We start from the raw sequence: 57,671 nt of genomic DNA, 5'->3' as shown, positions 1-57,671 counted from the left end.
AAGATGAAAGCAATAACACCTCTTAAAATTTTACGGTTTTTTGCTTTATGCTCTTTTGTTTTAGCCATCAGCCTCACCTCATTCGCCTACGTTCAATGTTAGAAAAGGCATCTCATAGTGATCTTTATAGTTAATGTGAGCAGTAATAATCTGTTCGCCCTTCGATGAAAACATCAGTTCCAATGAATACTTGCCGTTTCCTTTATACGTTGGTTCAGCCGTCCCTACTGATACGCCATTTTCGATAATCTCAAATTCTACAGTTGTATCTTTATGGATATCCTTTTTAGCCTTTATTTCTGCTGTTGCGATAAAAGGTTCATTGACTTTTATATGCTTTTTATTGCTGTACATCTTCGTATCTAAAATAACAATAGAATCCGCTGATGATTGCTGCTTCTGACACCCTACTAGTAAAATGAACAAACTCAGCAAAATCAGCCATTTTGTGATTTTTCTCCGCTTCAATTGCATCTAGTTTCCATCACTCACTTTTAAGGTTCATCCAAAATAAAATGCGTTTTTTTATTTTTTCGAAAGCAACAATAATCGCTAAAATAATAATACTGTTAAAAATAATGCCCGCTAATACATAGTCATATTGCGAAAAGTCTGTATAGTATTGAACAAAATGTCCCATACCTGATTGGGCACCAAACATTTCTGCCATCATAAGAACAATAAATGACAGTATTAAAGCTGTTCCCGTTCCACTTAAAATATAAGGTGCGCTTGCGGGTAAAACGACTTTGAAGATAAAGTCTTTTCCCTTAATCCCCAATGTTTTTGTATTATCCCAGTAATGATTATCGATGAGTGCAATACCTTGGATAGTACCAAGAAAAATAGGCCAAAATGCACCAATAAACAAGATAAAAATAGATGCAAGCTTAAACGTTGGTAATAACGCAATTGCATATGGGATAAATAAAGTTGGTGGTAATGGACTAAATGTATGAAAAAAGGGTGATAAAATTTCCCTGGATTTTTGGTGGAGGCCAAAGAACAGCCCTCCACCGATTCCTAATACTAACGAAAGAAAAATTGCTGGAACTAATAAACTCATTGAACTAACAAACCCTTTTAGCAAATCTGGGAACCCTTTTACAAACGCATCAATAATTTTAGATACTGGGGGAAATATTACTGGATTTACCCAACTGGTAAAGGATGTAATATAAACCCAAATGCCTACTAACCCAACTGCTATGAAGAAAGTAATTGAATATTGTTTTAGTTTTAACATAAAATCCCTCATTTATAGATTTTGTTGTTTATAGCGTTCTAATATCTTCTTATAATAATCATCATCTGGATTTTCTTTGATCAATTCATTTAAAGCTTCTTCATAAAATTTAAGATTAAAATGTTTATTCAAATCTACATTTGCACCATCTTTTAAATAACCAAGTTGTTTCATTTCATCCCATAATTTCACAACTTGCTTTTTACTTGGATCCGCTGAATTGACTAAGTGTTTTTCATTGACAATTTCGTTTACTGTCTTATCATCCAGTTTAATACGTTCTTTTGAAGCCTTTAGTGCTGTTTCAGGGCTATCTTGTTTTACTCGTTCTGCTTGAATAAGGCCTTTTAAGAATTTCTTATAGGCAACTGAATCCGTCTTTGAAATATCTCCTCGTGTTACAGCACGGCAGCAAACATGTCCTGGTTGCACATCGTTACTCCATGCAAATGGTTCTAAACCAAGGCTTTTTGCTTTTGATAAAAATCCTGAGTTTCCAAAGGCAATATCTACTTTACGTGCACCAGCAGCGTCGATTAAATTCGCAACCGTTTTGAATTCAACAAATTTTACGTCTTTTTCAAGATCTACTCCTGCTTTTTTCAAGGCCGATTTAAATACAACATCTGGTACACCTAATGGAACGACCCCAATCGTTTTTCCCTTAAAATCAGCAAAGGATTTATATTTACCAATATCTTCTTTTGGAATATATACAGGGTGACCGCCTTCCATATGACCGCCGACAATATCTAAATCAGCACCTTGAGCGATAAATGCTAAAGGAGTCGTAGTACCAAAGGTTAAACCAACATCGATTTTGTTCGACTGTAATGCATTTACGCCATCTGTTGAAGAGTTAAATGGGACAAATTCTACATCTAAATTTTCCTTCTTGAAAAATCCTTCGTAATCAGCAATATCTGCTAACGGTGCACCATTCGCTTTTAAATAACCTACTCTTATGTGATATTTACTATCCCCACTTTTTTGTCCCGCATGATTTGCTTCTTTTGTGTCCCCTGTTGAATTATCTGCAGCTCCACAAGCCGAAAGCGCTAGTAACGATGCTGCTATGAAACTTCCCATTAACCATTTTCTTTTCTTTAATAATTTCATCTGTATACTCCTCCTATATTCCTTCTCCTGATGAGACTTCTTCTGATTGATTTAATTTTTCAAATACGCCCTTATTCATAACGCCTAATAAGTAATCACGGAATTCAACAAAATCTTGACTATTAAATAATTGTTTTCGATTTCTTGGTTTTTCAAAAGGTACCTCGATCACATCAACCACTTTTCCTGGAGGACCAGGAGAGAACATCACAATTCGATCGGCTAAAATAATGGCCTCTTCTACATCATGGGTAACAAAAACGATCGTTCTTTTTTGATCATGATTAATCTGTAAAATTAAATCTTGTAGTTGAATTCTTGTGAGTGGGTCCAAAGCTCCAAATGGTTCATCCATCAACACTAAATCCGAACCAACAGATAGTGCCCTAGCAATCGCTGCACGTTGTCTCATCCCACCAGACATTTCACCTGGATATTTTTTTACGGCATGTCCTAATTGAACTAAGGTAAGATATTGTTCTGCTAATTGCTGTAGCTCTTTTTTGGTTTTGGTTTTTTTCAATTTTTGTTTAAGGGCAAGAACAATATTCTCCTCTGCAGTTAACCATGGGAACAAAGAATAGTCCTGAAATACGACCGCTAAATCTAATGGGGAATCAAAAAGTATTTGACCTGATTTTGGTTGAGATAAATTAGCTAGCATCCTCAATAATGTACTTTTACCAGATCCACTTGGCCCCATCAAAACAAGGAATTCTCCTTCTTTGACTTCAAGGTTGATATCTTGCAATATTTCTGTCTCACCATAGCTAAAATGAACTGATTTTACTTCAATCTTATTTTGCAAAGCTTCTTTTTCACTCTTCTGTGATAACTCAATCGTTTCTACCAAAGTGCAACTCCTCCCTCAAAAATTATTATTTTTCATATAAGAATAGTAGGTATAGTGTGATAAATATAGAGACGGGTCCCTCAGGTCAGACCATGTAATATAGTCTTTTAACCTGAGTTCCTCTTCTCATGCAGTGAGTGCTGATCCGTATAGATATGCTCATTCATACCATCACCTATTGAGGTGGATACTTTCTGTGCTAGGTGCCTTGCTTTTGACACAAAAAGCAAACTATTAAATGAATGACAAAGTGAAGCTTCCATCAGAGGGGGTTTTCTTCATCCCCCTCTGAGCTAGAAGAACTCAGGTTAAAAGCGCCACGTCCTGTGACAACACCTGAGGAACCAACATCTTGTTGGCCCAAACCAATCGGACTTTTACAGGCAGTTGTTCCCCCATCTATCTTTCTCGTTTCTCTCTACATCTTGGGATGCGGGTATTACTGCCCGTTAATGCGGAATAAACGATTACACATTGATACTTCTTTTTACTTGTGGAAAATCTAAGCCAAGATTTTCGCGTAATGTGCTTCCTTCATACTCTGTGCGGAATAATCCTCTTTCTTGTAATACAGGGATCGTATAATCAACAAAATCTTTGACGCCACCAGGGAAATACGGAAACTTAACATTAAAGCCATCTGCTGCGCCATTTAAGAACCAATCACTCAATGTATCTGCAACCAATTCCCCAGAACCAACAACAAATAAGTGGCCTTGACCTCTTACAAAGTAGTTCGCTAATTGTCTGATCGTCCAATTCTCTTTTTTAGCTAGATCGGATAGCAATTCAAAACGACCTTTTTCTCCGTTAACATCTTTACTATTTTTTAGTTCTGGCATAGGATCATCAGGAGAATATTGGGATAAATCGTGATCCACATAGCGTGATAACCAACCAATCCCTAGTTCCGGTAATATCAACTCCTGAAATGCCTCATATTTTTCCTCTGCTTCTTTTTGCGTTTTAGCCACAAATGGAACAATACCTGGCATGATGTTTAAGTGATCTGGGTTTCTTCCATACTTGGCAACTCTTTGCTTCATATCGTCATAAATCACTTTTCCTTCCGCCACAGTTGAAGGAGCAATTGTAAATAAAATATCTGCATGCTTTGCTGCAAATTCTTTTCCATCCTCAGATGCACTTGCTGTGACAAGAACAGGATGACCTTGAGGGGGTCTTGGAATATTGATCGGACCTCTCACTTTATAGTATTTTCCTTCATGATTGATAGGATGGATTTTGCTCGCATCTAGAAAAATACCTGTTTCTCGATTAAATAGTAATGTATCGTCTTCCCAGCTATCCCACAATTCTTTCGTTACTTCTACAAACTCATCTGCTTTCTCATAACGAAGCGAATGGTCGATGATATGTTCTAAACCAAAATTTGCTGCTTCATGGTCATGAGCAGTTGTTACAATATTCCATGCAGATCGCCCAGCACTCATATGGTCAATTGTCGCAAACTTTCTCGCAACATTGAATGGATGATTAAATGTAGTAGATAATGTGGCAACTAAACCAATCTTGTCCGTTACCCCAGCCAATGCAGCCATCACTGAAGTTGCCTCTAAACGAATTTGTGGTGTATAGGCAATGTCTTCCTCATTGTGTGCAAGTACGTCAGCTAAAAACAGTAAATCAAATTTCCCCTGTTCAGCGAGTTGAGCAATTTCTTTATAAAGGCTTAAAGAAGTCACTTCTTCTGTTTTTGTTTCTGGATACCGCCAAGCAGCTAAATGATGCCCTAGAAAAGTTTGGAAAAATGCGCCTAGGTGCATTTGTTTTTTATTCGTCATCTAAAGATCCTCCTAGTTTAATTGGTGTGTTTTCTTATTATTCCGATAACTTTCAATAGCAGAATTAGAAACAAGACTCACAACCATATCATTTAATGGTGGATTATATAAACCACATTGTACATCCCTGAAATATCTTTCTAGAGGTAGATCTTTCGATAACGAGTGACCACCTGCAATCTGATTGGCTAATTCAACGATTTTTACCGCATTGTTACATACTGTATATTTGGTAATAGCTACTTCATTTCTCAACTTATCTCTTAAGTGCTCATTGTTGTCCCATTTTTCTGCTATGCTATATAACAATGTGCGGGAAACTGCGATAAGAATTTCAATTTCACCAATTTTTTGCTGAACATGTGGTGCCTCTAATATAACGTTGCCTAAACTTGGCGAATATTTTTCATCGGCATATTTAATAATAAAATCTCTTGCAGCTGTAGCGATTCCTAAGTAAATTGCTGGCAATTGTAAAGTATAGGCACTACTATTACCATTAAAACGTGTTGGTTTCCCTTTTTCCGAATAAGCCAGTAACGCTTCATCTGGTACAAACACGTCATGCAATGCGATATCGATACTACCAGTACCTCTCATTCCTAGCACATTCCATGTATCAATCAATTCAACTGATTCATTTTTCTCGATCAAAAACTCAGCAGTGATATCTTCTTCTTCGATATAAGCTAAAACAGTAAAATGTTTCACATAAGGGGCTAATGTAGTAAAAGCTTTTCTCCCTGTGATGATATAGCCGCCTTCTGTTTTCTTTGCAATCGTCCCTGGATTTCCACCTCGTATAATATTTCCTGTCGCACGTTCTGTAATATAAACGTTTAAAAGGGAACCTTCTTCTACAGCTTCTTTACAAATTCGCGCAAATGTTTCTTCTTTCCATGGTCTAAAGTCATTTAGGCTAAAGAACGTCATCAGATGCCAGCCAACAGCGAGTGCCGTAGAACCAGAAGCTTTCGCGATTCTTTCTTGTACAAGTAGAACTTCATACAAGGAAAGATCTTCTCCACCATATTCCTTTGGGATCGTTAATTTAAAATAGCCTTCTTTTTCTAAAATCTTAAAGTGTTCGAAAGGGAATTCTCCCTTTTCATCGTAGTCAGAAGCTGTTTCACTAAGTTGCTTGGCAATACGTTCTGCATATTCCACTAATCTTGCATCACGCTCGTTACGAATCGTTTGATTGCTATTGTTCATCTTATTAACCTCTAATCTAGTAGTTTATTATTCATAGGTTTTGTTTAGTAGTATTGTCGATGTTCGCCCATTTCTTTGCGGAAAAGCTTTATCCTGCAGGAACAGTAGTAAGGCCTCCTACTGTGTTGAAGTTTTACTTTTTTACTTTAGATGATGAGTCACACTTTAATGAAAAGCGATATGTGGACAAAACCAACAATATTGATCAACAGAGCCCATTCATAAAATCTATTTTTCGAATTAAAGAATGTTTGCCAATATTCGCATTTTTTATTCCTACTTTATAGATTTGAATTATAGTTTTTTATTGTTATCTATATTATCATCCCAAACTTTTTAAATCAATAACTCATTAATAAAAAAATTCTATCAATTTAAAAATTTCTTTTTATGATGAATCAATTTCATAATGTAAAATTCAGATAAAAAACACGAACATTTTAAATTAACATGAGCATTAATATTCAGAAATTTTTGTTCCGCTCCAGATGGCGCTTTCCACGGGCTTGGCTTCAATCTCCTCGGGTCGACACGATGTTGACCCCGAAGCCGTTGCCACAGGACGTGGCGAACTTAGGCTTTGTCCCTTAAAACGTTCCTGCGGGGCTTTCAGCTCAAGCTTTTCCCGTAGGACTTTGAATAAACTTCTTGAACTCACATCGCACGAAGGAAATGCGCAAGCCTAATCGAGGAGTCGCCGTCTTCCGCTCCACAACTATAAAATTAGCTATTATTAAACGTTCGTATTTTTTAAGAAGAAAATGATTTATGAAATTGATTTATGATACTAATTTAAAGAAAGATCCCCATGATAAATGGAGTTAAAATTAATGACTATTTTTCACCAATAAATATGCATGTTCATTTTTTCAAGCACATATTTTGCCAGAGATCCTAAAATTAAAATCATATTTTTAGAATGCTCAATTTTTATTTGGTAAAATAGATAGGAAAAGGAGGAATTCTAATATGTATGATATCGCAATTATTGGTGCTGGCCCCGCTGGAGGTAGCGCTGCAATCTTCACTGCAAAGGCTGGAAAGAAAACAGTTATTTTTGATAGCAATCAAGGGATTACCAAAAGAGCATGGCTAGATAATCATTATGGTGCTGATGGTATTTCTGGTCCTGATTTAGTAGAAACAGGTTTAAAACAAGCGAAAAAATTTGGCGCCGAACTTGTCGAAGCAAAAGTAACGGACATTAAGAAAACAACTGAAGGCTTCCAAATCGTTACAGAAAGCAATACGGTAGAAGCAAAACAAATCATCTTAGCAACCGGTTTCCTTACTGAATTAGCAGAGGCTACTGGTCTTGCAACGAAAGCTGGTACCGAGCCTCGAGTAAAAACCATTTTTGATGTGGATGCTCAAGGAAAAACAAATATAGAAGGCATCTGGGCAGCTGGTACATGTGCAGGTGTAAGCGTCCATACAATCATTACAGCAGGTGATGGAGCAGCAGTAGCTGTGAACTTACTCAGCGAATTAAATGGCGAACGCTATGTCGATCATGATGTATTAAAAAAATAATTTTCATAAAAAAGGCTACCTACCTACTAAGAAATGTGCAAACTTTGGTACATTGAAGGGAGGTAGCCTTTCCTCTTTTTTCTCTAAAAACCTGTCATGCTGATCAACTTGTCCTATTATATTTTTACTTGCTCTTCCGTATATCGATTTTCCACTTTCGGAAGACCGAGGTTCTTACGTAAAGTATCCCCCTCATATTCGGTACGGAAAATTCCACGTTGTTGAAGAATTGGTACAACCGTTGTAACAAAGTCTTCTAAACTATTTGGAAGATGCGAGAACATAAGATTGAATCCATCAGCTGCGTCATTAGATATCCATTCTTCTAATTGATCAGCAATTTGTTCTGGTGTCCCAAAGATAATACGATGCCCTCTTGAACCAGCAACTCTCAAATACAGTTCTCGAATAGTCAAATTTTCACGTTTTGCCAAATCGATGATGAGCTGGCGACGGCTTTTATTGCCATTTGTTTCTGGTATCACATCTGGCAAAGGTCCATCTAAGTCATAGCCTGACACATCAAAACCACCAAGATATTCTGACAAGAAGTCTAATCCTATTTCAGGTGTAATAAGCTGCTGTAGCTGCTCATATTTTTCATATGCCTCCTCCACCGTTTTTCCAACGTAAGGTGAAACGCCCGGCATAATTTTGACATCATCTGGAGAACGTCCAAAGTCTACAACTTTTTGCTTTACTTTTTTATAAAAAGCTTGGGCTTCCTCTAATGTTTGTTGAGCAGTAAAAATAACATCTGCTGTTTTGGCTGCTAAGTCCGTACCTGCTTCAGAAGAACCAGCTTGAACAATAACAGGTCTTCCCTGTGGTGAACGTGATGAATTGAGCGGTCCTTTGACAGAATAATATTTTCCTTTAAAATCTAATGCATGCAGTTTATCTGGATGAAAGAAAACACCAGACTCCTTATCTCGTACTAATGCATCTTCTTCCCAGCTATCCCATAAACCTTTTACGACTTCCACAAACTCGGTTGCTTTTTCATAGCGCAACGAGTGATCTAGGTGACTTTGTTGATTGAAATTATTTGCTTCTGTTTGATAATAGGAAGTCACCACATTCCATGCAGAACGTCCGCCATTCAGATGATCTAGAGAAGAAAATTTCCGAGCGATATGAAAAGGCTCATTATAGGTGGTAGACGCTGTAGCGACAAATCCGATGTTTTTCGTAATAGCTGATAATGAGGCAATTAATGTAATCGGCTCAAATCGAACAAGCTCTGCTGGATGCGACAATTTAGTAAAGGACAAACCATCACTTAAAAACAGCATATCAAGTTTTGCATTTTCAGCAATTTTTGTGATATTCTGAAAATATTTTAAATCTTCATTGCCGTCCGCTTGAACATCAGGGTGTCTCCACGAAGCAATATGATGTCCTGTTCCCATCAAAAATAATCCCAATTTCATTTGTTTTTTTCCCATACCTTATTCAGCTACTAAACACAGAATGGAAAGTTACATCTTTTGAATATGTTTGTAGCTTATTGCACCTCGCTTTCAATGATGATTAACTACATAATTTCAAACTCTCATTTTTTGTACTAAACTTCTTCCATCTTGGTAAGATTCATTAGGCTAATTGCTTTTTAGCAAGACGTTCTTTTACTCTAGGAATGATATATATGGCAACATGTTGAGCTGTTTCTAGATGTGGAAAACCACGTAATAGCACTTTATCGAAGCCTAACTCCACAAATTCAACAATTCGATCTGCGATTTGATCTGGCGTTCCTACCAGCGCAATGGAATTACCAGAAAGTACTTGTGTCAATCCAGCCCATAAATTAGGTCCGATTTTAAAGTTATTTTCTTTTGAATCCTCCATTAAATGATGCAGACGTTTCACACCAACTGCTTCCCCGTTAGTATTTAAACCGTTTTTAAATTCTAATGCAGCATGATCTATTCGACTGATTAATTTGTTCGCATTGTTCCATGCTTCTTCCTCAGTATCCCCTAATACGATTTGGAAAGAGATACTATAGCTAACTTCTCTTTGCTGCTCTGCAACTAATTTTTTAATTTCATCAAGCTCTATCTTTGTATTTTCTAATGTTTCCCCCCAAAGCATATAAACATCTGCTAATTCAGCAGCTACTTTTTTGGCAATGGGTGACGATCCACCAAAAAATACTTGAGGCCGCTTCGTAGGTTTTACTAATAATTTCGCATTTTTCAACTGATAAAATTCACCATTATAATCAAATGTTTCACCTGAGAATAGGCGATTCAATATTTGAATAAATTCTTTCGTTCGTCGATAGCGTGCATCATGATCTAAAAAATCTCCATCTGCTCCTAATTCTGCAGGGGAACCACCTGTCACAATATTAAAATGCACTCTGCCATTTGACCATTGATCAAGTGTTGCAAATTGTTTAGCAAATACTGTAGGTGATACAAAGCCGGGGCGGACGGCGAACAAAATGTTTAATTTGTCCGTATGTGCAATTAAGTTGGCCGCTAAAACTAATGAGTCTAAGCAATTTGCTCCAACAGGTAATAGTAATGTAGAAAAACCGCCTTCTTCAGTAGCTTTTGCAATGGCTTGGATATATTCGGGTGTTGCAAGTCTAGAAGCACTTTCACTTGTCCCTGTCCAGCCATCAAATTTTTCTCCAGCATTGACCGTACCAACATATTCACCATCTCCAGAAGTAGGTGCCATTGTAATGAATTCAACCATTTTTATTCCTCCTCTATCGTTTATAATTTTAAAAAACATTATTTAGCTTGGTAAGATTTCCTTGTCAGGTAAAAATGCCTGCACTTTGATTTCACCGTTTAAGAAAGATTGCTTAAAATTTGGGAAAGCTGTGTCCGATGGAATATGGATAAACTCAACTTTATCTTCCTGTGCCGCTTTATAGGATAATTCACAAAAAGTGTTCGGTGGTGCCACAAAAGTGGTCGCCCCTTTTTCTTCCGCAAACCGCAAAGCGGCGCCTCTTCTACCTGTTTTTAGCTGTACTGCAGGATTAGGAAAATCTTCTGCCCTGCTTGTTTCAGTATCAAAAATACGTAAAATCGTTCCCTCTACAATCGGTAAAATTGTTTCTTTTTCATCAATAACTGCTGCAATTAACATCTTCTTTTCTCTCCTTTTTAAATGACCTTGCTGCATGATATTGTTTTTTTATCCATTCATCTTCAGCAGAAGAATTCTTGGTCTGCTCGTAGAAAGCGCCCTCCTGCATCAAAACGGATGTAGACCAACACAATGATCAAACAAAGCCTTTTAAATAAAACAAAACATATTCAAATAGTAAGAATAAACTTATACTATTACTCTAACTTAATTGAATCGTTTTGTATAATTGAAAAATACGAAGAAAAAATTCAAAAAAAGTGAAGTCAAATGATGAACATTCTTTGATCATTCATGTAGACTTCCTAAGTGTTTTTGAATGACTTCTATTAAAAATTTCATCGCAACTCCGTCATGAAACGAATCTGCTTTACGTAGCAATCCTACTGTTAAACCTTTTTCAAAATCCATAATCTGTTTAATGACGGTTCCTTCAGGGGGAGGGGTAACGGCAATGAGAGGCACAACAGCAATCCCGTATTGTTCTTGCACGTAATACTTTAAGCCAAGCATATTACTTATTTCGATTCCATAGTGCGGATTGATCCCTGCATTAATCGCTTGTTTTTCAAAGTTACGGCGAAATGGACATACTGTAGAAGTCGTTAGCAAATTTTCATCTTGAAGATTTCTTAAATATACATTTTCATTTCCAGACAATGGATGGGATTCTGGAACTAATAACACTACCTTTTCTTGAAAAAGAGGTAGAAAAACTGTATCTTGGGACATTTCTGGTGCCGTACAAAGAGCTAGATCGATTTCTTCTTTTTTTACCATATCGATCAACGCGTTATTGCTATGAATTTGAATACTAAGTTGGATTTTCGGATATCTCTCTATAAATTGTTTTAATATTGAAGGAATACGGTAGCTAGCAGTAGGTTCCATGACCCCTAAACGAATGACACCGGATTCTCCATTCAATAACTCTTCCATCGCATTTTTTAAACTATCAAATCCTTTAAGAAGTAAGTCTCCTTTGTCATTTAATAATCTTCCTGCTTCCGTTAGTTGAAAGTTCTTTCCTCTTTCTAACAAAGTGACATTCAACTCTTCCTCAAGACTTTTAATATGCATCGTTATGGTAGATTGTGCATAATTTAATTCTTCAGCGGCACGTTGAAAGCTACTAAATTTCACTACCGTCTTAAACGTTTTTATCGTCTTTAGATCCATTTATATGTCATACTCCTTTTTAAAAGAAGGATGCTTAAAAAGCCCTATAAACAATCCTTTATTTATTTTTATAAATGAATCAATTTCATAATACAAAATTCAGATAAAAAACACGAACATTTTAAATCAACATGAACATTAATATTCAGAAATTTTTGTTCCGCTCCAGACGGCGCTTTCCACGGGCTTGGCTTCAATCTCCTCGTCACTACGTTCCTGCGGGGCTTTCAGCTCAAGCTTTTCCCGTAGGACTTTGAATAAACTTCCTGAACTAACACCGCACGAAGAAAATGCATGCATTTTCGAGGAGTCGCCGTCTTCCGCTCCACAACTATCAAAATTAGTTATTCTTAAATGTTCGTATTTTTTAAGAAGAAAATGATTTATGAAATCGATTCAAATAAAATACAGAATTTCTGTGCTTACATCAAAAAATTAGCATAATAGAATGCTACCTCTAGCGTACTATTTTCATTTGGGATAGTCCCCCTTTGAAAAAAAGATTCTAGTGACAAACAACTGTACACCAGAATCCTTCTTCAGTGAAACTTCACACAATGGGATTTTGCTACCCATTACATGTGGGATCAATCTTATCAATACTTTTTATTTTGAAAATACAAATATTGTATCATCTTTATATTTCCTTAAATCGCTCAGTTCAGGGTCTAAAGTCTTTCCATTTTTTATACGGAAGTCGGGCTCTGTATAGTAAGAGTCCATCTATCATGAGATATATGTATCTCAAAGCAAAGATGCTTCTCTTGTGTTATTTTCACCCTATCTTTTCCTGACCAACAGCATCTGTTATTTTATATGTTGAACCGTTTGGCTAGCCTTTTGTAGAGCTTGGTTCAAATCGGCTAAAATATCATCGATGTCTTCTAATCCAACAGAGATTCGTACAAGCTCTGGGAATACACCACTGCTTATTTGTTCTTCTGGGGACAATCTTGAATGTGATGTACTTGCTGGATGAATAACCAACGTCTTTGAGTCTCCTACATTGGCAACATGAGATAGTAATTGAACAGAATTGATAAATGTTTTAGCTGCTTCTAAACCGCCTTTAATACCAAAACTAAAGATGGACCCCGCACCTTTTGGCAAATATTTAGCTGCAAGTTTTTGCTGAGGGTCCCCTTCTAAGGTTGGATAATTGACCCAAGCGACATCCTCATGCTGAGCCAGATACTCGGCTACTTTTTGTGCATTTGCTACATGCTGTTTTACTCGAACAGGTAATGATTCTAATCCTTGAATAAATAACCATGCATTAAAAGGAGATAATGTTGTTCCCAGATCGTGACCTAATTCAAAACGCGCTTTCACGATAAAGGCTTGTTCATGTGCCAACTCAATGAAAGAGCGATCATCTAAATTAGGAACCTTCTCTGTGAATTCTGGGAATTTCCCATTAGCCCAATTAAATTTGCCAGCATCTACAATAGCGCCTCCAATTGAAGTACCATGCCCACCGATAAATTTCGTTGTCGAATGAATAACAATATCTGCTCCAAAATCAATAGGCTTTAACAAATAGGGCGTTGTAAAAGTATTATCCACTACTAAAGGAATGTCATGTTTGTGCGCTAACTCGCTAAGTGCTTCGATATCCGCAATTTGTAGGCTTGGATTACCAATCGTTTCAGTATAAACAGCTTTTGTTTTTTCATTAATAGCTTGTTCTACCTGACTTAAATCAGCTCCGTCTACAAAATGAACAGTCACACCAAACCGTTGAAATGTTTTAGCAAATAATGAATATGTTCCACCATATAAAGCATTTGTCGAAACGATTTCATCTCCTGCTTTCGCAATAGTTAGTAGAGCGACTGTAATTGCTGCTTGTCCTGAGGAAACTGCAAATGCACCAACTCCACCCTCCAAACCCGCGAGCCTTTTTTCAAAGACATCATTTGTTGGATTACCATTTCTTGAATAAATATAGCCCTCCCCGTTCAATTTAAATAAATTGGCTGCATGCTCCGTATCATCAAATACATAAGAGGTGGTTTGATAAAGTGGAACTGCTCTTGAGCGAGTGATTGGATCGACCCATTGACCTTCATGTAGAGCAATGGTGTCGAAGTTAAAAGTATTTCTGTTTTCAATTGTCATCCTGCATTTTCCTTTCTAAATAACATTCAGAATATTTGAGATATACTCTATATTATATAGTATATCTATTTAATTAGTATGATTTTGAATATATTATTTTTAAATAAGGTGAAACTATACATAATGTAGCAGTTTTCTTCATTTCCCCGCTATTTGTTAGTTGAAACTATCAGACTTAACCTTCTTTTCCATGTCGCCGATATATGGGATTCCAACTTAACAATCGATATTCTAGTAATTTTGCTAATGAGTCAGCTATTTTTCCTAAAAGCGAATACAACAAAATCGATAAAACTACGACGTCTAATTGCATAAACTCTCTCGCATTCATCGACATGTAGCCAATCCCTGAACTTGCCGCAACCGTTTCTGCTACGATCAATGTAAGCCACATGACACCTAAAGCATAACGAATACCTATTAGAATAGATGGAAGAGCACCTAAAAAAATAACTTTATAGAAAAGTTTTATTTTCGATAGACCATAAATCTTACCCATCTCGATAAATTTCGGATCTACTGATTTAATACCATGATACGTATTGATATAGATAGGGAAAAATACACTAATTGCTACTAAAAAAATTTTACCCTCTTCCCCTACTCCGAACCATATAATGACTAATGGGATCATCGCTAGATTTGGAATATTACGTAACATTTGCGCCCTGCCAATGTACTTTTTAGGAGCCAGTGGTATCCGATGAGCTGCTTCTGGTCAACAGGATGGTGGTCACGGAGTCATTGCCACAGAACGCGGCATTCTCTTAGACTCCGTTCCTTCAATCGCTCCAAGGCCACATCGGACGCTTGACCCCTAGTAGGCTCACTGGCTACGCTTCGGCTCATTTACACTACTTTATAAATATCATCCCGACTTTTGGTGATGAGCCAATCTGTTATCGAATACAGTGTTTATTGATGACATGTTTTACTTCTGACTGTTATTCATCTTGTAATACGAATTCTTTTAATAACTTTTTATAATAAGTATCTGTTGGATTTTCTTTCATAAGCTCTTTTAAAGCTTTTTCATATAATTCAATATTGATATATTCATTGACATCTAAATCTTTTGTATTTTTGATATAGCCGATTTTCTGCATTTGATTCCACATTTTTATAACACTTTTTTTATTTGGATCTGCGGAATAGTTAGAATGTTTTTCATTTACAATAGAATCGATCACTTTATCATCTACGCCCTTAAAATATTGACGAGCAGCTTTGATCGCTACTTCAGGGTCTTCTTTTTTCGCGCGTTCAGCTCTGATTAATGCTTTTAAAAAGCGCTTATAACCTTCTCCATTGTCCTTCTTCAATAGTTTTTCCCTTGTTACTACTCGACAGCAGACATGTCCCGGTTGTAAATCATTACTCCAAGTAACCGGTACTAAACCACTTTCTACGGCTTGGGCATAATAGCTATTAGCTGATACAGCGGCATCCACTTTTCCGCTAGAAAGAGCTTGGATCAAATCTCCACCTGTTTTAAATTCTACAATATTCAAATCTTTTTCCCAGTCGATTCCAGCTTCTGCTAAAGCACTGCGAAAAACAATATCAGACGTAAAGATACGGATTGTTCCGACTTTTTTACCCTTAAAATCTTCTAATGTTTTATATTGATCTTTATCTTCTTTTTTGACTAGTATTGGATGTCCACCTTCTAAATGACCCCCAATAATCCTAAAATCCGAACCGTTTGCAATAAAGGTTAAAGGTCCAGCTGTTCCAAATGAAAGGCCTACATCGATTTTTCCAGCTTGTAATGCATTCAATCCATCCGTTGAATTTTTAAATCCAACATGTTCTACGTTTACGCCCTCTTCCTTGAAATACCCTTCTTGAGTAGCAATATCTAATAATGGTGCGCCGCCAGTTTCACTGTAACCGACTTTAATGTTATACACTTTATCTTTTAAATCTTCAGGATTTGTAGAACCATTTCCCGATTTTTCTTTAGTACCACAAGCTGTTAGCAATAATAGGCTCATGATTATTAAGGCTTGAATACCTTTCTTCCATAGACTTGATCTCATTCGCTATTTTCCTCCGATTTTCAGTTATATATTCTGTCTAAATTTTTAGTAGCTATTTTCTTTCGTTCTTTACTATCCTTTAATCTAGAAGAATGTTTTTACCTAATTCTTGAATCGCGACATCTACTGGGACATGCAATGTCATTGTGCGCAGGTTTCTCCAATAACGATCAAAGCCATAGCGATTTGCAGTAGCACGACTACTTAATACTTCAAAAATACGAGATGTGACATCTAGACCTACTTTTGTTGTTACAACTTTTGCTATGTTTGTTGCACGGTCCAATTTCTTTCTCTCTTCTGGAGTAATCTCGTTCCCTTTATCCCATAATTGTTGGAACAGTTCATCTGAATGCTCTACCAATAATTTTGCTGCTTCGATTTCAGCATAAAATTCACCATAATGATGTTGAATAATGGCATCTTCAATGGCTGAACTTTGTTGCGGTGAGCGAGGACGAGTCGTTGTTTTGGTGTATTCTTTCGCCGCTTCAAATGCTCCTTCAACAATTCCTAAATATAGATGATTTAAAGCAAAACTTGCGATATTAAATCGTATTTTGGAAAACTCGTTTTGATTAAATCCTCCTTTTAGTACATCCTTCTCCTCTACTCGAACTTGATTGAAGATAACTGTTCCACTATCAGTTTGTCTTTGACCAAAATTATCCCAATCGTTTTTTATATCTATTCCAATTCGATTAGTAGGTATTACAGCAAGTAAAGGCTCCTCAAGTCCATCCAAAGTTGCAGAAACTAATAAATAATCAGAATCTACACTTCCAGAGCAAAAAATCTTTTTTCCATCAAAAATATAGTAATCACCATGCTTTGTCGCTTTTAACTTAATGTCTACTGGATTGAACGCATTACCCCAGAATAGATTTTTTTGAGCCGTTTCTTTGTAGTATCTGATTTTTTGTTCTTCATTCCCGCATAAATGTGGTGTTGTCAAATTGACAAAGTGATAGCCAAATACATGTGCTAGCGAACTATCTACACGAGCAAAAATTCGTACAACTTTTAGTACATCAAGCCAGCTGCCACCTAATCCACCGTATTCTGTTGGAATCAAAAGTTTTAATAATCCACTTTTGCGGATTAAATCTCTTTCTGCTTTTGCAGTTCCACCTGCATGATCTCTTTCAATAGCTGTTGCAGAAAATTTTTCTGCTAGTTCTGTAGCGATTTCTTCGAATGATTGTTCCTTCACTGTAGTACTCATTTCCAATTCCTCCTCAATCTATTTATCAAAATTTGTATATAACATACAATTATATACGAATTTTAACAATCTTTAAGTTAATAATTATTTCTAATTTGATTTTTATATACTGATAGGTAAGCATGTTACATAATATTAAATCAGACAAAAAACCCTGTTATTGGGCTTACTCAATAAATTGTTTAGCAAGGATCTTGCCATTTATATAATTACCTTTCGTCCACCCCCACTATATTTAATACTAAATCAATTTCAATACTAGGTTTTTAAAATATACTAATATAATAGGTTTTGTAATGTTTGGTGCTTGTTAATTATTATAATTGATGTATTGATATTTGTATAATTGAAAAATATAAAGAATTAATTCATTTTTTATAAAGTAAAACTTCGCCTAGTGTTCTAAGGGGTTTCGTTCCTTTAGTTATTTATTTAAGGGAAGAGTCTAGGATCAATCAGCCCTTTTATCGCAAAAAAATACTGCTCATCTCAAAAATGAGATGGAGCAGATTTTAACGCCTTTTAATGGATAAAATTAGATGATTAACACACCCAATTGGATATGATAGCATTGGGGTGTGATCAACAGGATTTTTACAGTACCTTATTTACTATAAACTCTTACTATTAATATATGAGGAGAGATAAAATGCGAATCGTAATAGCTGGTGGTTCAGGATTTATCGGTCAAAAATTAATGGAAATTCTGTTGGACGAACATCATGAATGCATCGTTTTAACGAGAGGTAATATACAAAATACTGGAAATGTTCGATATGTTAAATGGCTTCAAGAAGGATCTTTTCCCGAAAAAGAAATAGGTGAAGCCAATGCTTTTATTAATCTTGCCGGTGTTTCGATTAATAACGGAAGATGGACGAAAGCTCATCAAAAGCAAATATATGAAAGTAGAATGAAAGCAACAGAGGAAATCATTCGAATCATCACAGCTTTACCCAAAAAACCCTCTGTTCTTATCAATGCAAGTGCTATCGGTATATATCCTTCTTCTGAAACAGCGATCTACTCAGAAGAATCCAAAGAAGTGGCCAATGATTTCCTCGCCAAAACCGTGCGGGATTGGGAAAAGAAAGCAGCTAGTCTTATGGAAATAGGAATTCGTGTTGCCTTTATGCGGTTCGGTGTAGTGCTTGGCAAAGAAGGTGGTGCACTGCCACTGATGGCTTTACCATACAAACTTTTTGTCGGTGGAAGAATGGGATCAGGAAAGCAATGGGTATCATGGGTCCATGTGAAAGATGCGGTACAAGCGATTTCCTTTGTGATGAAAAATGATAAAATACAAGGTCCTGTTAATGTAACAGCCCCTTCCCCAATGATAATGAATGATTTTGGAAAGACAATTGGAGCTGTTTTACATCGCCCTCATTGGTTCCCTGTACCTTCTATTGTAATGAAAGTAGCTCTTGGTCAAAAAAGTTCTCTTGTGCTGGAAGGTCAACATGTTGAACCAGAAATATTAGTGAAAAATGGATTTGAATTTTCATATCCTACACTCAAATCTGCCTTGGAAAACATTCTTTTATGAAAGTTTTATGTAATTTTGAACAAAAAATGGCATTCGGAATTATTAAATAATTTCCTTGCTACAATATGCTAAGATTAAAAATATAGTGTTTTTTAGGAGTTCAGATTGTCAATTATGACCAGATAGCTGCAAGACTGGATTCCTAGAGAGGGTGTCATAAATGTTACAATCAATCCTATCCAATGTGGCGATCATTTTATTGCTTCATTTGACCATGACCGTAATTATGAGTTTTAAGAAAAAGTTCTCCCCTTCATTGATAAATGTACTTGTGATTCTATTAATTTCTGCATCCGTTATTTCTATGTTTTATTTGCCCATTCGATTTAATGGCTACTGGGTCGATATGAGATTTATCCCGCTTATTTTTGTTGCTTATATACAAGGTTGGAAACCAACGATTCCATCCCTGCTGATGACTAGCCTCTGGAGATTTCTAATGGGAGGCGATGGAATGATTCCTGGCATCCTGTTTGGTATGGTGGGTCCAACCTTATTCTCTTTGGCATTCCATTCCCGCTTTAATTTAAAAGGAAGATATTTAGAAAAAATCGGAATCGTCATTGCATGCTGGTTAATATGTGATCTTCCGATTATCTTCCTTATACCAAATGGCTGGGAATTTTTTAAAGACATTGCTCTTGTAAGAAGTACTTCTTTTGTGATCACTTCGATCATTCTTTATATATTTATTGCACAAAATCGCAAACTCCATTCTCTATATACAGAGCTTGAAAAATTGGCTGGAGAAGACCCGTTGACAAAGCTGTTCAATAAAAGGAAATTTTTTGAAGTTGTTGATACTAAACTAGGTGAGTTAGATTCAAAACATTATATAGCGATGTTGGATATTGACCATTTTAAAAAATTCAATGATACATATGGTCATCTATTTGGGGATAAGGTTTTAATCGATATTGCCAATATTTTAAAAAAGTATGAAAACGATTCAGTCAAGGTTGGAAGATACGGCGGCGAGGAATTTATTATTTATATTGGAAATTCATCTGACGAAAAGGCTACAAAGATTGTTGAAAAGATTCATCAAGAGATTCAAGAGACCGCCTTTACTGTGGAACAGGCATCTATTCATATTACCGTATCAATTGGATTAGCAGAATTAGAATTAGATGACCCATCTTCATTGGTTCATGCCATAAGTCAAGCTGACAAAAACCTATACAAAGCAAAAAATAACGGCAGGAACTGTTTAGTTTGTCTATGATGAATTATGAAAAATATCCATCTGTGGCAATATAGCCAACGTTATTATCAAACAACAAGAAACTTAAAGGACATTCCCTCTATCCTCCACATAGAATACTGTATCAGTACATGTGAAGGGAGTGGATTTTACTGCTTCATACTGTTAAAAGGGGAGAAACGCTTCTCCAAATTTCAAGGGATTACCGAACACCAATAGAAGTTATTCTAGGTGCCAATCCTCAGATTACAAATCCCGATTTAATCATAGCGGGGCAACTCATTGAAATACCAGGATTTCCTGACCCTAACACCATCCCCTATCAAATTGATGTTTCTGTAAATAATCGGGTTTTAAGTTTATATCATAATGGCGCCTTGTTAAAACAGTACCCCATTGCAACAGGGAGAATCCTCCATGAAACGCCATTTGGAAATTTTATTGTTATTAATAAGGCCCCGTTCCCAGGAGGCCCATTTGGTACGATGTGGATGAGTTTATCGAAAGAACATTATGGCATCCACGGAACGAATGATCCTAGCTCAATTGGTCAGGCCGTTTCAAGAGGCTGTATTCGGATGTATAATCACGATGTAGAGGAATTAGCACGTACGATTCCAATTGGTACACCTGTTTTTATTCATCCTTAAAATCATCATGTATTAGCCTAATCCATTTTTATTTTTGGATACAGAGAAAAAATAGGGCGGAATTCTATGGGAGAAACATGAGGAGTACTGAAAAATAGCTGAATTCTAACTTTATTTTTTTGAAAATAAAACAACTTGTTCGCTATTTAAAAAGAAGGGCAAGGACACGAAACATCTAATGAGTGATGTGACTCATGCCTTGCCCGTGGGATTTTTATTATTTGGATAAGTGAATATTTTTTTGCAGGATTTTTTAGATTTAGTAAAATTTTAAGTTTATATTGCTAGTCTATATCGAATCTATAACATCTGACAAAGACATCTTCATTTTTTTGAAACTCTTTCGAATGATCTCTTTTGAAACCAAATCGCTCATATAAACGAATGGCATCCTTCATGATTTCTCCAGTATGCAGGTAAAGACTTGGTGATCCTTTTTGTTTCGCATAGTCGATACTTTCCTGTAATAACTTTCGTGCTATTCCTTTTCCTCTTGCAGCAGGATGTACGCCCAATAAGCGAACGATCGGAGCATGGATAGTTGGTTCAGATCGACCATATGCGTCCTCTGAGTTCAAATAAATTTGCAATGTCCCTAAAATCTGATTGTCATTATCTTTTGCGACTAACACCCGATCAATATAAGGATTATCCAATGAAACTTCTATATGGCTCATATATTCATTGAATTCCTCGATGGTTTTATAACTATTTTTATATTGTTGATAGCTTGATAATAATACTTCACGTGTGGCATCTTTCTCTTCTTCTGACAAATTGCTTATTGTAATAATATTCTCCATTCAAATTTCCTTTCTCATTTTAAATGACTATCTTCATCGATAAAGTGAAGCTTTTACGCAGTGGAGTGAAGTTTCCCCCTCCGACTGTATGTTGGCTGGACCAATCAGATTTTTACAGGCTATTGATCCCCACTTTTTCACTTGCGGAATGTCAATGGATGGATAAATCACTAAACCCTAACCACTGTTTCTCATTTTCTAACCCCTTTTGGACAAACAGCAACTATAATTTTCATAAACCTTATTTATCTTATAGGAATTATATTGTTTTACTCATACTAACACGTAAAATTCATAGAAGGCAATACCCTGATCGATAAAAAATTTTTATAAAAATAATCCCTACCTTCGCATTAAAATAAATTATCCTGAACTATTCATAGTAATTTAAAATAGGAACACCCGCACTCGCATCTCAACCAACTTTATCTCGCTTTTACACTTGTTTTAATGAAGTATCACTTGATCAGATGAATCTAGCTAACCAAGAATTATTGGACAAAATCCATATTTTCCGAAAAACACTGGTGTTATTTATAGACCTAGGTTCTACCCATTCCGACACACATGGCGAACAAGAATCTTCCTCTTACAATTTCTACCATTATGGAACTATGGGTTTTCATCCTCTAGTTGCCTTTGATGGCGCCACAGGAGGTTGTTTGAAAGCGAAACTTCTCCCCGAAAATGTTTATACTTCCACTGACGTTGTTGAATTCATTCAACCTTTGATCGAACATTACAATCAAACTTTTCCGAAAACGAGTTTGTTTCTACGAGGTGACAGTGGATTTACGGTTCCTGCATTCTATGATTTGTACGAGAAGAAATCCGTTTATTTCATTATTTGGCTCAAATCAAACCCTCAACTACAAAGTTTAGCCAAAGAATATCACCATCCACTGTACCTTCAGATGTTTCCAAAGCTGAATACTATCATCGAGTTTTGTGTACCAAAAATATATAGTATAATTATCCAAAAACATGGAGGATTTAAAATGCCCTTACTTTATTATTTACCAATTGTTTTAGTTGTATTTCAGTTTTGGTTTTTATTTAAATTTCTTTTCATCCTTCAAAAAAATAACAAAATACTAAAAATTATAGCTGACAGAATAGATAAGCTAAATGAAAAAGACAGGTAAATCTGTCTTTTTCATTTAGTATTTTCCTTCTAGTATCTTCATTTGACGTGTTATTCATAATATTTGATTTCAAATGATATCATCTCATCTAACAATCTTTTTTCATCGTCAGTAATCTAATCGTATTAGCACGAACTTTAATACACAATTCTTTAGCAAGTCTAACTTCATCATCTTCTATGGATTCTCTTATAATTTCACGAAAACATTTAGATACTCTTTTCTATTCATCTTTTATTAATTAAAAGACAGATTTTAAAACCCATCGAAAAACAACAACGACACTCAAAACTATCGATTCGAGTACGTTACCACTTAACCTGACGAATCATCGCCGCGCCACATTTTGTCCAACCAAATCTGGGATGAAGCTCCATCTATGGTCGTGGTTGCATCGATGACAAAGAATACCTATATATGTTTGATTGCGGGCTACAACGAACAAGCCTTGCATAATCAAGTTCACATCGCGATGATTACATATTGTTTAACGGTGCTCACCTATCTCGATACAAAAAGTCGGCGTACCTTCTTGCAAATCAATCGTTATTTAAAGGCAACTTTATGGAATCTGCTCACATTTGACCTCGAAAATCCAAGGAAAGAGCGTTCCATAAGGTTTTATCTATCTCTATTTGTTTTAGGATATAGTAAAAAAACGAATGTTTGCTGCCTTTGTTTGCGTGTTTTAGTTCTTTTCTTTTAAAAGGTAAAACAAAAATACTGAAAGTTCAAATTATATTTATGCGACGGTAGTGAGAAATAATATTTTCCTATAAAATAAAATTTCACCCAGTGAGAATTTTCTTTATCTCCCACTGGGTGAAGTTGTGCCAATCGTTGTTATCTTATTTTTTTCTTAAAAATGAAATATACCCTTCTAATAACAAATGAAAACTGTCTTCTAATTTAACGGGCATTCCAAAGGCACCTTTTTGTTCCAATGAAGAATAGCCATGAAGAATACTTCTGAAGCCTCTAATAGCATGGATTGTTTCCTCATCGTTCAAATGATAATCAGCTAAAATACTCGATATTAAGTGAAGAATACGACTACTTGCTTGATCCATTTCTTGATCATTTGGATCATGTGCCCGTAAAGTAAGTTCATAGATTCCAGGATGTTCTCGAGAAAAGAGAAGATAAGCATTTGCCATCGCAATAATAGCTTCATCCTTTTCTTTCTCTTCTGTAGCTGCTGCTAAATCTTCATACAGCAGCTTTAAACCATATAGAGATAACTCTCTTTTTAAATTTGGCAAACCACTTATATGATTAAATAATGAAGGAGAACGAACATTTAATTTTCTCGCAAGTGAGGCTAATGTTACAGTCTCTATCCCCTCTTTATCCGCCATTTCTGCAGCAGTTTTAATAATCATTTCTAAGTTTAAACCAACACGCGGTGACACATAAATACATCCTTTCTTTATACATATACTAAGTTCTTTTCTGCTTCCTTAATCGCTATTTGTATGACCGCTTCAGGATCTTCAATCATTTCACCATGACCTACAGCGAGAAGAGAGGGATTGAAATTTAAGATTTTTTTAGCACTTTTTAAAGCTAGTTCTTTGTTCCAAGTAGCAAGGGTTGGAAAAGGGAACAACAAAACAAATTGCCCACTTACAGCTACTTTCCCTTTGGTTTGCAACGCATCACCAACAATCATCGCCTTTGTATTTTTTACAAATAAAGAAATAGATCCTGGTGTATGACCAGGTGTTTCAACTACTTCCAATGAACCGATCGTATCCCCCTCCTTCAGCAAACGGTCAGGTACGATTTGCAAATTTTTCGGAACCCCACCCTTTATTGGCATTTGCGGTTCATGCGCATCCAACGACCTATCCCCTTTTAGTAACCTGCTGTCACGGATGGAAATAGATACACATGCTGCAGGATACTGTTCTTTTAAATGTTCTAAAGAACCAATATGGTCTTCATGAGCATGTGTCAAAACAATGTTGGTTAGCGGCTTATTTAATTGTTCGATGACCTTCACAATTCCTTTAAAGCTGGCAGGTATCCCAGCGTCAATGACTGTAAGTTCATTTTGTTCCTCTATAATATAACAGTTTACAGGAAATACTCGTGGCATAATTGTAATTTGATAAATGTTTTTAAAATGACTAATCTTCATAAATTTGTCTCCTTTTATTCGTTTTTAAACGCTAAAAACAAATGATAAAGTTAAGAACGCAGCAACTAGACTTATATTTAAAAGACCTTTCCTACTCCATTTTCTTTCAGAATTTTTGTAAACATAACGAATATAAATAATGGCCCCTACCAAAACGATCAATCCTTCTAACAGCATGCTAATGAATGGATACTGCCATAATCCAAATCCTAGATATTGAAAATTCCCTATGTTTCCCGGCAATATCGGTAAATCTGGTACATGAACGATTAAATCAAGAATCCAATGACTAAAAGTAACGGAGCCAATCACAATCCCACTATTTTTTCCCCACCGTCGGCTAGCTAAATATCCAGCTACAACTGATAGCAGTATAGCGCTTAGAAGAGAGTGAGAGTATTCTGCACGAATGACTGTCCCCTTTCCACCTTCGATCGGTGCCCCAAACCCTTCTATTCCCATCAAAAACAATAATAAAAATACGATATCTAATAATTGTGAACTGACTATGAGCGACCATAAGGGCAAACGATTTGCCTTTCCTTTAGCAGCCGCCGCTATCCCAAAATGTCCTGCAAACATTAAATGTCCCTCCTTTCCCCTAAAACTAATATCGTTAGTTTTATTATAACTAACACCATTAGTTTTTCAAGTAAAAAAATTGTAAAGTGAAGCTTCCATCAGTGGGGTTTTCTTCATCCCCCACTGATGGTTAGCTGAACCAATCGGACTTTTACGGGCAGTTGATCCCCCACCTATCTTTCTCGCTTCTCTCTAATCCTTGAGGTGGGGGTCTTACTGCCCGTTAACGCGGGATAAATTTTAATTTGATGAATAACGACTTATGAATGTATAGATCCAATCCCGCATATTTTAATAATTCTTCGTTTATGTGTTAGCTGAACCAATTGGACTTTAGCAAGCGGTTGATTCCTATCTACCCCCTATCTCGCGCTGCCTATTATTACGAAATTAAACAAGTAAAAATTCACCGAATAGGATTCTAAATTATCTAAAAATTCCTATTGACAATCGCCTAGACATTTTATATATTTAATAAAACCAAACAAAACCTATTAATTTAATAGGTTTTAAAACACAAACGAGGAGGAATTTTAATGTCAACTGAAAAGGAATATCGTCTAGCAACAAAAGCCATTCATGCAGGTCAGCAATTGGACCCAACTACTTTATCTCGTGCTGTTCCCATCTATCAAACATCATCTTATGTTTTTAACGATAGTGACCATGCTGCTGGGTTATTTGACTTGAGTCAAGTCGGTTATACGTATTCACGGATTAATAATCCAACAATTGAAGCCTTTGAAAAAAGAATTGCCTCTTTAGAAGGCGGAGTTGGTGCGCTTGCCGTTTCTTCAGGTCAGTCTGCAAGTACAATTGCTATACTTAATATTGCTTCTTCTGGTGACGAAATTGTCTCTTCAAGTAGTTTATATGGAGGAACTTACAATTTACTCGAACATACTTTAGCTAAATTAGGCATAAAAGTACACTTCGTCGATTCTGAAGATCCAGAAAACTTCAGAAAAGCCGTTACACCAAAAACGAAAGCGATTTTTGCCGAAACATTGGGAAATCCAAAAGGGGATATCCTAGATATTGAAGCAGTAGCAGCTATCGCACACGAAAATGGCATACCATTGATTGTTGATAACACTGTACCTAGTCCTTATTTATTGCGTCCATTTGAATTCGGTGCAGATGTAGTTGTACATTCCGCTACAAAATTTATTGGAGGGCATGGCACAACAATCGCGGGGGTTATCGTCGATAGCGGGAAATTCGATTGGGCAAAAAGCGGGAAGTTCCCAGATTTAACAAAGCCAGATCCAAGTTATCACGGTCTTGTCTATACTGAATTTGCTGGCGAAGCGGCATACATTACAAAGGCCCGCGTTCAATTATTAAGAGATATTGGTGCTGCCCTATCACCAATCAGCGCTTTCTTACTATTACAAGGATTAGAAACATTACACTTACGTCTAGAAAGACATAGCGAAAATGCTTTAACCGTTGCTAAGTATTTGGAAAAACACGAACTAGTGGACTGGGTAAGCTATCCAGGTTTAGAAAGCCACCCACATTATAATTTAGCTAAAAAATACTTACCAAATGGGCAAGGCGCTGTTCTAACATTTGGAGTTAAGGGCGGAAAAGAGGCTGCGCGGAAATTAATCGATTCTGTAGAGTTATTTTCACATTTAGCGAATATTGGCGATTCAAAAACTTTGATCATTCATCCAGCAAGTACGACACATCAACAATTATCAGACGAAGAACAAAAAGCTTCTGGTGTAACTCCTGAGTTAATCCGTTTATCAGTTGGTACGGAAGCAATTGATGACATTTTAGATGAGCTGGATACAATATTAAAAGCAAGTCAAAAAGCTTTAGCTGTTCAATAAAAAGATTTGACAAAATATGAACTCATATACCATCATTTTCCCCCACAAAAATGATGGACTTCCCTAAAAAGTAAAAAGGGGCTGTCCAATAAGTCCCAAAAATAAAGGAATTGGAGAAAGACGACTCGTTTTTCTCCAATTCCTTTTGTATTCTTTTGATTTTGATCTGAAAGGAGCTGGCGGATGCCTGCTACTTTCAGTAGGTTGTGGGCTAATGCCACAATCCCAAACTCGACATGTACTTTGTCGAGACCCCGTAGAGAAAATCTGCGGAACGACCGATTGCCCTTGATGTGGCCGAACACACTTTCTACTTCGACTTTGCGCCGAGCGTAGATGGTGGCTTTCTCTTCACATTCAAGGGCTGTTTTTGCCTTTGCCTTCATTTCCTCGAAGACGGTATTCCAGTGAACTTGACGATTTCCCTTCGCTTTCGTGCATTTTGATTTCAATGGGCAATCTGTACAATCTTCACATTCGTATATTTTATAGCTTTGCTCATAACCAGACTTATTCTTTTTGTTTTGATATTTTCTAAACGTAACCTTCCTTCCATTCGGGCAAATAAAGCAATCGTCCTGCTCATGATACGTCCAGTTTTTTGCGTTTTTGATGTCCTTTTTATATTTGCGTGTTTGTTCTTGTATATAGGAACCATAAGGAATGAGAAAATCAAATCGTGGCTCTTTCTCTTCCCCAACCGCATAGACATAGTTTTCTTCACTGCCATATCCTGCATCCGCGATGACCGTTTGGGGCATCGGTAAAGATGTAGATGCTAGTTTCTCTAAATGTGGGATAAAGCAACGCGTGTCGGTAGGTCGTTGATGAATGGTATAAAACAAGATAAATTGGTTTTCTGTCGCCATTTGAACATTATACCCTGGCTTGAGTTGCCCGTTCTTCATGTGATCTTCCTTCATGCGCATAAAGGTTGCGTCTTTATCCGTTTTGGAATAGCTGTTACGGTCGTCAAAAATTTCATTCTGTTCCTGGTATTTAGCCATTCGCGGTAAGAAATTTTCTCGAATGAGCTTTAAAGGTTTCTTCCATTTACTGCGTTCTTGGCGCTTCTTCTTACGAATCTCTGTATCTGTTTCCTTTTCGATTTCTTCTGTTAGCGTTTCAACTTTTTCTTCTATCTCTTTAGCAACTGTCTCTAGTTCTTGTTCGGTGATCTCTATTTTGGGTTCAGATGCCTTTTCTCCGATTTTCGCTTCTAATTGTGCTAATTCATGGATGTGTTGCAGGGTCTCTTGGATTTTTTCTTTTAATTTTGCTTCAAATTTTGCCGTTGCTTTTTTCCATACGAAAGAATACTTATTGGCATTCGCTTCGATCTTGGTACCATCCAAAAAGTAGTTTTCTATGGTTATGTATTTTTCTTCGATTAATTTCAGAATCATGGCTTCAAATAACTCATCCATCAAGACTTTCATCCGTTCCCCACGGAACTCGTTGATCGTGCGAAAATCCGGTTTTTGCATCGCTGCCAACCACATGGCTGGGATGTTTTCTTCTATTAGTTTTTCAATTCCTCGGCAAGAATAAACCTTTTGAGAATAAGCGAATAAAATGATTTTAAGCATCATTTTGGGATGAAAGGAGCTTCTACCGCCACCTTTATAATGAGAAAACAATAATTCATCTGGTACAGCCTCAACCATTTCATCGACTACACGCACAGCGTGGTCTTCTGGAATGAGTGCTTCAATATCCATAATCATTTGAATTTGACGGTTATCGTAGGTTTTGAAAGTAGGCGCTAATTGCCTTTTTGGGGTCTTTTTTTCCTCTGTCTCTGGAAGAAGTGTCATTTGGGTGTTATAATTTTCAGTAGTAATCTTCGGATTGCACATAAAAATCGTCCTTTCGTTGAATGTTAATTTGGTTACTTACATTTTACTAGATGGGACGATTTTTTTGTGCATTTTTATTAAAAATGAAAAATCAAAGGGGCACCAAAAAGTCAGTTACCCTGACTTTTTGGACAGCCCCTTTTTAAACTTTCATAAGCAATGGCTTCATCCTCTACATAAAAAGGCTTTTACGAAAAAGCGAACTAGACCTTGCGAAAAAGGTATTCCTTCTGAGGCAACCCTAGCCTACTGCAAATTTGCACAATTATTTATTCACTTCAAAATAGCTTCCAGCAAAAAACAGAATGTCAACCCCTATAAAACTCTACTACTGTGCACTACTCCACCTATCATTTCACTGTAAATCTCACGGCAATTGAATTTTTGAACATCTTTCCTTTTGAGGTTTTCAATCCTTTTCGATCCATCAAAATGACATATTTTCCTGCACTAAGGGCTTTCTTAGTTGATAGTCTAATGATTTTGCCACTTTTGCCTTTAGATAATTGGAAGGTTGTTATATTCTTACCCGAATCATTGACATATACATAACCTGCTTTTAATGCGGATGGCTTGATGGCTGTTTTCAGAGTAATCGTTGTATATTTTTTCTTTTTCATATTTGAAAGATTGGTTGCTTTAACCTGCTTTGATTTTACCGTAGTCGAAATAGCAGTTAAGTTTAATTTATAACGATATTTTTTCACAGCTTTTTTTTGGGAAGTCGTTAAATCATTGTAAACTGTATACAATGGCAAAAATTCTGTTTTCAGATTTAGTTTCTTGCCTGAGTTGATCTTTTTTACAATACGATTGATCTTCCCTTTATTTTTATTTACATATATTTTAGATGCTGAATCCTTGGGTGTTGTAAATTGAATGGTTTTTCCCGTGGATTCTTTGCCGAGGGAACTGATTGTTGTTACTTTTGCCTTATAGGTCGTCCCCTGTTTTAAACCCTTTATAACATAATTTGTATCTGTTGTGATGATGGACTTCTTACCCGTTACACTCAAACGATATTTTCGGACTGGAACAATCGCATTTTGAGCCATTTCGTAATGTAAGGTGGCTGAAGTTTTCTTAATAGCTAACGCTGACAACTTGCTGACATTGCTTGGACTCTTTATCGCCGTATTGAGTAAGCCATAGCCATAGAAGGAATCTCTTCCTGTGTCTCCTAAATCGATTGCATAATTTCTAAGTGTGTTTCGTAGTTCACTTGGTGTATATGTAGGGTAACGTTGCTTGAACAAGGCGATCATTCCTACAACATGGGGTACAGCTAGGGATGTACCTGACATGCTCGTATAGTTTTCTGTTGGGCTCAAGGTAAAAATATCTTCGCCCGGTGCTGCATATTCTATTTGGCTTCCTGTGTTTGATTTTTTAACGATTCTTTTACTATGATCAATAGAAGATACAGCAATCACTTCTTTATATTTAGCTGGATAATCTACTGGATATGTATTGCCGTCATTGCCAGCTGCCGCTACCATCATAATGCCTGCATCATAAGCTTTTTTGATAGCTTGGTAAAGAATTGCATCATCCTCTTCTGTACCAAATGACATATTAATAATATCTATATTATTTTCAATCGCCCATTCAACAGCCTTTAAAATTGTTTCCATTCGAGCACCGTCATTGTCAAAAACTTTTGCACTATACATGTCCACATCTGGTGCCACACCTATTAAATAACCATCCGTTAAGCGGCTACTTAGTTGTCCTGCAATAATCCCCGCTACGGCAGTCCCATGACCATCCATATCTAATGGTAAGCTCTCATCAGCAGGAGTTGTTTGATCATCCTCGACAAAAGAATATTTTTTAACATTCGCTAATGCTGGAATATCTGCAACACCTGTGTCAAAGATTGCCACTTTTACTCCTTTTCCTGTATTATTTTGCTGCCACGCATTTTGAACACCCATCATTCGCATGTCGACCAATGGTGTAATACTGCCTAAAGTCGTACTACTCGTTTCTAAAGTAGTTGGATTTTTCTCGATCACTTGGATATCTTGAGATTGCTTTAAACGCAATAGATGATCCGCAGTGAAATTTCCTTGTACAATCTTTAACAAATCAAAACTATTTTCAATAGAAGATGCTAGTTTCATGATTTGTTCTTTTCCTGATGCATTGCTATATACGACCATCACATCTTTGTATTCCGGTTCTGAAGCAGAAGCATTATAAGGTTGAAAAACTAGAAAACTAAAAGCTGCAATAAGTGTTAGCCACCATTTTCTATTCTTTAGCATAACTTCACCTGATTTTATTTAGTTATTGTTATATCAGGTGTGCCAATTATTCAATTTTGCCTATAAAATAGCGTGAAAAATAGGAAGTTTTTTATGATTACGTCCTAATCTTTTCTAATCAACACACCCAGTTATATATATTTCCATTATCTTTTAGGCCTTTTTCAGACGTTTTTATAGTAACATGTAGTAGAGATATAATTCTTACAAGCCTATTAAGTTTCTGTAACAATTATATATAACCATAACGCTTATCCTTTTTCTTTCATAAATGAGTCAATTTCATAATGCAAAATCTAAATAAAAATGTTAATATTTCCTATTAATATGAACATTAATATTCAGATTTTTGTTCTGCTCCACAACTATTAAAAACAATTACCACTAAATGTTCGTATTTTTCAAGAAAAAAAGGATTTATGAAATTGATTCAAATAAGAAAAAATGAATAACAATATAGGAAGTTATACAGTTCATGTGCAATGTGATCTCTACTGTTCTATAATGTGATATATTGAGCTTTTGTCGAAGGACTTAACTACTGATTAAAAACAAATAGAAACCTATACGGTTGAATAGGGAAAGAAAGGATTTCTATGTTTAGAAATAAAAAAATTAAAATTCGTGTTTCTGGATGGTCAGCTTTGCTAATTATCACTGCAATGATTGGTATTTTCCTTACTTTAATACTTACAGTACCTTTCTTCGGATTTTATGGTCTGTATAATATAATGGCTAAGTTTGACTTGACGCATATTGAGATTTTTGAAAAAGGATATCAAAACTTTTTCTACTTTAGTTGGTTTATATTATTAATTTTTTCTATGATTGTCTTGCTAGATTTCATTTGTCTTTTTATCATCGCAGGCTTTAATTTGAAGTTAACAAGAGGCATCGATATAATGAGCTCCCTTATTCAATATGTAGCGAGCATCGTGATTTTCAAAAAATTCATTGTGTCAGGGTTTAATCGTATCGATGTTACATGGACTGGCTCGGCTATCCTTTTTTTATTGCTTTATATTATTGTGGCGGTTTTCAGTTATGACAAACCAAAAGGGGCAAAAAAAGAGATATGATTTGCGCGGAGACCACTGAAAAACTATAGAATCGCTATTTTTATGGATAAAAATCGATCTTTTCTTTCGCTTTATAAACTAAAAAACTGATTTTTATCATGTTTTTGGGAGATGAATCAACTTTTTCAGTGACTTGTCTGCGAGACATATTTATTTTGTGTAAATTTTAGACATAATTTTGTCAATATTATTACAAAACTTGAACACATTTTAATAGTGTGTTAGAATCCTAAAGGTTCGAGTTTTTTATTTTAATAAAATTCGAACTTCGTGTGAGTATAAACCTAATTTTGAGTCTTTAGTGAATCGCTGAAGACTCTTTTTTTATGTAATCATAAAAGTTCTTTCACAATCATATGATGATTTAAAAAACATACTTATTCGAAATATACAATATAAGTAAAACTTCACCCAGTGAGGATTTTCTTCATCCCCCACAGGGTGTTAGGGTGTTCGTTGAACTAAGCGAATTTTTTCTGCAAAAAGACTTTTTGGAATAGTTTTTACCCATTAATATATAGTTCGAATATATTCCCATAGTCCTTTTTCATATATTGCTCTTTATTTTTTAATACCCAATCGTTTGCAAACTTCGTAATTTGCTCGAATGATTGGGCAGGTGTTACTTCTTTTGCTTCTATCTTTCCAATAGATTGAGCTGCATAACTTAAACTATTTTGTGCGATTTCAAAGTTTTTCTTGTTATGAATCATATCTACTGAAATCGCATGCAATGCTTTATAAAGATCTTTGATTTCAGTATCAAATTTTTTATGAATATCAATGGACATAGGTATGTTATCAATCGAAAATTTTATTTCGATATCGAGGTCGATTGTGCCTGCTGTTTCCAGCACTACATCAGAGATCGTACTATGCTCATAATCATAACGTTTTAATAGACGTTTTTTGCTAATGGCCGAATTCCCATCCACATGGATTAACGCTTGGTTTGTAAAACAATATTCATCTGATTTTGTTTTAATTAAGAAATAGACAACTTCCCCTGATTCATGCATCACAAAATCATCTGATTCTGTTTTATCGAAATCTTCTTTCGGTACAACAATGCCAATATCAGATAAGCCTAATGCATCGGATGCTAATTTTTTTAACATACTATCGTTTTCCTCCCTTTTTGTCGCTTTATTATATTTACGGAGTCCACCAAAAAAAGTTTCAACCTTCTATCCTTTTTTCAATTTCTTTACACTTATTCACCATTAAAAATTTCCTCGTACCCACATTGATGATAAAATAAAACCTTATATAGTAGGGATTTTATTCATTTCCTATTGTGTATAAGTCAAACTGAGCGAGCTTTTATTAGGAAGTTGATTCCTCTTTATCCCTATGTTTTTTCTTCAAGTCTTGAAATGGGTGATTTACTGTTTGTCAATATGGGATAAGTTTGTGGATAAATCGTGATTCATTCATTGTTACGCACCGGTTATGAACAGTTTGTGCATAAGTTTTCGGATAATCGTGATAAAAAATTTTTTATTTTATATTATCCACAAAAGGATGCACTAGTTATACACAATTAGCGAATACACCCTATTTTATGAGGAAATTGGATAATCGGCCTGCCTGTTTTTTATTTTAAATTTTGTATTCATCATATGGAATATTTATTCATTTAAATATAAAGGCATGATATACAACAATAATTAAAATATATTATTTTTTAATATTGTTATATAACAATTATCCATATGATATTCACATGAAATTTCCACTCTATCTTATAAAGTTTAAAAATTTCTATAAATATCTTAATTTATCTCTTTGGCTTACATATCCATGTCTTTTTAAAAAAAGAAATTTAAAAGACTTTCAAATATTTTTATATGATTTTCTTGCATATCAAATATGCAATAAGATATGATAATAGAAAACATAAATTGACAAAGGGGGATTGCATTTTGAAATATATTTATAAATTACCTTTAAATATCGAAATATTCCGTCTTTACTTAGGGGGCTTTGCATGATCGAATTTAAAAATGTGGATAAGTATTTTGGAGATTTTCAAGTTTTAAAAAATATTAATCTCACCATTAAAAAAGGGGAAGTTGTTGTGATCATTGGGCCATCTGGTTCTGGTAAAAGTACACTTCTTCGTTGTATGAATCGCCTAGAGACCATTTCCAATGGATCATTAACAATCAATGGTGTCGAATTAAATGATAAAAAAACGGATATAAACAAACTTCGTCGTAAGATCGGTATGGTATTCCAACACTTTTACCTTTATCCTCATAAAACCGTGTTAGAAAATATTATGTTAGCACCTGTAAAGGCGCTTGGTCAGTCGAAAGAAGAGGCCAAAAAGACTGCATTAGCCTATTTGGAGAAAGTAGGAATTCCAGATAAAGCAAATGCTTATCCATCACAACTTTCTGGTGGACAACAACAGCGCGTTGCTATTGCAAGGGGATTAGCGATGCATCCTGAAATCATGCTTTTTGATGAGCCAACATCTGCACTTGATCCTGAAATGATCGGTGAAGTATTAGAGGTTATGAAACATTTAGCAAAAGAAGGCATGACAATGGTCGTTGTCACACATGAAATGGGCTTTGCAAAAGAAGTAGCCGATCGAATTATTTTTGTCGATAAAGGGGAAATACTCGAGGATGCTGATCCGGCTGAGTTTTATAAAGAACCAAAGGAAGAACGCGCTAAGTTATTCCTGAGTCGGATTTTAAATCATTAATTAGAAATTAAGGGGGAAATTTAATGTTCAAAAAGAAAAAGGGGTTATTGACAGTTTTACTTTTAGCAATGCTTTCTGTACTAGTATTAAGCGCTTGTGGATCTAAAGATTCTTCAGGTGACCAGTCAAAAGAAAGCGGCAAAAATGCACTAGAGGCTATTAAGGAAAAAGATAAGATTGTATTTGGCGTAAAAAATGACACACGCCTATTTGGTCTAAAGGATCCTAAAACAGGCAACATCGAAGGCTTTGATATTGATATTGCCAAAGAAATTGCAAAAATTATTTTAGGGGATGAATCAAAAGCGGAATTTAAAGAAGTCACTTCCAAAACTCGAATTCCACTTCTCCAAAAAGGTGACATTGATGCAATTGTTGCAACGATGACGATCACTGAAGAACGAAAAAAAGAAGTAGACTTCTCTGATGTCTATTTTGAAGCTGGTCAAGCACTGCTTGTAAAAAAGGGAAGCCCTATTAAAAGTATTGATGATATTAAAAAAGGGACAAAAGTTCTTGCAGTAAAAGGTTCTACCTCTGCCGTTAATATTCGTGAAAAAGCACCAGACGCAACCGTATTAGAATTTGAAAATTATGCTGAGGCTTTCACGGCATTGAAAGCTGGTCAGGGAGATACTCTAACAACGGACAATGCCATTCTTTATGGGATGGTCGACGAAGATCCGAATTACCAAGTTGTTGGTGATATCTTCACGGATGAGCCTTATGGTATCGCTGTTAAAAAGGACAGTCCCGAATTAGTTCAAGCGATTAACGATGCCTTAAAAGAATTGAAAGATAATGGGAAATATGATGAACTTTATAAAAAATGGATCAAGACTAGCAACTAATCATTTTTATCTATCAATTATGCCTCCAGCGTAATTGCGTCCGGAGTTTTTTGAGCAAGCTCGAAAAACTCTTATTCAAAATTTGTGATATCCGCCGGAGACTTCACCTAGTGGAGGGATTTTTCCTTCCCCCACTAGGTTTTGTTAGTTACAACGATCCCGGGGCTTTATAGCAGAATAAATCCCATTCATCTTCTGTTTTTTTCTTTTTTCAATAGGCAATTCACAATATAGCGGCAAGGAGTGAGATAGGATGCCTGACTTTTCGATTTTAACCGAAAACTGGGATATGTACATAAAAGGCTTTTTCATTACTATTTATACAAGCTTAATCGGGCTTATCGGTAGTTTTATACTGGGAACAATTTTAGCTATTTTTCGCATTGCGCCATTCAAACCTTTCAATTGGATTGGAACAATCTATATCGAATTTTTCCGTAATATTCCGTTACTCATTATCGCCTTTTTCTTATTCACAGCTTTACCCACAATCAATATGCAATTAGATGGCTTTCAAGCTGGGACTCTAGCACTTATTATCTATACATCTGCTTTCATCGCAGAAGCTATTCGAGCAGGTATTTTATCCATTCCAAAAGGACAAACAGAGGCAGCTAGGTCGTCTGGTTTAACCTATACTCAAACAATGCGTTACATTATTTTACCTCAAGCTATTAAAATTGTTATTCCCCCACTCGGAAACCAGTTTATTAATCTTGTTAAAAACTCGTCTATTTTAACTATATTGGCCGCGGGGGATCTAATGTATCAGGCCGATTTAATCTCCACACGTACTTTCGTTACATTTGATGTGTATATCTTTGTAGCCATATTTTATTTAGTTATAACTATACCTCTTAGCACTGGGGTTAATTATTTAGAAAAACGCCTTGCGCGGAGTAATTAAGGGAGGAAAAGTCTATGGATTTTGCTGGTGCATATTCTCCGGATCATCTAAAATTCCTGCTGGATGGTTTTTTTGTCACTTTAAAAATTGCTATCGTTTCGATTATTGCCAGTTTTGTTATCGCAGCATTTATTGGGATTATTCGTTATACTAAAATACCTATTCTTTCTCAAATATTTGCTGTCATCGTTGAGATTATTCGAAACCTGCCATTACTATTGATCATTTTCTTTACCTTCTTTGCATTGCCAGAAATCGGCATTGAAATGAGTATCGAAATGGCAGCTATTGTAGCTTTGACGATATTTGAATCATCTATGATTTCAGAAATCATTCGGAGTGGCTTAAATTCCATTGAAAAAGGGCAAATTGAAGCGGGGCGTTCTTCAGGTTTAACTTATACACAAACACTATGGCATATCGTATTACCTCAAGCTTTGCGAAGAATGGTACCACCTATTGTCAGCCAATTTATATCTCTTTTAAAGGACACATCACTTGCAGTCGTGATTGCCCTTCCAGAATTAATGCATAATGCACAAGTGATCAATGCTCAAAATGTCAACTTTATCATTCCAATTTTCATTCTTGCCGCATTTATGTACTGGGCTGTTAACTATACTTTATCGATTGTAGCTAGAAAATTAGAGTTGAAAACATCTTAGGTAGTGTGTGCATAGACTGAAAGCAAATCATTCGAAATTTGTAATCATTTCAATCAAGTGAAGCTCCATCAGTTGGGGTTTTCTTCATCCCCCCACTGGACTAGGGAAATCCAGGTTAAATGTGCCACGTCCTGTGGCAACACCTGAGTGACCAACATCTTGTTGGCCCGAACCAATCGGACGCATGCGGCAGTTAATATCTTTCTCTTTTCTCTCTAAATCTTGAGATAGGAGGCTTACTGCCCGTTAAAGTGGGATAAAAAAGAAAAGGCTCATGAGAACCAAAATGGTTTTCATGAGCTTTTTGCTATGCGTTAGATAGTAGTGAAAAAAGTCTTGCTCATCAAATATGGAACATGAATCATTCAGTTACACGTGCAAAAAATTCACTTACTCTTTGAGCATTCGTAATATGTTGATTACATTTTTGGCTATCTATACAAATATAGTTACTATGTCTTTTATAGTTATCTGCCGTTTGACCTTTTTTCGTTGTCGTAAACAGGCTTACCTCTGAATGGTGATTACAAATTGCACACACGCCTTTTAGAAAATTCGTGTCCATCTGCCCTTTTACAGCTTTTAACTTACCTTGGTGCTCAAACACAACATACTTTCGGTGTGTGCTTACATCATCCCAAGCTAAATAGCAGGTATGTTGAAAATCGATAGTTTCTAAATGAGGGAGCTTTAATTTCTTTTCTTTCTTAAAGAGACTTTTCAGCTTGCTACTTGTTACCTCTTTAAAAGGAATAACATAGGGATTTAAACTTTCTAAATAGAGATCACCTTGTTTATGATCTGTTATATGATATATTTGTCCAATGATTTCCACTTGATGATCTAAAGGATGGATATTTTGCTCAATTTCCGTTTCCACAATTCCTTTGACCGCTAAAATCACATTTTGATCTTTCGTGGTATTATAAGCATTCAAAATTTTATTCAATTGTTGTTCAATTAAATGATAGTTAGCTACGGATAAGAAAGGTTGAATCGTTTGTTTTTCCATTGAAATCACTCCAATTATTTAGGCTTTTATATGGTATTGGCCTAAAGAAATGATCCAACTTGTTTTTGTAAAAATAACCGCTTTTGTATTTTATAAAACTTCGATGGAAATTTCTTCGACCATGAAGTTTCGTGCTTTAGAGCATGCATTAAAATATAATGCAGACATATAGATTCCTCCTTTTAAGAGATCTGTTTTAATTGTAACACCTTCCCATCTTCAATACAAATTGCATTTCATCTGTATCATTTTATTTCCTACGACATAACCATTTCTGATTCTATCCAAATGCTTATCCTGATCCTTTAGCAAGCCTACCTGTTTCAATCGATAAATTATTCACCAGTGATAATATGTTCCTGACAGAAATGTAAAATCATTTTCTCTTCATCCTCTTCTAATGCAAAATCCAATAACCTCTCCTCTGCTTTCGCAGTAATAAAGTAATTGGCAATTGAAAATTCGTCTCCCTTTTTGGCGACAATTAAACGAATTTCAAGTCCTCCCTCTGTATAAAGTTCATCCTCTTCATCTACAGCTATCTCTAACACAAATTCATATCGTTCACCTTCAATTAGATGTGTCGGATCTAAAATTTCTTCCATTGTATATGCTAAAATATCCAAAATAATCGCTCCCTTTATAGCTTTCATTATTTTATAATATAGAAAAATAACGATTAGTAAAGGTTTATATAAGAAGCTCCTATCTTATTCAGCAAAATCGTTCATGTTCAACATAAAACATCTTTGCAAATGATATTAACCATATCTCATGAGATAATGAAGAGATTCTGCATTAATCTATTCATATTTTTAAATCTTAAATTTTTTCAAGATATATCCACCCGCTACAAACGTTAATATAATAGCTAAAACAAACATTTGAACTGTTCTAGGTGTTAACTTTAAAATCCAAAATACTGCTGAAATAGTAGCAATGGTTAAATAATAGACCTTTTCACTATGTCCATTTTCATCCGTATCTTTTAATTTATCTAGGTTTAATAGCACTATTACATAACCTAAAACAGGTATAACAATACAGAAAAAATAAATCCAAAACGTTTTCAAGTACCATGGTTTTTTCATATTTTATAAAATTCCCCTTGATTTTTATATAGCGTATATAATATTCATCATCGATCAATGATATTTCAACACATCGACATAAATAATTTCGTCAAGCGATGCGCCTAGTGCTATCTCCTAGAAATATAAACTTAAAATTTCCTACTTTAAACGATTATCGATGTTCTGAATCTATCCATGTGTGTCCTGTGTATATCTCGGATTCCATCATACTAACCAATTTCTAACATCGTTTAGTCATGCCAAGATAACTAGCAAGGAAATAGGCTATGCCACTTTCCTAAAAGATTAAAAAAAAGATCTTTCAATCTCCATAAAAATGTATAACTCTGAATCTTTTTTAATTGGCATAACACCTACTATTCTAAGCAGTCAAATCCAAAAGTCTCAACTTATTTATGTATGATAGATTGTAATATTAAGTGCAGCCTAAGGACTTTCCCTAATCAACACGTCTGATATAAAATAAAAACCGTGAATACACACTACATGTACTCACAGTTTCAATTTGAAAAATCTTTCTAATATAAGCTATTCAACTATTTTTGCTGTAAAAATCATAGATGGCTGAGCTATTATCTTTTCAATAAACAGGTTCCAATCCTCTATCATCGTATTAAAATGAAAGACATCTGGCTTGCCTGCGGGATAAGTGATGGATTCTGCATCTTCGTAGAACTCATTCCAATCATTTTGTTTTTGATAACGTTCAAGTGGACTTCCTATTTCTACTTTTTTCTGAAAAGCAGCAAATGCGGCAGGTATCACTTCTAGGAAAATGGCCTCGATGTTTTCTTTTCGAGTTTGACTGCGCATTTTACTCGCCCAATCTAGGACAACCGCTCCATCCAATTTTGCATACTTCTTATTTTGACGCGTATAAGGATAATGTTTGGCTTCTTCTTGGCGCTTATTAATATCTTCTATTTTATAAGTAGTAAAAGATTGATAAACTTTCAACAGTTTTCCTTTTAGATTTGGAGACAAACCATCTTTACGTAATAAAACTTCTAATTTCATACCTAAATAACCTAATTCGATTCCTAACTGTTCTTCACTAATAGCCGTTGATTTTTGATAAATGAGCCATTTATGGGCAGATTGATAAAAAGCTCCTGCCGCCGCTAGATCAAGCGGCGTATATAAACCTTCCGGCACATAAATACATTGTGTATAAATCTTTGAAACAGCTAATCGTAGAATATCTCCCATAAAATACGAATCCCGTTCAAGCCATTCATCTTTTGTACCTTTAATATAGGCATAGTCTGGATTAATACTGATAAATTGTTCATATTGCTGGATTTTACGTTCATATAATCCTTTAATCGATTGGCGCATCAGCTCTTTTTCTCCAGCAATCTCATTCAGCTCAAAGAATGTGCCAACTGTATCTACATAGGCATTAGAAAGTCGAGCAAATCCGCGTCCTAAAATATTATGCAATTTTTCAAGTTGTACAATTTTTTCTTTCCCCTCAAAATCGCGATCAATCCGTGCCTTATACGTAATATATTCAGATGCCAAATAGTTAATATGTTCACTAATGGCAGCTATCCTTTCAAAGGACACACCACCTCTCGCACTAACATTAAATTCAACCATCTTCCAAAATATTTCTTTTGGTAAACCATTTGATTCAATTTCTTTCTTTGTTAGCGCTTGTACCTTCATCCACTTATTTGCAGAAAAATGTTGAGGTATTCTCTTTTCAATATCTATTTTATATTGTTCTTTTAATTTCTCTATTATCTCAAAAAATTTACTATGTGAATTTGTTTTGTCATTTTCAATATCATAGTTATCGAATGATACCGAAGATAAAGGCCAATTTTCATAATTCTTCATAACCTTTTTAGGGGCCCCCTTTATAAAGTGAAACTTTAATCAGTGGGGGTTTTCTTCATCCCCACTGAGCTAGAGGAACTCAGGTTAAAAGCACCACGTCCTGCGGCAACACCTGAGTGACCAACATCCTGCCCGTCCGAACCAATCGGGCGCATGCGGCAATTGATCTCCCCCCCTACCTTCTTTACTTTCGCTGAATTTTGAGGTGGGAGTATTACTGCCTTTAAGACGGATAAAAAGTTACAGACCAAATTGAATGTTATGACGATTAAAATCGTTATGCCTATTCTATCAATAATTATTACATGAAACTAGAGAATTTTTTATTTTTATACTAAAAAACAAGCAAATTTCACAGTTTTTCAACTATTTTGTTGATCATGCTCATATTTAGCACAATACAAAGCTACATAAAGTTCCAGAAAATTCTTTCTAATCTAAGTAGATTCCACCCCATGAGGCTCTTCTTCATCTGCACTGGATGTTTTGCGCCAATTAGACTTTCACAGGCCGTCACCTATTCTTTTTGAAGCAATGGGCTTACGGCAAAAAAAGATACAGGTGTCCTCCTTTTATGGGAAAACTACCATAAAATTCCATATATGTGGTTTTTCATGCTTCAATTCCATTCTAAAAACTAGAGATAAGCAAATTCTTTTCTTACTAATGAGTTAAAAGATTATTGTAGAAGAAAATTTTTAGACATTGCTAATAACCATACTTTTTCAATAAATGCTCGATTTCTTTATAGCCTAACTTTTCTGCATGTTCGATCGGTGTAACGTCGTCCTTATCAGCAATATTTGGATTAGCTTTATGTTGCAATAATAATTGGACACATTGTTGATAGTTTTTACTACCATCGCCTAAAATGATCGCTTCCAATAATGCTGTCCATCCCAAATTGTTGATATGATTGACATCTACTTTGGTTTCATTTAATAACCAACGTAAGGCTTCAACATTGCCATGTTCAGCAGCTGATATCAATGCTGTATTACCATAGCGATTCGTGATGTTTGGATCAGCTCCAGCCTTAGTCGTTAATTTTAGAATATCCCAATAACCTTCTGCTGCTGCATATAGAAAAGGTGTATTTTGCATATCATCAGGAATATTGACATCGGCACCATTAGAGATTAGCACTTTGGCAATTTCTATATCATTATTATACGTGGCAATCATAAGAGGTGTACGGCCCCTATCATTATGTTGATCTAAATTTTCACCTAATCGAATCAGTTTTTTTACTGCATGTAAATCCTGTTGATGAACAGCATTCAATAACGTTTGTTTGACATCTTTGTTTTTTGTATATCCAACTAACGCAAAGCCTAAAGACAATGCGATCATTGCAGCTTTATGACTTTTTTTCATGTGTTTCCCTCATTCCCCATCTGCTTTAGTCCATTAATATGCAAGCCCTACTCTTATTTGTAAAAATTGTTTCTTGAAACATTCCTCATAAGCAAATTTGGCAGTATCACCTACAGTAATTTTTTCTCCGTTTAAAGGTAGTTGATTTTTTTCTATTCTGTATATTCCTGTTGCTTCCCCATCCGGTAAATAGGTTGGACATATAATCGTCCATTCTAAATCTGATTCCTTTAACATTTGAAATGCTTTCGCATGCTCTTCTGCAGCAAATGTCTTTTTTTGCCTTGATTCATTTGTTTGAAACCGAAATTTTCCCGGTTCTCTGCGGCTATTTAAAATTCCTGCCGTGCCTATAGTGACGATTCTTTTTATATGATGTTTCTTCATAGACGAAATAATATGCGGCATACCTTCTGATAAGGTAGTTGTATGACAAACACTAAGTGTACTAATCACCATATCGGCATCATCAATTGTTTTTTCAACATCATTGTTATGCAAAACATTTCCCTTTATAATGGTTAAATGCTCATTTTCATATAATTTTGCTGGGGTACGAACAAGTGCCTTTACATCATGCCCGTCTTGCAATGCCAGCCGAACGATTTCCCCGCCAACTCTTCCCGTTGCTCCGAAAATAGCTAGCCTCATCTATAATTTCCCCTTCCAGCTTCTTTCTAATCATTATTTTATCATTTGATATTTTGGCTACAAAGAAAAGAACGTATAAACTACGGTCTATTACTGTGAAATCCACTATGTACACATGTTAAATGTACCAACCAAACATCAAAATAAAGTAAAACTCCATCCGTGGGGGTTTTCTTCATCCCCCACGGATGGTTAGCTGAACCAATCGGACTTTAACGGGCCGTTCATCCCCCATCTATCTTTCTCGTTTCTCTCTATATCTTGAGATGGGGGTCTTACTGCCCGTTAAAGCGGGATAAAGCATAGCTAACGTGGAAACGCTTCCTGATATGGGGATGGGCATACTTTTAAGTGGCCGTGTGAAATATTTTCAGCAATCCTAAAAACATTCATTCCCCTAAACGCTTGTAACCCTTTAAACTATTTGAAAATATGACGACTAACATAACGACCCCAAAAAGAGTGAAGAAATTTTTGTGAAGATAAAGTGAATCTCCAGACAATGAGAATTTTCTTCCTCATTGTATATGAGTTGAAACGATTGGACTGGGCTTTTCCACCCACTTATCCTCCTGCTTTCTGTTTGGTCTTGAAGTAGGAATCCTGACTGTCTATTAATAAAGAAAATAAAAGATGCTTGAACTATCTATTTAAATTATACATTATTCTCTTCTAGTTTATATTTAAATTCCCTATAAAGCTTATAATTTCTTCGTTATTCTTTTGACAATCGTCATAAAATTGTTACAAAGAAAATGGCATACTATCCTGTTGGGGGCATTTATACAAATTTCAATAACAACATACTATAAACTTGGGCATAAGCACAAATTACTGCTGGCTTTGCTTACTAAACAGAAACTCCTAAATGCGCAAGGCAAAATGGCATAAAAAAACTGCTCATGAGTTGCATCAAGAACTCATGAACAGCTTGCCTTATTTTCCTTTCTTTCTCTCTTCCTTTTTCTCTTGTTCTATATTTGGGCTATCCTTATAAACGCTATATATTCTTTCCAGCATCGGAGGATGTGTATAACGGAACCATTTTACAAGTATTGGCGGATTGACTTCACTTAATCCTGCCTTCGTTAACTTTTGGAAGGAAGACACAGCTGCCGCATGATCTCCTGTCAACTTGATGGCATACTGATCCGCCCTAGATTCCTGATACCTTGAAAAATAGTTGGTTAATGGGCTCGCTGCAAATAGTAAAAACGAGGTAATGAGTAAGAATAACGGGATCGAACCAATATCGCCTAGTTTTTTGATTTTTAATACTTGGCCATAACGCGTGATTATCCAGCGCATGATTTTAGAAGTTAACCACAAACCAATGAATGTTAATAATATATAGCCAGCCATTCCAAAGTAAATATGTTTTTCAACATAATGTCCCATTTCGTGTGCCATGATAAATAGAATTTCCTTATCTGTTAAACGGTTCAATGTCGTATCCCAAAGCACTATTCGTGAATTGCTGCCGATACCTGTAACATAAGCATTGAGGGCATTCGTCTTTTCAGCCATATTCACTTCATATACATGGTCTGAAGGAATTTTCGCTTGGTCAGCTAACGCCAGAATTTTTGCTTCTAATTCTTTATTTTGTAATGGATAAAAATCATTATATAATGGATCGATAATAATTGGTTGTACAAACATGACAAAAATAGAGAAAGGAATTGATAACAACCAAGTGTAGAACCACCACTTCTTCTCACTTTTTTTCATAAGTCCATAAATAACTGACATCACAACAATCGACATGACATAATTAACACCAAGGTCGACTAGACCATCCCTCATCCAGGATGGAAAAGTTTGTGTACTAATTCCATAGTCTTTACTTAAATAATATTTATAATATTCCAAAGGCCATAACACGATATACATCAGTAAAGACAGCCAAAATACATATATGATAGTTTGAAAAAGCGTTGTTTTAGCTCGTAAAGTGGCCTTTTTTTCAAATAGCCGAGAAATCCCTAAAAGTAAAATGAAGGCATAAATCAGCCATTCAAGTGGTGTTGCGACAAAGAAAAGAAAGTTTCTAATTCTTGAAAAATCCTCACTTAATAATAACTCATGTGGACTCATAAACACCGCCGGATCTGCAACGGTTCCTTTTAATACTTCTGGAATATCGCCGCTTCCACTATGGAAAATATAAAAGTACATTCCTACAGCATAAACTCCAAATAGCATAAGAGTTATTATGCCTATTTTTTTTGCCATGTCATCTCCACCCTTGTTCAGTCTGTCCTATAGAATAGTGTAATCTTCAGAAAAAAATATAGAACTAATTTGTTGCATAATGATCAATATTGAAATTTCACTCTTAATACAGCATTAATCATAATAAGCCCTTGTTCAATTGGCGTGGTTACATTCTGAGCCGCCATAGCTGTTTTGTATAAAGCAGGCTCTACCATACTTTCTTCTACAATTTCAATAGGTTGGGGAGGCATATGTAAATGCATGGTCTCCGCTATAGTATTAGCTTTCATTTGCGCATTTTCGTAAGCTAGTATCAAAGCTCTCTGATAATAAAGGTCTGGATTTTCTATTTTAAATTGAACGCCCGACACACCATTTGCCCCATTTTTTACTGCCGTATCTATTACGATGCCCACTTGATTCATATTTCTTACTTTTACTTCAATAGCGTTTGTTACTTCATATCCTCTAAAAAGTTGTTTTCCATCAATGTAATCATATTTTGGTGAAATCGTATAAGCGGCTGTCTGAATATCCTCTCGCTTCACACCTAATGACAAAATCGACTGGATCACTCGATGAGCAGTTGTTGCATTTTCCTTTGTGGCCTTACTTACCTCCTGCCCCTTTGTCACTACCTCTACCTGCAGTTGAGCATAATTGGGAGCAGCTGCTACATTTCCACGACCCGTAACTGTTATGACACGCGTTGAGTCATATGGCAGTTGGTGAACATTTTGATAATACACAGGATTCCACCTTCCATATTGTTCATACTGCTTATCCTATGCTTTTTTCTATAAAAACTTGCCATTCAGGTCGTAATTGACTAAAAATAATGGATGCTAGAGTATTGTGACTTAACTTGGGTTCGACTTTGATGAAAGAGATACATTTTTACAGGAATGTTGATTATCCCATTTAATCCATAAAAATAGGGTAATTCGTTGATTGCAGCGAAGGCTTGCACGACTCATGCGGGGCGAATGCTGGGGGCAACAGGATGTTGGTCACGGAGTCGTTGCCACAGGACGTGGCGCACTACAACTCCGTTCCTTAATCGCTTGCGCTGCGTGGTCTCATCTATTCGCTTTTCCCGCGGGACATTGAATTGGCTTCATCGAGTCAACACCGCACGAAGGAAATGCGCATGCATTTTCGAGGACTCGAGCAAGCCTCCGCTCCAATCTATATAAATGGTCCTAAAAATACAGGGGTTTTCAAAAATTACGCCAAACGGACACCCCTAATTTTTGTAAAATCAACACGCGTGACATTTTTATTTAAAATGAAACCTCACATAGTGAAGCGGTTTTCCACTACTTGAATCTATTGAGCCTTTCTCAGGCAACTTGATCACATACTTGCATTTTGAAATGGGCATCTTCCTTCACGATCATACGTGAAAAAAAGGACCGCTTGAAAGGCAAAAAGTACAATTCAAACACTGAATTGTACCCTTTTAAACGATCGACTTCATTCTAAATCTGTTTTTTCCGCGGAGATTATCGTTTCTATTATATCTAGCTTAAAATCACTATCAATCATTTTTCCCTATGCTGTTATTTTATGATCTTTAGGGAGCCAAAATGCGACAAATGCAAATAGCGGTAACACTGAGATCACAATCATGGTATCCAAAACGCCAAAGCTATCCATCAACATACCAATGACTACGGAACCAATAGCTCCCATACCAAATGCAAGCCCTACTGTTAGTCCCGCCATTGTTCCAACTTTACTAGGTACTAACTCTTGTGCATAAATAACGGTTACAGAGAAACTTAGCATGATGAAGAATCCAATAATACCTAGGAAGATCACAACCAACCATAGAGGTATATATGGTAGCAATAGTGCCAATGGCATTGGAACTAAGAATGATAGTAAAATAACACTTTTTCTACCTATTCGATCTGCCATCGGACCGCCGAAGAACGTCCCAATCGCACCAACTGCAAGGAAGATAAAAATAAAGATTTGCCCTTTTTGGATCGTTAGATGATATTTATCCATTAGATAAAAAATATAAAAATTCGTCATGTTCGTCACATAAAATGAACGAATAAAGATAACAGCCATTAATAAACCGATGGCTACGCCAACTTGTTTTTTCGTTAATGTAGGTAAATTTGAAATTAATGTCTTTTTCTTTTTCGTTAATCGTTCTTTTTCTAATTGTCCTTTATACCAATTAGAAATACGTGCTAATAGAAAGATGCCAGTAGCCGCAACGATCAAGAACCACGCCGCACCTATTTGACCAAATGGTACAAGCACAAACGCACTGATTAAAGGAGCTAATGCTTGTCCTGTATTACCACCGACTTGATAGATAGACTGGGACAATCCACGTTTTGATCCAGCAGCCATAAAACTAACCTTTGAACCTTCAGGATGGAAAATAGCCGATCCTAATCCTAAAAAGATAACAGATAAAAGGATGAACCAATAATTGGATGCAACAGAAATTCCCGCTAAACCAACAAATGTACATGTCATTCCTAATGGCAGGGCATATGGCTTTGGATTGCGGTCACTAAAAAAACCGACTACCGGTTGCAATACAGAAGAAACCATATTTAATACAAATGTGATAAATCCAAGTTGTGTAAATGTTAAACCTATTTCTTTTTCTAATACTGGGAACATTGCAGGTATGACCGCTTGCAACGTATCATTGAATAAATGACAAATGCCGATTGCCACCATTATTGGGTATATGGGATTCGCTAAAGTCGGCCTTGCTACTGTCGTTGACATGTTAAAATTTACACTTCCTTTATAATTCTGAATAAATTAGTGTATTCATTATAACAATATTTCGATAAAATTTATTATTTTATATGAGAATATCCTCTTTTTTAATGTTCATACTAAGCTCGATTAGAAAGAGGAGTGAAAAAATATGGAAAACTTCTTTGAAATAAATTTCTGGGAGATGATGCTGAGAACAACCATTTCCTTTATCGTATTACTTTTCTTAGCACGTATACTCGGAAAAAAACAATTAAGCCAACTTACATTTTTCAATTATATCACTGGTATTACGATTGGTTCCATTGCAGCTGAAATTGCTTCTCAGCATGAAACACCCTTTATTGATGGTTTGATTTCACTAATTTGGTGGTCCATTTTAACATTACTCTCCAGTTTCATATCACTTAAATCTTCAAAACTACGCGGAATAATTGATGGGGATCCAACGATTGTTATCAAAAATGGAGAATTATCCGTTCAAGCCTTAAAAACCTCAAAGCTCCATATGGATGATCTTTTAATGCTGCTTCGTGAGAAATCAGTTTTTTCAATCCAAGATGTTCACTATGCCATCTTAGAAACGAACGGCGAACTAAGTATTTTGATGAAACCCGCAGAACAATCTGCTACTAAACAGGATGTTAAAGCAGATGTTTCGATTCCACCTCATATCCCTATAGAAGTTGTGAATGATGGAAAAATTGTACGAAAAACAATGGAAGAACTAAATCTAACAGATGAGTGGTTAATGAAAAAGCTAAAGAAACAAAATATCCAAGATCTACAAGATGTCTTTTATGCACAGCTCCAACCAAATGGATCATTGTATATATGTACTAGAGATGAAAATAAAGCTGCAAATAATGATAAAACGCAATGATTTTATCCAGTTCACCATCACTAGTTACTTCGACTATTTGTTGAATACTATCGAAATTTTGTTCATCAAAAACGCAAGAAAAGCGAAAATTCCCCAGGAAATACTTGTTCATTCGTCATATTTTTCTTAATGAATGCCATTAAGTCAGCAAAAGATACGCTACAACATCAAAAATAGCATGCTAGGATATGGTCAACACCTCTAGCATGCAAACAGATAAAAAATACAACAAAAGCAAAGACATCAGATTAAAAAGTAAGACATGCATATTCCTTACCCAAAGAAAGTTTAGCGAGTTTTACCTCATTATAGTTGAATGTTTTAAAAAATTTTTTAACAAACCTTTTTAATTTGCATAAGTTTTAAGAAATAAAATTTGAAGAATACCTTTCTGAACTCAGCACATTATATCTAATCTCAGCAAATCCTTCTTTTCTTTGCTATACTAGCTTCTGAAGGAGATTGATAAAAAATGGATATAACTGTAAGACCTGCGCAATTAGCGGACGCACCATTTGTTGCACCTTTGATCATCGATGCTATTGATGAAATTGCTAATCGCCTTACAGGTGAAGATGAATCGCAAGCTATTCTTCGTTCACTAGAAGAGCTCTTCAAGCGTACAGATAACAGACATTCCTATCAAAATACTTATATTGCTGAAATCGATAGTGGAATCGCTGGTATAATGGTCATCTATGGTGGTGACCAAGCACCAACTCTAGATAGTAACTTAGAAAAATGGTTAGCAGTTAAGGCAGCCGATGTGCAAACCATTGAAGTTGAAGCACGACCAGATGAATTCTACATAGATACCGTCTGTACCGCTCCCCAATATCGAGGACATGGAGTCGGCACTACCTTATTAAAACATGCAGATATCATCGCCAAAGAAAAAGGATACCAAAAAATTTCTTTGAATGTTGAAAAACAAAAAGTGCGTGCGCGTCATTTATACGAAAAGATGGATTTTATCTATTCAGAACCTTGGATGATTATAGGTGAAGAATTTGATCATATGGTAAAAAAAGTATAATAATTAGGCATTCAATTATTCGATATTCGTAATAAAGTGAAGCTTCCATCAGTGGAGGGCTTTTTCATCTCCCACTGAGCTAGAAGAACTCAGGTTAAAAGCGCCACGTCCTATGGCAACACCTGAGGAATCAACATCATGTCCACCCAAACCAATCGGACTTTTACATGCAGTTCATCCCCCATATCTTGAGATAGGGGTTTTACTGCCCATTAAAGCAGGATAAAATCTTATACCTTATGCGCCATTCCAAACAATTTTGTTTAGAATGGCTTTACTATGTCTGATTTCTTTATTTATCACAAAAATCCAATCTTGTAAAATCCCTTTTTCAATGAAGATCCTACAAAAATAAATTGTCAAGCGTGTTGATTATCCAATTTAATCCATGAAAATAGGTGAATTTGTTGATTTCAGCGAAGACTTGCTCGCTTTCCTGCGGGAGTCGAGCAAGTCGCAGCGAAGATCTATATAAATGTTCTTAAAAATACAGAGTTTTTCAAAAGCTATGCCAAACAGACACCTCTAATTTTTGTCAAATCAACACGCATGATAAATTGTCTTATTATTTTATAAAAATTTCCTTTAAAGCTAACAAAATTACCTTTCGTGGTATAATTATTTTTTGGGGCTTTTATACATAGGAGAGGAACCAATGAACAAAAATTTAATATACCCATTGCTTATTGTTATAGGATCAAGCTCTTATGGGATTTTATCAACTATTATAAAAATAGCTATGAATCACAGCTTTGAAACAAAAGAAGTGGTCACAAGCCAGTACTTTATAGGTTTTTTATTAGCTTTCATACTATTCATCATTACCCAGCGTTCTTTACCTAAGCTAAATGGTAAAGCCTTTTTAGTAATTATGCTTTCTGGTTTACTGACAGGAAATACAGGAATCGTCTATGGACAAGCTGTTCACTATTTACCTGTCCCACTAGCTGTTGTGATGCTTTTCCAATTTACATGGATAGGTTTATTTTTAGATTGTATCATCCATCATAGACATCCAACGCGTATTGAATTATTTTCGCTTGTCTTCCTTGTAACAGGTACCATTTTGGCAACAGGTATCTTAGATGTAGATTTGAGTGACCTTGATTGGCGCGGTTGGGTATTTGGTCTAGCATCAGCACTTAGCTTTGCTTGTTTTATACAATTCAATTCTAGACCTGTTAATGGCATTACAACGATCGGTCGAATGACGATGATGTCTTTCTTTGCCATGCTCGTTGTTTGCACCTTCCAAAAGCCCGACATTATTATGAGTGGGAAATTATTTGAATCCGAGCTTCTTTACTTTGGGCTGACTCTCGGCTTTTTTGGAATCATATTACCGATTTTGTTATTTACGATCTCCATTCCTAAAGTCGGTGGAGGCCTAGCATCTATTTTAAGTGCAACAGAATTACCAGTTGCTATTATCACCTCTATAATCGTACTGCATGAAAAACTGACCATACTGCAAGTAGGTGGGATCCTATTTGTATTAGCTGGCATGATTCTACCAATACTTTTACAAAAAGATCTGCAAGGCAACTAGATTTCACACTTATTTCGCAAATTCTTTTTTCCTTTTTGTTACAATGATGGTGCAATTAGAAGGGAGTTTTTTTGATGAAAAAAATCGTGGTATTGCTAATAGCATTAGCGGCTTCTACAGTTCTTGTAGCCTGTAACAATCACAATGACCATTCAGAAAATGGCACTAAAAAAGAAACACAGCCTGTAAAAGCCACTTTAATTGCTCCTGAAGAGGCAAAAATCGGTGATAAAATTGAACTTAAAATAACCTTAACTCAAAATAGCAAAACAATTACCAGCGCAAAAGATGTTGCGTTTGAAATAGAAAATAATGATACAGATATTGACCAAATGGTAACAGCAAAGTTAAAGAATCATTCTTATGTGGCTTCTTATGAAGTAAAAAATGCAGGAAAATATGAAATCACTGCTCATGTTTCTACTAAAAGCGGCGAACATATCATGCCAAATACAGCTATGACAGTAACAGATTCCTCTACTAATTCCGAACATGCGGAGCATGAGAATCACGCAGCTACTACTGAAGCTGCTACGGAGGAACACGAACACCATCACGATGTAACGATTACTTATAACCATCAACGTACCGCTACAAAGAATAAAGAAATGACTTTTAATGTCTCTTTAAAATACGATGGGAAAGCATTATCTAGCGCAAATGTCCGCTATCAAGTTCTTCCACAATTTGATGGAGGTCAACCCACCTGGATTACATTGAAGGAAACCTCAAAGGGTACATATGAAGGGAAACATACATTCACACATGCAGGAAAATATCAATTGAAGTTACATGTTGAAAACAATGAAGGTCTCCATGCACATGAAGTGAAAGATTTTATTGTGAGAGAATAGCCCTTATTTTTAAACATTCCTTGAAAAGCCTGTGTAGAAGAAAAATTTCCATACAGGCTTTTAACTATCATTCTGCACCATGCTTTATTTTTTTGGGCCAAAAGCTAAATTTACCAAGAATCACGATTAACGCTGGAATTACGACTGGTCGTACGAGGAATGTATCCACAAGTATACCAATTGCAACAGCAAAGCCAAAAGCACGAAGTTCCATGACCGGTTGCGTGATTAACACTGCAAATGTGGCCGCTAAGATTAAACCTGCGGACGAAATCACACCACCTGTTTTTCCTACCCCCTCGCGTACTGCATCCTTTATTGGCAGATGCTTTTGTTCTTCACGAATACGTGAGATCAACATAATCGAATAGTCCACACCAAGCGCCACCAAAAACACAAATGTATAAAGTGGAATACGATAACTGATTCCTGAATAACCAAGTAAATCCTGGAAGAAGAATACACTAAACCCAAGAGCTGCTCCATAGGATAATAAAATTGTTGCCATCATATAAACAGGGGCCAATAGTGAACGAGTTTGAATACCCAGCATAATCACGATTAATACAGTCATCAAAATAATGATACGAATTTCATCTCCATGACTGGCTGCACGAATATCTGTGTTTTGAGCCGTTTCACCAGCAATTAACATCTTCGCATCATTAATATGGCTATCACTTAAAATTTGTTGTGAATCTTTACGAAGTTTTTCAATATCATCAAACGCTTGTTCTGTATAAGGATTATGATTCAAGACTAGATTAATCTTCACGACATTTTGGTGATTTTCAGCATATGGATTTCCTTGAATTTCCGCCTTATTGACACTCTTTTGGTCATTTAATTTTTCCACTAATGTAGTGATTTGCTCAGTAGTTAAATCTTCCTTCGCTTTTACAATCACCGTACTAGGAGCAATTTCTCCTGCAGAAAATGCATCATTTAAAACATTATATCCTTGAATAGAAGACATTTCTTTTGGGAATGAGTCCAACAAGTTAAATGAATAATTAACATGTCTGATCATCAACGCAAACAACACTAAAACAATAATGATAGGCGTCATCGCAATCCATGGCTTTTCAGTTATAAAACGGCCAAATTTATGCCAGAATTTTTCTTTGTCAGCATGTTTTATAGCCTGTTTACGTGGATTAAATGGCCAGAATGACTTTTCGCCTGCAATGGCAAATAATGCCGGCATTAAAGTTAAACCTGCAACAAGTATGAAGGCAACGGCTATAGCAAATATTGGTGCAAAAGCACGATAAGACTCGTATACAGCCAAAAATAATGTAAGCATACTTAAAAATACTGTACCCCCACTAAATACAATAGGTTCCTTTACAAAATTCAAGGCATTTTTCATAGCTTCATTTACGTGTAGCCCCTTCTCAAGTTCCTCACGAAAACGAGAGAATAATAATAATGAGTAGTCAGTAATGACCGCAAATAACAGGATCATCATAATCGATAAAGACTGCCCATCAATGGCAAACCAATCCGCTTTTCCCATCAAGCCTAACAAACGATCTACAACAGCGTATGTAATACCTGCACCAATGAGTGGAATAAACGATAGTAACGGAGAACGATAAATCACAATTAAAATAACAAATATTAATACAACTGTGCATAAAATCAGCACCACATCTGCTTTAGAGAACATTTCATACGTATCTGCTGCAATGCCGGCAGGACCGGTAAAATATGTTTCCAAATTAGAAGGCTGTTCTTTCGCAACTTGCTTTTTTAGATTATCCATTGTTGTTTTAATCACTTTATTTTCCAGTCCCTTTGGAAATAAAACCGGTAAAAAAAAGGTTGTATGATCTTTTGAAAAAAAGGAAGCACGTGCCTGCGCTGACATTTTTGAAAGAGGTACTACCGTAAAATCTTTGTCGGCATCTGTCACAACTTTTTCAATATTCAACATTGCCTTCTGAACATCTTGCTCCTTTAAACCACTCTTATCATGAACGACAACAAACAATGGAACACCTTCAGATGAAGGAAAATATTCTTTTAAAGCCTTTTCAGCTTGAATCGATGCATCTCTTTCAGGAAGACCTGAGTTTTTGTTTGGCGATGTTACCTCTTTCGCATGAGGTGCAATGCCGGATAGTGCTGCAGCAACAATAAGCCAAATCAGTAAGATGGCAAACCATCTTTTTTTCTCTTTCAATATTTTCATCATTTCACTACTTTCTATTAGAATCCTCTTTAAATATGGAGATGATTATAGGCCAAAGCCTTATCATCAAAACAGGACCGCCAACTACCATGAAAATGTATCATTCATAATGATAATACGTGTTTTGGATTCAAAATCCTTCTTTTAAACTTAAAAAGCTTTTGCTTATTATTATCTATTATTAAAGTTTTGAATACTCTCATCCCATTCTTTCTCTATTATAACGAAAGAGCGAGATGGACTATAGCCACTCACTCTTTTTTATCAATTATCACGCGTGTTGATTTGACAAAAATTAGGTCGTCTGTGGCGTAATTTTTGAAAAACCCTGTATTTTCAGGACCATTTATAAAGATCTTCGCTGCGGCTTGCTCGACTCCCTCAGGAAAACGAGCAATCCTTCGCTGCAATCAACGAATCCCCCTATTTTTAAGGATTAAATTGGATAATCAACACGTCTAATCAATTATTAATATGTTTATTCCGATTAACAGGTAGTAAGCACTTCGGGACGTAAGGAAGTAAGAGGAGAAGCGAAGAAATCAACTATCTATGAAAGATGATTTGTTCATGCCATACACAGTGTAAAATAGAGAAACTCCCCACTGAGTGAAGTTTCACTTGTATACTGTGTTCGTATGCCCCCATATTATTTATCTAAAATATCATTCATTATGAAAAATACGCTATAAGCAATATCAGAAGAAGTGGTCCGAACAGAATAACATAGCTCATAGGCCTTGCAAAATTAATGGTCCAACCAATTCCAAATCTTTTTTCTACAAACAGAGAGGGATCCTCTTTATTGAAATACATCAATCCTCCCTTCCAATAACGATCATCATCTATATCCATAATCCCCTCTTTCAAATTAGAAGAATATCCTCCCTTTTCTAAACGGCTAACTTTAATGGTAAAAATAATACTGCCTACAAATATCACTGCTATAAAAGTTATAAACATAGCCAGCATCATATTTTGCCCAATGATATCACGATAAATGGTCGTCAATTGCAAGAAACTAAATAAGATTGTAATGAGAAAAGCGGTTAAAAACATAAACCAGCTTGTATACTTTCTTTTTTTGATTTGATTAGAAGCTGACCTTTGCATATTAAAAGCACTGATTTTAATCCCTGAACGCTTTGTTCCCTCGGATATTGCAACAAACATTGCTTGCATAACAAGCATAACAAGCGGCAAAGAGATAACAGAAAAGCGATTTTTCTCTGTAAAGGCATCTGGTCTACCATTCGGTCCCCAATGAGTCGGAATTTGTTCTGGGAGTATAGGGTATTGATAATATGTGTAAATAATTAGGATCAATGAAACAAATACTAAACTGATAAAATAAGAAAGTGGCAACATTCCATCTTGACTACTCAATGATGTGCTTGCTATTTTTACCTCTGTTAAATCTGCTCCCCATTGCTCCTGCCGTTTTTCCTTCTGGAGTTTGTAATGGAAATAAGCATAGAATAGCAGACTAATCAAGATAAAAAACAGGATAGTACCAATTCCAACGACAACTTGAAGATCCTCATTATGGTTAATGTGTAACGCCCATATAGAATAACTGATCAACAGTATTAACCAAATGATAGACAGGACAATACTATAAATTTTCTTGGTCTGTTTAACTACATGATGATGAATAAATGAAGCAAGTATTGTGACACCAAATACTATGGTACGCTTCAACATATATGGTATAAATATTTGCATAAGTCCTATCAAGCCAAACATGACGATCGAAATCCAAAAACCCATCATGATACCCTCCTAATACAATGTTTTCATCAATCTTTTGAGCAATTTCTCAAAATCGTTCATTCCTAATCCTTGAACAATACCTTCTGCTACAACAGGCCGCAGCATTTTTTCCATATAGTCTAATTGCTCAGCATTAGCGTTTCCCATTTTACGAGGAACATTTACGATAGCACCTGACTTCGGAATAATTGTAATTAAACCCTTTTTCTCTAATTCATGATAGCTTTTATTAACCGTATGCATATTAACTCCTAAGTCTGCTGCAAGTGTTCGTACGGAAGGTAGCGATTCACCTGGTTCTATATCCTTATTGACAATACCTTCAATGATTTGTTGCGTTAATTGTATATAAATAGGAGTATCCGAATTTGGTTGAATTTGAATAAACATCTAATCACCCCAATCTGTTCTACTTGAATTATAACAAATTCCATCCAAGAGTAGAACAAAATTGTGTAAAAAATAATGGTCGGATAAAGTTTCAGTCGTATAAATATTATTTATATTTTCCACTTAACAGGAGAGGAAAATTTTCTTCTCAGCATTAGACTAAAACCATAGCTAAAAGTAGACGAAAAAAAGCACAGTTGAATAATCAACTGTGCTTTATCTATGCCTAGCAACGTCCTACTCTCGCAGGGGGACAGCCCCCAACTACCATTGGCGCTCAAGAGCTTAACTTCTGTGTTCGGCATGGGAACAGG

General features: G+C 35.7%; 50 protein-coding genes, 1 rRNA gene and 3 pseudogenes (1 of these 54 running past the window's edge). 18 read left to right on the top strand and 36 right to left on the bottom strand.

Annotation, left to right across the window (positions count from 1 at the left end; all coding sequences use genetic code 11):
* The 7 genes from resA to FEZ13_RS18280 form a co-directional block, all read right to left on the bottom strand.
* A protein-coding gene (gene resA / locus FEZ13_RS18310) for a thiol-disulfide oxidoreductase ResA (protein ID WP_146553854.1) crosses the window boundary here: on the bottom strand, window positions 1-68 show its start. It extends 484 nt beyond the left edge of the window; the window shows 68 of its 552 coding nt (coding positions 1-68); it begins with the start codon at window positions 66-68; its stop codon lies off the left edge, out of view.
* Between the two features lie 10 nt (window positions 69-78).
* Window positions 79-474, bottom strand: a complete 396-nt coding sequence (locus tag FEZ13_RS18305) for a hypothetical protein (RefSeq protein ID WP_146553853.1) — start codon at window positions 472-474, stop codon at window positions 79-81.
* A 10-nt stretch (window positions 475-484) separates the two neighbouring features.
* On the bottom strand, window positions 485-1,246 hold the full coding sequence (locus FEZ13_RS18300) for an ABC transporter permease (protein ID WP_255473246.1): 762 nt from the start codon (window positions 1,244-1,246) through the stop codon (window positions 485-487).
* A gap of 12 nt (window positions 1,247-1,258) precedes the next feature.
* The gene (locus tag FEZ13_RS18295) at window positions 1,259-2,365 is read right to left on the bottom strand and encodes an ABC transporter substrate-binding protein (RefSeq protein WP_146550640.1); all 1,107 of its coding nucleotides are present in this window, start codon (window positions 2,363-2,365) and stop codon (window positions 1,259-1,261) included.
* A gap of 13 nt (window positions 2,366-2,378) precedes the next feature.
* Window positions 2,379-3,218 (bottom strand): ABC transporter ATP-binding protein, encoded by an 840-nt coding sequence (locus FEZ13_RS18290; protein ID WP_146553851.1) that lies wholly within the window; start codon window positions 3,216-3,218, stop codon window positions 2,379-2,381.
* A gap of 467 nt (window positions 3,219-3,685) precedes the next feature.
* Window positions 3,686-5,023, bottom strand: a complete 1,338-nt coding sequence (locus FEZ13_RS18285; protein WP_146550642.1) for an LLM class flavin-dependent oxidoreductase — start codon at window positions 5,021-5,023, stop codon at window positions 3,686-3,688.
* A gap of 12 nt (window positions 5,024-5,035) precedes the next feature.
* Window positions 5,036-6,238, bottom strand: coding sequence for an acyl-CoA dehydrogenase family protein (locus FEZ13_RS18280; RefSeq protein WP_146550643.1), 1,203 nt, complete (start codon window positions 6,236-6,238; stop codon window positions 5,036-5,038).
* Window positions 6,239-7,207: 969 nt separating this feature from the next.
* Here FEZ13_RS18280 and FEZ13_RS18275 point away from each other — a divergent pair.
* Window positions 7,208-7,771, top strand: a complete 564-nt coding sequence (locus tag FEZ13_RS18275) for an FAD-dependent oxidoreductase (protein ID WP_146553850.1) — start codon at window positions 7,208-7,210, stop codon at window positions 7,769-7,771.
* Between the two features lie 116 nt (window positions 7,772-7,887).
* Here FEZ13_RS18275 and FEZ13_RS18270 read toward each other — a convergent pair whose 3' ends face one another.
* The 8 genes and pseudogenes from FEZ13_RS18270 to FEZ13_RS18235 all read right to left on the bottom strand — a co-directional run bounded on the left by FEZ13_RS18270 (window position 7,888) and on the right by FEZ13_RS18235 (window position 17,452).
* Complete coding sequence (locus FEZ13_RS18270; protein ID WP_146553849.1) at window positions 7,888-9,219, bottom strand: LLM class flavin-dependent oxidoreductase; 1,332 nt, start codon at window positions 9,217-9,219, stop codon at window positions 7,888-7,890.
* 148 nt (window positions 9,220-9,367) lie between these two features.
* Window positions 9,368-10,483 carry an LLM class flavin-dependent oxidoreductase gene (locus tag FEZ13_RS18265; protein WP_146553848.1) on the bottom strand — a complete coding sequence of 372 codons (1,116 nt, stop codon included), beginning with the start codon at window positions 10,481-10,483 and terminating at the stop codon, window positions 9,368-9,370.
* Between the two features lie 42 nt (window positions 10,484-10,525).
* Window positions 10,526-10,885 carry a hypothetical protein gene (locus tag FEZ13_RS18260; RefSeq protein WP_243881397.1) on the bottom strand — a complete coding sequence of 120 codons (360 nt, stop codon included), beginning with the start codon at window positions 10,883-10,885 and terminating at the stop codon, window positions 10,526-10,528.
* Between the two features lie 288 nt (window positions 10,886-11,173).
* Complete coding sequence (locus FEZ13_RS18255; protein ID WP_146550647.1) at window positions 11,174-12,064, bottom strand: LysR family transcriptional regulator; 891 nt, start codon at window positions 12,062-12,064, stop codon at window positions 11,174-11,176.
* Window positions 12,065-12,871: 807 nt separating this feature from the next.
* On the bottom strand, window positions 12,872-14,185 hold the full coding sequence (locus tag FEZ13_RS18250) for an O-acetylhomoserine aminocarboxypropyltransferase/cysteine synthase family protein (RefSeq protein ID WP_146553847.1): 1,314 nt from the start codon (window positions 14,183-14,185) through the stop codon (window positions 12,872-12,874).
* Window positions 14,186-14,360: 175 nt separating this feature from the next.
* Window positions 14,361-14,852, bottom strand: a pseudogene (locus tag FEZ13_RS18245) (ABC transporter permease subunit); the annotation flags it as partial.
* A 277-nt stretch (window positions 14,853-15,129) separates the two neighbouring features.
* Window positions 15,130-16,227, bottom strand: a complete 1,098-nt coding sequence (locus tag FEZ13_RS18240) for an ABC transporter substrate-binding protein (protein WP_146553846.1) — start codon at window positions 16,225-16,227, stop codon at window positions 15,130-15,132.
* A 79-nt stretch (window positions 16,228-16,306) separates the two neighbouring features.
* Complete coding sequence (locus tag FEZ13_RS18235) at window positions 16,307-17,452, bottom strand: acyl-CoA dehydrogenase family protein (RefSeq protein WP_146553845.1); 1,146 nt, start codon at window positions 17,450-17,452, stop codon at window positions 16,307-16,309.
* 649 nt (window positions 17,453-18,101) lie between these two features.
* Between FEZ13_RS18235 and FEZ13_RS18230 the strand changes: the two genes are divergently transcribed.
* From FEZ13_RS18230 to FEZ13_RS18220, 3 genes are all read left to right on the top strand, one after another.
* The gene (locus FEZ13_RS18230) at window positions 18,102-19,001 is read left to right on the top strand and encodes a TIGR01777 family oxidoreductase (RefSeq protein WP_146553844.1); all 900 of its coding nucleotides are present in this window, start codon (window positions 18,102-18,104) and stop codon (window positions 18,999-19,001) included.
* Window positions 19,002-19,161: 160 nt separating this feature from the next.
* Window positions 19,162-20,226 carry a diguanylate cyclase gene (locus tag FEZ13_RS18225; RefSeq protein ID WP_146553843.1) on the top strand — a complete coding sequence of 355 codons (1,065 nt, stop codon included), beginning with the start codon at window positions 19,162-19,164 and terminating at the stop codon, window positions 20,224-20,226.
* 131 nt (window positions 20,227-20,357) lie between these two features.
* Window positions 20,358-20,855, top strand: coding sequence for a L,D-transpeptidase family protein (locus FEZ13_RS18220; RefSeq protein ID WP_146553842.1), 498 nt, complete (start codon window positions 20,358-20,360; stop codon window positions 20,853-20,855).
* A gap of 284 nt (window positions 20,856-21,139) precedes the next feature.
* On the opposite strand, the gene FEZ13_RS18215 is transcribed toward FEZ13_RS18220, so the two are convergent.
* Window positions 21,140-21,658, bottom strand: coding sequence for a GNAT family N-acetyltransferase (locus FEZ13_RS18215; RefSeq protein WP_146553841.1), 519 nt, complete (start codon window positions 21,656-21,658; stop codon window positions 21,140-21,142).
* A 392-nt stretch (window positions 21,659-22,050) separates the two neighbouring features.
* Between FEZ13_RS18215 and FEZ13_RS18210 the strand changes: the two are divergent.
* The 3 genes and pseudogenes from FEZ13_RS18210 to FEZ13_RS18205 form a co-directional block, all read left to right on the top strand.
* Window positions 22,051-22,598: pseudogene (locus tag FEZ13_RS18210) on the top strand (transposase); the annotation flags it as partial.
* A 462-nt stretch (window positions 22,599-23,060) separates the two neighbouring features.
* A pseudogene (locus FEZ13_RS20545) lies at window positions 23,061-23,183 on the top strand (IS4 family transposase); the annotation flags it as partial.
* A gap of 17 nt (window positions 23,184-23,200) precedes the next feature.
* Window positions 23,201-23,509, top strand: coding sequence for a hypothetical protein (locus FEZ13_RS18205; protein ID WP_146553840.1), 309 nt, complete (start codon window positions 23,201-23,203; stop codon window positions 23,507-23,509).
* A 142-nt stretch (window positions 23,510-23,651) separates the two neighbouring features.
* Here the strand turns inward: FEZ13_RS18205 and FEZ13_RS18200 are convergent, their stop codons facing one another.
* Genes FEZ13_RS18200 through FEZ13_RS18190 form a run of 3 tightly spaced genes read right to left on the bottom strand, consistent with a single transcriptional unit; the run spans window position 23,652 to window position 25,528 of the window.
* On the bottom strand, window positions 23,652-24,215 hold the full coding sequence (locus tag FEZ13_RS18200) for a TetR-like C-terminal domain-containing protein (RefSeq protein WP_146553839.1): 564 nt from the start codon (window positions 24,213-24,215) through the stop codon (window positions 23,652-23,654).
* A 17-nt stretch (window positions 24,216-24,232) separates the two neighbouring features.
* Window positions 24,233-24,946: an MBL fold metallo-hydrolase gene (locus FEZ13_RS18195; RefSeq protein WP_146550665.1), complete on the bottom strand. Its 714-nt coding sequence runs from the start codon at window positions 24,944-24,946 to the stop codon at window positions 24,233-24,235.
* 24 nt (window positions 24,947-24,970) lie between these two features.
* Entirely contained in the window at window positions 24,971-25,528 is a 558-nt protein-coding gene (locus tag FEZ13_RS18190; RefSeq protein WP_146553838.1) for a permease, read from the bottom strand.
* A gap of 536 nt (window positions 25,529-26,064) precedes the next feature.
* Between FEZ13_RS18190 and FEZ13_RS18185 the strand changes: the two genes are divergently transcribed.
* Window positions 26,065-27,372 carry a homocysteine synthase gene (locus tag FEZ13_RS18185; RefSeq protein WP_146553837.1) on the top strand — a complete coding sequence of 436 codons (1,308 nt, stop codon included), beginning with the start codon at window positions 26,065-26,067 and terminating at the stop codon, window positions 27,370-27,372.
* A 32-nt stretch (window positions 27,373-27,404) separates the two neighbouring features.
* Here FEZ13_RS18185 and FEZ13_RS18180 read toward each other — a convergent pair whose 3' ends face one another.
* Together FEZ13_RS18180 and FEZ13_RS18175 are read right to left on the bottom strand one after the other, a co-directional pair.
* Complete coding sequence (locus FEZ13_RS18180; protein WP_146553836.1) at window positions 27,405-29,231, bottom strand: IS1182 family transposase; 1,827 nt, start codon at window positions 29,229-29,231, stop codon at window positions 27,405-27,407.
* Between the two features lie 350 nt (window positions 29,232-29,581).
* The gene (locus tag FEZ13_RS18175) at window positions 29,582-31,501 is read right to left on the bottom strand and encodes a S8 family serine peptidase (protein ID WP_146553835.1); all 1,920 of its coding nucleotides are present in this window, start codon (window positions 31,499-31,501) and stop codon (window positions 29,582-29,584) included.
* 596 nt (window positions 31,502-32,097) lie between these two features.
* Between FEZ13_RS18175 and FEZ13_RS18170 the strand changes: the two genes are divergently transcribed.
* Window positions 32,098-32,580 carry a hypothetical protein gene (locus FEZ13_RS18170; RefSeq protein WP_146550669.1) on the top strand — a complete coding sequence of 161 codons (483 nt, stop codon included), beginning with the start codon at window positions 32,098-32,100 and terminating at the stop codon, window positions 32,578-32,580.
* Between the two features lie 503 nt (window positions 32,581-33,083).
* On the opposite strand, the gene FEZ13_RS18165 is transcribed toward FEZ13_RS18170, so the two are convergent.
* Window positions 33,084-33,698 carry a PH domain-containing protein gene (locus FEZ13_RS18165; RefSeq protein WP_146553834.1) on the bottom strand — a complete coding sequence of 205 codons (615 nt, stop codon included), beginning with the start codon at window positions 33,696-33,698 and terminating at the stop codon, window positions 33,084-33,086.
* A gap of 872 nt (window positions 33,699-34,570) precedes the next feature.
* On the opposite strand from FEZ13_RS18165, the gene FEZ13_RS18160 reads away from it, so the two are divergent.
* The 4 genes from FEZ13_RS18160 to FEZ13_RS18145 all read left to right on the top strand — a co-directional run bounded on the left by FEZ13_RS18160 (window position 34,571) and on the right by FEZ13_RS18145 (window position 37,722).
* On the top strand, window positions 34,571-35,299 hold the full coding sequence (locus tag FEZ13_RS18160; RefSeq protein ID WP_146550671.1) for an amino acid ABC transporter ATP-binding protein: 729 nt from the start codon (window positions 34,571-34,573) through the stop codon (window positions 35,297-35,299).
* Window positions 35,300-35,367: 68 nt separating this feature from the next.
* On the top strand, window positions 35,368-36,150 hold the full coding sequence (locus FEZ13_RS18155) for a transporter substrate-binding domain-containing protein (protein WP_370467735.1): 783 nt from the start codon (window positions 35,368-35,370) through the stop codon (window positions 36,148-36,150).
* Between the two features lie 253 nt (window positions 36,151-36,403).
* Complete coding sequence (locus FEZ13_RS18150; protein WP_146550673.1) at window positions 36,404-37,057, top strand: amino acid ABC transporter permease; 654 nt, start codon at window positions 36,404-36,406, stop codon at window positions 37,055-37,057.
* Window positions 37,058-37,071: 14 nt separating this feature from the next.
* Window positions 37,072-37,722, top strand: a complete 651-nt coding sequence (locus tag FEZ13_RS18145; protein WP_146553833.1) for an amino acid ABC transporter permease — start codon at window positions 37,072-37,074, stop codon at window positions 37,720-37,722.
* 361 nt (window positions 37,723-38,083) lie between these two features.
* Here FEZ13_RS18145 and FEZ13_RS18140 read toward each other — a convergent pair whose 3' ends face one another.
* The 8 genes from FEZ13_RS18140 to FEZ13_RS18105 all read right to left on the bottom strand — a co-directional run bounded on the left by FEZ13_RS18140 (window position 38,084) and on the right by FEZ13_RS18105 (window position 46,667).
* On the bottom strand, window positions 38,084-38,734 hold the full coding sequence (locus FEZ13_RS18140; protein WP_146553832.1) for a FusB/FusC family EF-G-binding protein: 651 nt from the start codon (window positions 38,732-38,734) through the stop codon (window positions 38,084-38,086).
* 335 nt (window positions 38,735-39,069) lie between these two features.
* A complete protein-coding gene (locus FEZ13_RS18135; protein ID WP_146553831.1) occupies window positions 39,070-39,360 on the bottom strand; it encodes a DUF6509 family protein in 291 nt (96 codons plus the stop codon).
* 189 nt (window positions 39,361-39,549) lie between these two features.
* Window positions 39,550-39,825 (bottom strand): hypothetical protein, encoded by a 276-nt coding sequence (locus tag FEZ13_RS18130; protein ID WP_146553830.1) that lies wholly within the window; start codon window positions 39,823-39,825, stop codon window positions 39,550-39,552.
* A gap of 531 nt (window positions 39,826-40,356) precedes the next feature.
* Window positions 40,357-41,673: a hypothetical protein gene (locus FEZ13_RS18125; protein ID WP_146553829.1), complete on the bottom strand. Its 1,317-nt coding sequence runs from the start codon at window positions 41,671-41,673 to the stop codon at window positions 40,357-40,359.
* Window positions 41,674-42,381: 708 nt separating this feature from the next.
* Window positions 42,382-43,050 (bottom strand): ankyrin repeat domain-containing protein, encoded by a 669-nt coding sequence (locus FEZ13_RS18120; RefSeq protein WP_146553828.1) that lies wholly within the window; start codon window positions 43,048-43,050, stop codon window positions 42,382-42,384.
* Window positions 43,051-43,083: 33 nt separating this feature from the next.
* Entirely contained in the window at window positions 43,084-43,701 is a 618-nt protein-coding gene (locus FEZ13_RS18115; RefSeq protein WP_146553827.1) for an NAD(P)-dependent oxidoreductase, read from the bottom strand.
* A gap of 936 nt (window positions 43,702-44,637) precedes the next feature.
* Complete coding sequence (locus FEZ13_RS18110; protein ID WP_146553826.1) at window positions 44,638-45,936, bottom strand: M48 family metallopeptidase; 1,299 nt, start codon at window positions 45,934-45,936, stop codon at window positions 44,638-44,640.
* A gap of 83 nt (window positions 45,937-46,019) precedes the next feature.
* A complete protein-coding gene (locus FEZ13_RS18105) occupies window positions 46,020-46,667 on the bottom strand; it encodes an SIMPL domain-containing protein (protein WP_146550690.1) in 648 nt (215 codons plus the stop codon).
* A 202-nt stretch (window positions 46,668-46,869) separates the two neighbouring features.
* On the opposite strand from FEZ13_RS18105, the gene FEZ13_RS19730 reads away from it, so the two are divergent.
* Window positions 46,870-47,028 carry a hypothetical protein gene (locus FEZ13_RS19730; protein ID WP_186725982.1) on the top strand — a complete coding sequence of 53 codons (159 nt, stop codon included), beginning with the start codon at window positions 46,870-46,872 and terminating at the stop codon, window positions 47,026-47,028.
* Between the two features lie 444 nt (window positions 47,029-47,472).
* On the opposite strand, the gene FEZ13_RS18100 is transcribed toward FEZ13_RS19730, so the two are convergent.
* Window positions 47,473-48,681: an MFS transporter gene (locus FEZ13_RS18100; RefSeq protein WP_146553825.1), complete on the bottom strand. Its 1,209-nt coding sequence runs from the start codon at window positions 48,679-48,681 to the stop codon at window positions 47,473-47,475.
* 145 nt (window positions 48,682-48,826) lie between these two features.
* On the opposite strand from FEZ13_RS18100, the gene FEZ13_RS18095 reads away from it, so the two are divergent.
* The 4 genes from FEZ13_RS18095 (at window position 48,827) to FEZ13_RS18080 (ending at window position 52,997) form a co-directional block, all read left to right on the top strand.
* Entirely contained in the window at window positions 48,827-49,558 is a 732-nt protein-coding gene (locus FEZ13_RS18095) for a YetF domain-containing protein (protein WP_146553824.1), read from the top strand.
* A 472-nt stretch (window positions 49,559-50,030) separates the two neighbouring features.
* Window positions 50,031-50,594, top strand: a complete 564-nt coding sequence (locus tag FEZ13_RS18090) for a GNAT family N-acetyltransferase (RefSeq protein ID WP_146550693.1) — start codon at window positions 50,031-50,033, stop codon at window positions 50,592-50,594.
* Window positions 50,595-51,249: 655 nt separating this feature from the next.
* Window positions 51,250-52,143: an EamA family transporter gene (locus tag FEZ13_RS18085; protein WP_146553823.1), complete on the top strand. Its 894-nt coding sequence runs from the start codon at window positions 51,250-51,252 to the stop codon at window positions 52,141-52,143.
* 74 nt (window positions 52,144-52,217) lie between these two features.
* Entirely contained in the window at window positions 52,218-52,997 is a 780-nt protein-coding gene (locus tag FEZ13_RS18080; protein WP_146553822.1) for a FixH family protein, read from the top strand.
* A 67-nt stretch (window positions 52,998-53,064) separates the two neighbouring features.
* Here the strand turns inward: FEZ13_RS18080 and FEZ13_RS18075 are convergent, their stop codons facing one another.
* From FEZ13_RS18075 to rrf, 5 genes are all read right to left on the bottom strand, one after another.
* Entirely contained in the window at window positions 53,065-55,197 is a 2,133-nt protein-coding gene (locus tag FEZ13_RS18075; protein WP_146553821.1) for an MMPL family transporter, read from the bottom strand.
* Window positions 55,198-55,445: 248 nt separating this feature from the next.
* Window positions 55,446-55,604, bottom strand: a complete 159-nt coding sequence (locus FEZ13_RS19725) for a hypothetical protein (protein WP_186725978.1) — start codon at window positions 55,602-55,604, stop codon at window positions 55,446-55,448.
* Window positions 55,605-55,866: 262 nt separating this feature from the next.
* Window positions 55,867-56,964 carry a DUF1648 domain-containing protein gene (locus tag FEZ13_RS18070; RefSeq protein ID WP_186725977.1) on the bottom strand — a complete coding sequence of 366 codons (1,098 nt, stop codon included), beginning with the start codon at window positions 56,962-56,964 and terminating at the stop codon, window positions 55,867-55,869.
* A 12-nt stretch (window positions 56,965-56,976) separates the two neighbouring features.
* Window positions 56,977-57,357, bottom strand: coding sequence for a GntR family transcriptional regulator (locus FEZ13_RS18065; protein WP_146553819.1), 381 nt, complete (start codon window positions 57,355-57,357; stop codon window positions 56,977-56,979).
* Between the two features lie 224 nt (window positions 57,358-57,581).
* Window positions 57,582-57,671 (bottom strand): 5S ribosomal RNA (rrf, locus tag FEZ13_RS18060); the annotation flags it as partial.

It is taken from the genome of Rummeliibacillus sp. SL167, assembly GCF_007896505.1.
GTDB classification, from domain to species: Bacteria; Bacillota; Bacilli; order Bacillales_A; family Planococcaceae; genus Rummeliibacillus; species Rummeliibacillus suwonensis.
Note: the sequence above shows the minus strand (reverse complement) of the source record. Positions and strands in the feature narration are given on the sequence as shown.

Bases quoted from the DNA above. Each gene is read 5' to 3' on its own strand.
- FEZ13_RS18305 (WP_146553853.1), bottom strand. From the start codon at position 474: ATGCAATTGAAGCGGAGAAAAATCACAAAATGGCTGATTTTGCTGAGT.
- FEZ13_RS18300 (WP_255473246.1), bottom strand. From the start codon at position 1,246: ATGTTAAAACTAAAACAATATTCAATTACTTTCTTCATAGCAGTTGGG.
- FEZ13_RS18295 (WP_146550640.1), bottom strand. From the start codon at position 2,365: ATGAAATTATTAAAGAAAAGAAAATGGTTAATGGGAAGTTTCATAGCA.
- FEZ13_RS18285 (WP_146550642.1), bottom strand. From the start codon at position 5,023: ATGACGAATAAAAAACAAATGCACCTAGGCGCATTTTTCCAAACTTTT.
- FEZ13_RS18280 (WP_146550643.1), bottom strand. From the start codon at position 6,238: ATGAACAATAGCAATCAAACGATTCGTAACGAGCGTGATGCAAGATTA.
- FEZ13_RS18275 (WP_146553850.1), top strand. From the start codon at position 7,208: ATGTATGATATCGCAATTATTGGTGCTGGCCCCGCTGGAGGTAGCGCT.
- FEZ13_RS18270 (WP_146553849.1), bottom strand. From the start codon at position 9,219: ATGGGAAAAAAACAAATGAAATTGGGATTATTTTTGATGGGAACAGGA.
- FEZ13_RS18265 (WP_146553848.1), bottom strand. From the start codon at position 10,483: ATGGTTGAATTCATTACAATGGCACCTACTTCTGGAGATGGTGAATAT.
- FEZ13_RS18260 (WP_243881397.1), bottom strand. From the start codon at position 10,885: ATGTTAATTGCAGCAGTTATTGATGAAAAAGAAACAATTTTACCGATT.
- FEZ13_RS18255 (WP_146550647.1), bottom strand. From the start codon at position 12,064: ATGGATCTAAAGACGATAAAAACGTTTAAGACGGTAGTGAAATTTAGT.
- FEZ13_RS18250 (WP_146553847.1), bottom strand. From the start codon at position 14,185: ATGACAATTGAAAACAGAAATACTTTTAACTTCGACACCATTGCTCTA.
- FEZ13_RS18240 (WP_146553846.1), bottom strand. From the start codon at position 16,227: ATGAGATCAAGTCTATGGAAGAAAGGTATTCAAGCCTTAATAATCATG.
- FEZ13_RS18235 (WP_146553845.1), bottom strand. From the start codon at position 17,452: ATGAGTACTACAGTGAAGGAACAATCATTCGAAGAAATCGCTACAGAA.
- FEZ13_RS18230 (WP_146553844.1), top strand. From the start codon at position 18,102: ATGCGAATCGTAATAGCTGGTGGTTCAGGATTTATCGGTCAAAAATTA.
- FEZ13_RS18225 (WP_146553843.1), top strand. From the start codon at position 19,162: ATGTTACAATCAATCCTATCCAATGTGGCGATCATTTTATTGCTTCAT.
- FEZ13_RS18215 (WP_146553841.1), bottom strand. From the start codon at position 21,658: ATGGAGAATATTATTACAATAAGCAATTTGTCAGAAGAAGAGAAAGAT.
- FEZ13_RS18205 (WP_146553840.1), top strand. From the start codon at position 23,201: ATGACAAAGAATACCTATATATGTTTGATTGCGGGCTACAACGAACAA.
- FEZ13_RS18195 (WP_146550665.1), bottom strand. From the start codon at position 24,946: ATGAAGATTAGTCATTTTAAAAACATTTATCAAATTACAATTATGCCA.
- FEZ13_RS18190 (WP_146553838.1), bottom strand. From the start codon at position 25,528: ATGTTTGCAGGACATTTTGGGATAGCGGCGGCTGCTAAAGGAAAGGCA.
- FEZ13_RS18185 (WP_146553837.1), top strand. From the start codon at position 26,065: ATGTCAACTGAAAAGGAATATCGTCTAGCAACAAAAGCCATTCATGCA.
- FEZ13_RS18180 (WP_146553836.1), bottom strand. From the start codon at position 29,231: ATGTGCAATCCGAAGATTACTACTGAAAATTATAACACCCAAATGACA.
- FEZ13_RS18175 (WP_146553835.1), bottom strand. From the start codon at position 31,501: ATGCTAAAGAATAGAAAATGGTGGCTAACACTTATTGCAGCTTTTAGT.
- FEZ13_RS18170 (WP_146550669.1), top strand. From the start codon at position 32,098: ATGTTTAGAAATAAAAAAATTAAAATTCGTGTTTCTGGATGGTCAGCT.
- FEZ13_RS18165 (WP_146553834.1), bottom strand. From the start codon at position 33,698: ATGTTAAAAAAATTAGCATCCGATGCATTAGGCTTATCTGATATTGGC.
- FEZ13_RS18160 (WP_146550671.1), top strand. From the start codon at position 34,571: ATGATCGAATTTAAAAATGTGGATAAGTATTTTGGAGATTTTCAAGTT.
- FEZ13_RS18155 (WP_370467735.1), top strand. From the start codon at position 35,368: ATGCTTTCTGTACTAGTATTAAGCGCTTGTGGATCTAAAGATTCTTCA.
- FEZ13_RS18150 (WP_146550673.1), top strand. From the start codon at position 36,404: ATGCCTGACTTTTCGATTTTAACCGAAAACTGGGATATGTACATAAAA.
- FEZ13_RS18145 (WP_146553833.1), top strand. From the start codon at position 37,072: ATGGATTTTGCTGGTGCATATTCTCCGGATCATCTAAAATTCCTGCTG.
- FEZ13_RS18140 (WP_146553832.1), bottom strand. From the start codon at position 38,734: ATGGAAAAACAAACGATTCAACCTTTCTTATCCGTAGCTAACTATCAT.
- FEZ13_RS18130 (WP_146553830.1), bottom strand. From the start codon at position 39,825: ATGAAAAAACCATGGTACTTGAAAACGTTTTGGATTTATTTTTTCTGT.
- FEZ13_RS18125 (WP_146553829.1), bottom strand. From the start codon at position 41,673: ATGAAGAATTATGAAAATTGGCCTTTATCTTCGGTATCATTCGATAAC.
- FEZ13_RS18120 (WP_146553828.1), bottom strand. From the start codon at position 43,050: ATGAAAAAAAGTCATAAAGCTGCAATGATCGCATTGTCTTTAGGCTTT.
- FEZ13_RS18115 (WP_146553827.1), bottom strand. From the start codon at position 43,701: ATGAGGCTAGCTATTTTCGGAGCAACGGGAAGAGTTGGCGGGGAAATC.
- FEZ13_RS18110 (WP_146553826.1), bottom strand. From the start codon at position 45,936: ATGGCAAAAAAAATAGGCATAATAACTCTTATGCTATTTGGAGTTTAT.
- FEZ13_RS18100 (WP_146553825.1), bottom strand. From the start codon at position 48,681: ATGTCAACGACAGTAGCAAGGCCGACTTTAGCGAATCCCATATACCCA.
- FEZ13_RS18095 (WP_146553824.1), top strand. From the start codon at position 48,827: ATGGAAAACTTCTTTGAAATAAATTTCTGGGAGATGATGCTGAGAACA.
- FEZ13_RS18090 (WP_146550693.1), top strand. From the start codon at position 50,031: ATGGATATAACTGTAAGACCTGCGCAATTAGCGGACGCACCATTTGTT.
- FEZ13_RS18085 (WP_146553823.1), top strand. From the start codon at position 51,250: ATGAACAAAAATTTAATATACCCATTGCTTATTGTTATAGGATCAAGC.
- FEZ13_RS18080 (WP_146553822.1), top strand. From the start codon at position 52,218: ATGAAAAAAATCGTGGTATTGCTAATAGCATTAGCGGCTTCTACAGTT.
- FEZ13_RS18075 (WP_146553821.1), bottom strand. From the start codon at position 55,197: ATGATGAAAATATTGAAAGAGAAAAAAAGATGGTTTGCCATCTTACTG.
- FEZ13_RS18070 (WP_186725977.1), bottom strand. From the start codon at position 56,964: ATGGGTTTTTGGATTTCGATCGTCATGTTTGGCTTGATAGGACTTATG.
- FEZ13_RS18065 (WP_146553819.1), bottom strand. From the start codon at position 57,357: ATGTTTATTCAAATTCAACCAAATTCGGATACTCCTATTTATATACAA.